Raw genomic sequence first — 57,671 nt, 5'->3', positions numbered from 1 at the left:
GGTGCCTGGATCGGCTGCCGCCGCCACGGCATCCCCCTGCCGGCCTGGGCCGACGCCCTCGCACCCGGTCTCGCCTTCGCCCAGGCCATCGGCCGCTGGGGCAACTGGTTCAACCAGGAGCTGTACGGACGAGAGACCGACGTGCCGTGGGCGCTCAAGATCAGCGAGGGCGCGAACCGCGCGGCGGGCACGTACCACCCGACCTTCCTCTACGAGTCGCTGTGGTGCATCGGCGCCGCACTCCTCGTGATCTGGGCCGACCGCCGCTTCAAGCTCGGCCACGGCCGGGTCTTCGCCCTGTACGTCGCGGTGTACTGCGTGGGCCGCAGCTGGATCGAGTACATGCGTGTCGACGAGGCCCACCATGTGCTGGGGCTGCGCCTCAACGTGTGGACCTCGATCGTGGTGTTCGTGCTCGCGGTGATCTACATCGTCATCTCGGCGAGGTTGCGGCCGGGACGCGAGGAGATCGTCGAGCCCGATCGGTCCGAGCCCGCGAAGTCCGGGTCGGCCAAGGACGGCGACGACAGCGACGACGAGACCGGGCCCGAGCACGACGACGTCGACGCGGATGGCCCCAGGGCCGACGCCGAGGACGAAACCGGTACGGCCAAGAAACTCTGACCGCACGCACCACCCCACACCCTTCCCGGGGCCGCCGGACCGCTCATGGTCCGGCGGCCCCGTCGTATGTCGCCCGGTCGGTACGGGCCGCTCAACCGCAGGTAAGTTCGGCCTTCCTTGCTGGCGGGAGCCCTGATTCGTGCGTACTTTCGAGGAAGTTGAGGAAGCGGGCCCGCAAGAGGGGCCGCTTCCGGTGAGAAGGGGAACCGCACGACATGGCGATCATCGAGACCGGGGCGACGCTGCACGTGGCGCACCGTGACAACCACACCCACCGTGATGTGAACGGCGGTTGGCTGCGCCCCGCCGTCTTCGGCGCGATGGACGGCCTGGTCTCCAACCTGGCTCTGATGACCGGCGTCGCGGGCGGCTCGGTCACCCATCAGACCATCGTCATCACCGGACTCGCGGGCCTCGCCGCCGGCGCCTTCTCCATGGCCGCCGGTGAATACACCTCGGTGGCCTCGCAGCGTGAGCTCGTACAGGCGGAATTGGAGGTGGAGCGCGTCGAGTTGCGCAAGCACCCCGATGACGAGCTGGCGGAGCTGGCCGCGCTCTACGCGTCGCGCGGGGTGGAACCGGAGCTGGCGCGCGCCGTCGCCGAGCAGTTGTCGAGGGACCCGGAGATGGCGCTGGAGATCCACGCCCGCGAGGAGCTGGGCATAGACCCGGGCGATCTGCCTTCGCCGCTCGTCGCCGCGGTGTCGTCGTTCGGCGCGTTCGCGCTGGGTGCGCTGCTGCCCGTGCTGCCCTATCTGCTCGGTGCCTCGTCCATGTGGCCCGCCCTGCTGCTCGCCCTCGTGGGCCTCTTCGCCTGCGGGGCGCTGGTGGCCAAGGTGACCGCACGGTCCTGGTGGTTCAGCGGACTGCGCCAGCTCGCTCTCGGTGGCTCAGCGGCGGGTGTGACGTACGCCCTGGGCGCTCTGTTCGGAACAGCCGTAGGATGAGAAGCTGCGACGCTATGCGGCGCGTCGAATAAGTAGTCGGTTACTCGCTGGTTTCATTCCCTTAACAGGCGGGAATGAGCCGGGAGCGCTGCAGGCAAGGACGCCGGCTCAGCGACGACCGGGCAGACATGATCTGCCCGCCTCTGCACCACTTTCACCGCCATACGCGGTGTCCGCATGCTGGAACGCGTTATCCGCTTCCCGAGAAGCGCCCCATCATGTAACCTGCACGAAATTTCGCGGAGGGCCAACGTCGTCCCTCGGTACTTGCATATGCCACGACGACGACGGGAGAGCCGATGCGTTCCGCGTCCACGCACTCCGCGACCGACAGCACCCTCACCAGTGCCTGGTCGCCCATGGACGGTCGCCCTGCCCAGCAGGGCATGTACGACCCGCGCAACGAGCACGACGCCTGCGGCGTCGGCTTCGTGGCCACCCTCACCGGCGAGGCGAGCCACGCGCTCGTCGAGCAGGCTCTGACCGTACTGCGGAACCTTGAGCACCGCGGTGCTACCGGCTCCGAGCCCGACTCGGGCGACGGTGCGGGAATCCTCCTGCAGGTCCCGCACGCCTTCCTCTCCGAGGTCACCGCCTTCGACCTGCCCGAGGCCGGCGCGTACGCGGTGGGAATCGCCTTCCTGCCCGCGGACGGCTCCACCACCGCCGTCTCGCGCATTGAGACGATCGCCGCCGAAGAGGGCCTCGAAGTCCTCGGCTGGCGCGATGTCCCGGTCACCCCCGACCTGCTCGGCAACGGCGCCCGCGCCACCATGCCGGCCTTCCGCCAGATCTTCGTGGCCGACGGTGCGAGCACGGGCCTGGTCCTGGACCGCAAGGCCTTCGTGCTGCGCAAGCGCGCCGAGCGCGAGGCCGGCGTCTACTTCCCCTCGCTGTCGGCGCGGACCATTGTCTACAAGGGCATGCTCACCACCGGGCAGCTGGAGCCGTTCTTCCCGGACCTGTCCGACCGGCGCTGCGCCACCGCCGTCGCCCTGGTCCACTCGCGCTTCTCCACGAACACCTTCCCGAGCTGGCCGCTGGCCCACCCGTACCGCTTCGTCGCGCACAACGGCGAGATCAACACGGTCAAGGGCAACCGCAACTGGATGAAGGCCCGCGAGTCACAGCTCGCGTCCGACATGTTCGGCTCTGCCGACAATGGGCACAGTGGTGCGGAGAAGCTCGACCGGATCTTCCCCGTCTGCACCCCGGACGCCTCCGACTCGGCCTCCTTCGACGAGGTCCTGGAGCTGCTGCACCTCGGCGGCCGCTCGCTGCCGCACGCCGTGCTGATGATGGTCCCCGAGGCGTGGGAGAACCACGCCTCCATGGACCCGGCCCGCCGCGCCTTCTACCAGTACCACTCCACACTGATGGAGCCCTGGGACGGCCCGGCCTGTGTCACCTTCACCGACGGCACCCAGGTCGGCGCGGTCCTCGACCGCAACGGTCTGCGCCCCGGCCGCTACTGGGTGACCGACGACGGCCTGGTCGTGCTCTCCTCCGAGGTCGGCGTGCTCGACATCGACCCGGCCAAGGTGGTCCGCAAGGGCCGTCTCCAGCCCGGCAAGATGTTCCTCGTCGACACCGCCGAGCACCGCATCGTCGAGGACGACGAGATCAAGGCGACCCTGGCCGCCGAGAAGCCGTACCAGGAGTGGCTGGAAGCCGGCGAGATCGAGCTGGAGGACCTCCCCGAGCGCGAGCACATCGTGCACACGCACGCCTCCGTCACCCGCCGCCAGCAGACCTTCGGCTACACCGAGGAAGAGCTGCGCATCATCCTGGCGCCGATGGCCCGCACCGGTGGCGAGCCGCTGGGCTCCATGGGCACGGACTCGCCGATCGCGGCCCTGTCCGAGCGCCCGCGGCTGCTCTTCGACTACTTCACCCAGCTCTTCGCGCAGGTCACCAACCCGCCGCTGGACGCCATCCGCGAGGAGCTCGTCACCTCGCTGCTCTCCTCGCTCGGCCCGGCGGGCAACCTGCTCGACCCGACCGCCGCGTCCTGTCGTAGCGTCACCCTGCCCTTCCCGGTGATCGACAACGACGAGTTGGCGAAGCTGATACACGTCAACGCCGACGGCGACATGCCCGGCATGACGGCCGCCACCCTCTCCGGTCTCTACCGCGTCGGCGGAGGCGGCGACGCGCTCGCCGCCCGTATCGAGGAGATCTGCGCCGAGGCCGACGCGGCCATCGAGGCCGGCGCCCGCCTCATCGTGCTCTCCGACCGGCACTCCGACGCCGAGCACGCGCCGATCCCCTCGCTGCTGCTCACCTCCGCCGTGCACCACCACCTCATCGGCACCAAGCAACGCACCCAGGTGGGCCTCCTGGTCGAGGCGGGCGACGTGCGCGAGGTGCACCATGTCGCGCTGCTCATCGGTTTCGGCGCGGCCGCGGTCAACCCGTACCTGGCGATGGAATCCGTCGAGGACCTGGTCCGCGCCGGTACGTTCATCGAGGGCGAGGAGCCCGAACAGGCCATCCGCAACCTGATCTACGCCCTCGGCAAGGGCGTCCTGAAGGTCATGTCGAAGATGGGCATCTCGACCGTCGCCTCCTACCGCGGCGCGCAGGTCTTCGAGGCCGTCGGCCTCGACACGGCCTTCGTCGAGAAGTACTTCCACGGCACCGCGACGAAGATCGGCGGCGCCGGTCTGGACGTCGTCGCGAAGGAGGTCGCAGCCCGGCACGCCAAGGCGTACCCGGCCTCCGGCATCTCCGCGTCGCACCGCGCGCTGGACATCGGCGGCGAGTACCAGTGGCGCCGCGAGGGCGAGCCGCACCTGTTCGACCCGGAGACCGTCTTCCGCCTCCAGCACGCCACGCGCTCGCGCAGCTACGACATCTTCAAGCAGTACACGGGCCGGGTGAACGAGCAGTCCGAGCGCCTGATGACGCTCCGCGGGCTCTTCGGCTTCAAGAGCGGCCGGGAGTCGATCCCGATCGACGAGGTCGAGTCGGCGGCCGACATCGTCAAGCGCTTCTCCACCGGCGCCATGTCGTACGGCTCCATCTCGCAGGAGGCGCACGAGACGCTCGCCATCGCCATGAACCAGCTGGGCGGCAAGTCCAACACCGGTGAGGGCGGTGAGGACGCCGACCGGCTCTACGACCCGGCGCGCCGCTCCTCCATCAAGCAGGTCGCCTCCGGCCGCTTCGGTGTGACCAGCGAGTACCTGGTCAACGCGGACGACATCCAGATCAAGATGGCGCAGGGCGCGAAGCCCGGCGAAGGCGGCCAGCTGCCCGGCCACAAGGTCTACCCGTGGGTCGCCAAGACCCGGCACAGCACGCCCGGTGTCGGTCTGATCTCCCCGCCGCCGCACCACGACATCTACTCGATCGAGGACCTGGCCCAGCTGATCCACGACCTCAAGAACGCCAACCCGCAGGCCCGCATCCACGTGAAGCTGGTCTCCGAGGTCGGCGTCGGCACGGTCGCCGCGGGTGTCTCCAAGGCACACGCGGACGTGGTCCTCATCTCCGGCCACGACGGCGGCACGGGCGCCTCCCCGCTCACCTCGCTCAAGCACGCGGGCGGCCCCTGGGAGCTCGGTCTCGCCGAGACCCAGCAGACCCTGCTGCTCAACGGCCTGCGCGACCGCATCGTCGTGCAGACCGACGGCCAGCTCAAGACCGGCCGTGACGTCGTCATCGCCGCGCTCCTCGGCGCCGAGGAGTTCGGTTTCGCGACCGCGCCCCTCGTCGTCTCCGGCTGCGTCATGATGCGCGTCTGCCACCTCGACACCTGCCCCGTCGGCATCGCCACGCAGAACCCGGTGCTGCGCGAGCGCTACGCGGGCAAGGCCGAGCACATCGTCAACTTCTTCCAGTTCATCGCCGAAGAAGTCCGCGAGCTGCTGGCCGAGCTCGGTTTCCGTACCCTCGAAGAGGCCGTCGGCCACGCCGAACTCCTCGACACCGACCGGGCGATGAGCCACTGGAAGGCGCAGGGCCTCGACCTCTCGCCGCTCTTCTACGTCCCCGAGCTGCCGGACGGCGCGGTGCGCCACCAGACCACGATCCAGGATCACGGTCTGACCAAGGCACTCGACAACGAGCTGATCAAGCTCGCCGCCGACGCGCTGTCGGCGGACAGCGCCGAGTCGGCCGGACCGGTCCGCGCGCAGGTCGCGATCCGCAACATCAACCGGACCGTCGGCACCATGCTCGGCCATGAGGTGACCAAGAAGTTCGGTGGTGCGGGCCTGCCCGACGACACCATCGACATCACCTTCACCGGCTCCGCGGGCCAGTCCTTCGGTGCCTTCGTCCCGCGCGGTGTCACCCTGCGTCTCGAAGGCGATGCCAACGACTACGTGGGCAAGGGTCTTTCGGGCGGCCGGGTCATCGTCCGGCCGGACCGCGGCGCCGACCACCTCGCCGAGTACTCGACGATCGCGGGCAACACCATCGGCTACGGCGCCACCGGCGGCGAGCTGTTCTTGCGCGGTCGCACCGGCGAGCGCTTCTGCGTCCGCAACTCCGGTGCGACGGTCGTCTCGGAGGGCGTGGGCGACCACGGCTGCGAGTACATGACCGGCGGCCACGCGGTGGTCCTGGGCGAGACCGGTCGTAACTTCGCCGCCGGCATGTCCGGCGGCATCGCGTACGTCATCGACCTCGACCCGGACAACGTCAACGCCGGCAACGCCGGCGCGGTCGAGGCCCTCGACGACACCGACAAGCAGTGGCTGCACGATGTGGTGCGCCGCCACCAGGAGGAGACCGCTTCGACGGTCGCCGAGAAGCTGCTTGCCGAGTGGGACATCGCGGTGACCCGTTTCAGCAAGATCATCCCGTCCACTTACAAGGCAGTGCTCGCCGCCAAGGACGCCGCTGAGCTCGCCGGTCTCTCCGTGGAGCAGACCACCGAGAAGATGATGGAGGCAGCGACCAATGGCTGACCCCAAGGGCTTCCTGACCACCGGGCGCGAGGTCGCACAGACCCGCCCGCCCGGTGAGCGTGTCAAGGACTGGAACGAGGTCTACGTTCCCGGTTCGTTGCTGCCGATCATCAGCAAGCAGGCCGGGCGCTGCATGGACTGCGGCATCCCGTTCTGCCACAGCGGCTGTCCGCTCGGCAACCTCATCCCCGAGTGGAACGACTACGCCTACCGCGGGGACTGGACGGCCGCCTCCGAGCGGCTGCACGCGACCAACAACTTCCCGGAGTTCACCGGTCGCCTCTGCCCGGCCCCCTGCGAGTCCGCGTGCGTGCTGGGCATCAACCAGCCCGCCGTCACCATCAAGAACGTCGAAGTCACCATCATCGACAAGGCGTGGGACAGCGGCGACGTCACCCCGCAGCCGCCCGAGCGGCTCAGCGGCAAGACCGTCGCGGTCATCGGCTCGGGCCCGGCGGGCCTCGCCGCCGCGCAGCAGCTGACGAGGGCGGGCCACACGGTCGCCGTGTACGAGCGCGCCGACCGCATCGGTGGACTGCTGCGCTACGGCATCCCCGAGTTCAAGATGGAGAAGTCGCACATCAACCGCCGCATCGAGCAGATGCGCGCGGAGGGCACCAAGTTCCGTACGGAGGTGGAGATCGGCCGCGACGTCGACGCCGCGAAGCTGCGCAGGCGTTACGACGCGGTGGTCATCGCCGCCGGTGCGACGGTCTCCCGCGACCTGCCCGTGCCGGGGCGCGAGCTGTCCGGCATCCACTTCGCGATGGAGTACTTGCCGCTTGCCAACAAGGTGAAGGAGGGCGACCTGACGGTCTCCCCGATCACTGCCGAGGGAAAGCACGTCGTGGTCATCGGTGGCGGCGACACCGGCGCGGACTGCGTCGGCACCGCCCACCGCCAGGGCGCGGCGTCCGTCACGCAGCTGGAGATCATGCCCAGGCCGGGCGAGGACAGGGCCCCCAACCAGCCCTGGCCGACCTTCCCGATGCTCTACAAGGTCACCTCCGCGCACGAGGAGGGCGGCGAGCGGGTCTATTCCGTCTCCACCACCCACTTCGAGGGCGACGAGGACGGCAACGTCCAGTCCCTGCACCTCATCGAGGTGGAGTTCAAGGACGGCAAGCTGGAGCAGAAGTCCGGCACCGAGCGTGTCATCCCCGCGCAGCTGGTCACCCTCGCGATGGGCTTCACCGGCACCGACCAGGCGAACGGGCTGGTCCAGCAGTTCGGTCTGGAGCTCGACGCCCGCGGCAACGTCGCACGCGACGACGAGTACGCGACCAACGTCGGCGGCGTCTTCGTCGCCGGTGACGCGGGCCGCGGCCAGTCACTGATCGTCTGGGCGATCGCCGAGGGCCGCTCGGCGGCGCGCGGCGTGGACCGCTTCCTGACGGGGGCGAGCGACCTGCACGCCCCGATCAAGCCGACGGACCGTTCACTGACGGTCTGACCCGGCTCACCACAACGTCCCGTACAACGGCGTACGGAACTAGGGGGGGGGCATCCCCCTCTAGCCGCGGCGCCTGCCATTCCCCGACCGGAATACGGCAGGCGCCGCGGCGCGTTCCGGTGCGGTCGGCGGCGCTCGGTCAGCCCTTGCCCGTAGGGGGCGCGAGCCAGGTGACCACGATCACCGCCGCCACGCACAACATGCCGAGCAGGGCCAGCCATCTCGCCCACTCCACCAGCCGCCATACCCGCCGGGTGCGGTCGGTTTCGTACCGCAGGATCTGTGGTGCCTCCAGGACCAGGGTCTCGCCCGGCCGGCCGTGCACCGCGGAGACGCCGAACCAGGACGCCGCGATGAGCGTGAGAAAACCGGCGGTGAGGAGGGCGACGACGGCCCAGCGTTAGCTGTGCGGCAGCTTGCTCAGATTCTCCTGGCCCTTGAGGACGAAGACGACCGTGAGCAGACCGGTCAGGGACGTAGGGAAGTTCCGGTAACCCTCGGCCTGTTGACGGGCCGTCTGGAGTCGCTGGTGCGGATCGCCCATGTCCTGGGCCCTGCGCAGCGCGCGCCGAAGATGATCCTGGTCGAAGGGGGGCACTGGGGGAGCCCGGTCGGCGGCAGCAGGGCCGGGCCGGCTGCTCCTGGCTACGACAGGCAGCCGGCCCCGGACGCGGTATCAGTCGCAGCCGCGCCGCAGTCGCGAGCAATTGGTCGTCGCTGTGGGTCGGCGTCGGTGGGGTCGTGTCACGTAACCTCGTGACCTCCCGCACACCGCACTCCCACCTACCCGACGGAGTCCCCGTATGGCCATCAGCCTCCAGAAGGTGGAGGAGACGGCGCCCGCGCTCGTCAGCCTCTTCAAGAGCGCGGGCGTTTCGCTCAAGAAGCACGGGCTGAAGGGGCAGCGCGCGGCGGTCTATCTGGTGCTCGACTACTCCGGCTCCATGCGCGAGTACTACAAGGACGGCACGGTCCAGGCCCTCGCCGATCAGGTCCTCGGCCTCTCCGCGCACCTCGACGACGACGGCATCGTGCCTGTCATCTTCTTCTCGACCGAGGTCGACGCCGTGGCCGACATCGCGTTGGAGAACCACCGGGGCCGGGTCGATGCCATCGTGGCCGGGCTCGGGCACATGGGGAAGACCAGTTACCACCTGGCCATGGACGAGGTGATCGACCACTACCTCGACAGCGGGGCGCAGGACCCCGCCCTCGTCATCTTCCAGACCGACGGCGGGCCGATCAACAAGGTCGCCGCGGAACGGTATCTGTGCAAGTCGGCGAAGCTGCCGATCTTCTGGCAGTTCATCGGCTTCGGCAATACCCGCAGTTCGCAGTTCGACTTCCTCCACAAGCTCGACGAGCTCCCCGTCCCGGCGAAGCGGCCGGTCGACAACGCGGGCTTCTTCCACGCGGGGCTCGACCCGCGCAAGGTCCCCAACTCCGTCCTGTACGACCAGTTGGTGCGGGAGTTCCCCGACTGGCTGAAGGCCGCCCGTGCGCTGGGCATCGTCCGATGACGGACCTGCGCGTGCTGAAGGCCGCCGACCGGCCCGCGGTCCCCTGGAAGAATGGCGGCGGCGTCACCCGTGCGATCGCGGCCTGGCCCGAGGGCTCCGGGATCGACGACTTCGCCTGGCGCGTGAGCCTCGCGGACGTCTCCGCCGACGGGCCGTTCTCCGCCTTCCCCGGCGTCGACCGGACCCTCACCGTGGTCGAGGGCGCGGGCATGGACCTCACCGTCGGCGGCCGGCGACACCTCGTCGACGTACGCGACACGCCCCACCGCTTCCCCGGCGACGTACCCACCGACGGCCGCCTCATCGACGGGCCCGTCGTGAACCTGAACGTCATGCACCGCAGAGCCCGAGGGGGCATCGCCGTGCTCGTCTCCGTCGTGCGCGGCGGCTTGCCGCTGCTGGTCCCCGCCGGCAGCACGGTCCTGGTCGTCGCCCTCGACGCTCCGGCGCGCCTGGTGAGCGAGCGGGTCACCCTCGACCGCCACGATGTCGCCGTGGCGACCGGATGGCCCGGCGTCCTGGAGACCGAGGGCCGCGCCGCGGTCATTACGATCCGCTGTCCGTGACGACCGACAACCGCGCCGGAGTCATGACGATCCGCTGTCCGTGACTCCGGCGTCGGTGTGCCGCGGTCCGGTCCACTCGGTGAGCGCGGACCGGATCGCCCCGGGATCCGCCGCGTCCGCCGCCCAGGCGACGTAACCGTCCGGGCGGACGAGGAGCGTGGTGCGCCGGTCGCTCGTCCACCGCGTCACGACGAGCCGGTCCTCCCGGCCGCTTGCCGGCTCGTCCGCCGGCCCTCCCTCACCCCCGGGGGTGATGAGCACGAACTTGCCCGCACGCAGCACCTCGTGGAGCCGGCCGTCCCTGAGCCCGACATCCGGGACGCGCTTGCCGGTGAGCCGGTGGGCGCCGCGCGGAGCGCCGTAGGCATAGCCGATGCCGGTGATCTGTCCGAGAGTCTGACGGCCCACCGGCCGCACCCGCCCGACGAGCAGGCTCAGCGCCGAACGGAGCGCGCGCTGGGCCGGGTTGTGCGCCATCGCCAGCCGTACGATCGCGCCACTGCTGCGCAGCACCGCCTTTCCGACCGGGTGCCGTTCGCTGTGGTAGGTGTCCAACAGCCCCTCCGGAGCCCACCCGTTCACCACGGCGGCCAGCTTCCAGCCGAGGTTGGCGGCGTCCTGAATGCCGGTGTTCATGCCCTGGCCGCCCGCGGGGGAGTGGGTGTGCGCGGCGTCCCCCGCGAGCAGCGCCCGGCCCACCCGATAGCTGGGCACCTGGCGCTCGTCGCTGTGGAAGCGCGACAGCCAACGGGCGTCGTGCATCCCGAAGTCGCTGCCGAAGGCGCGCGCGACGATCGAGCGCAGCTCTTCGAAATCGGTGGGCGCACTGTCGGGCACGTCGCCGGAGGTGCGGTCCCAGCCGCCCACCCGCCAGTAGCCGTCCCCGAACGGGATGACGAAACCGAAGGCGTCGCCCACCCCCCTGACCGCGACGGACCGGCTCGGCTCCTGCTCCAGCAGTACGTCGGCCATGACGATCGACTTGATGACGGAGTGGCCGGGGAACGGCAGGCCCAGCGCCTGCCGCACGGCGCTGCGGACCCCGTCGGCCCCCACCACGTACGCACCGTGCAGCGTGTCGGTCGAGTCGTCCTCGTGCCTGACCGTCACCTCCACACCCGCTTCGTCCTGCGCGACGCCGGTCACCTCGGCCCCGTACAGAAAGGTGACGCCGTTTTTCTCGGCCCGCCGCAACAGCAGCCTCTCGACCTCGTACTGAGGGGTGATCAGCAGGTACGGGTAGCGCGAGGGCAGCTCGGACAGGTCGAGGGAGAGGCGGTTGAAGGGCCGCATTCGCGTGAGGGGCCGACCGGTCTCGATGAGCTCGTCGGCGAGGCCCCGGGCGTCGAGCTGCTCCAGGGTGCGGGCGTGTACGCCGAAGGCGCGGGTCAGATTGCTGATGCCGCAGGGGCGCCGCTCGACCAGGGTGACCGGGACGCCCGCCGCGGCGAGGTCGCCGGCCAGCAGCAGTCCGGTGGGGCCCGCTCCGACGACGATGATGTCGCGGACGGTGCGCCGAGATGTGGTGCCGTTCATGACGACCTCCTGCTGCCAACACGAGCCGGTCAACGCTTGTTGGCCAATGTAGGACCGGCGCCGCGATGAAGTCAACGCGTGTTGGCCTACGCGTGTTGGTGTGCGGGACGAGCTGCGCCTCTCAATCGGCCAGCACCCGCCTCCGGCACTCCGAGGGCGTGCCCCACGCGTCCCTCAGTGGGCGTGCCTTTCGCAGCCACAGGGAGAGGTCCAGCTCCTGGGTGTACCCGATCGCGCCGTGCAGTTGGAGCGCGGCGCGGGCCGTGGCGTACGCCGCCTCACCCGCAGCCACCTTCGCCGCCGCGACATGCGCCCCCGCCCGGGGCGAGCCGGCTCCGAGGGCGAGCGCCGCCCCGTGCAGCAGCGGGCGGGCGAATTCGAGGCCGATCAGTATGTCGGCCAGCCGGTGCTTCACGGCCTGGAAGGAGCCGATCGGTGCGCCGAACTGTGTGCGCTGCTTGACGTACGCCACCGTCCGCGCCAGCAGCGCCTCGCCCACCCCCAGCGACTGGGCCGCCGTCAGGAAAGCGGCCCAGTCGGTGGCGCGCGCCGCCGCCTCGCGCACGGCCGGCCCGCGCGCCAGCAACTCGCCGTCGTTGGGCGGCCGGAACAGGCGCCGCGCTGGATCGGCGGACGCCCGCGGCGGGCCCGGGGCTGCGGCCAGCCGCAGTTCGTCGCCCCGGACGAGGAAGACCGCGTCGGCGGAGTCGGCGTCCAGCGCGTACGCCCCGACGCCCAAGGAGGCGACGCGCCGTCCGGACGCCAGCGAGGACAGCCACTCCTTGGCGGGGGCGAATCCCGCATCGCCCAGCGCGCCAAGAAGCGCCGCCGCCGCGGCCGTCTCGACCACCGGCCCGGGTACCGCGTGGCGCCCCAAAGCGGTGTAGGCAAGGGCCAGTTCGACCGGCAGCGGGCCCACGCCTTCGTACGCGTCAGGCACCGCCAGCGCGAACACCCCCGCGTCGGCCAACCGCGACCAGAGTGCCAGGCCGGGACCGCTGTCCCCGTCCGCCCAGGCCCGCACGGCGGCGGGCGTGTCCGCGGCCGACAGCATCGCCTCCAGCGAGCGCGCGAACTCCCGTTGCTCGTCGGTGAGGAGGAGGCGCATCAGCGGCGGCCCTTCGGGAGGCCAAGCAGGCGCTCGGCGATGATGTCGCGCTGGATCTCGTTCGTACCGGCGTAGATGGGGCCCGCGAGCGAGAAGAGATACCCCTCGGCCCACTCGCCTTCGGCCAACTCCGCGTCGGGGCCCAGCAGATCGAGCGCCGCCTCGTGCAGGGCGATGTCGTAGTCGGACCAGAAGACCTTGTTCAGGCTCGACTCCGCGCCGATGGTGGCGCCCGCGGCGAAGCGCGACGCGTTGGTGTAGGTGAAGAGCTGGTAGGCGCGGGCGCCGATCACCGCGTCCGCGACCCGGTCGCGCAGCGCCGTGTCCGCCGGGTCCCCGTGCGTACGCCACAACGCGGCCAGCCGGTCGGCGGCGGCGAGGAAACGGCCGGGGGAGCGCAGGGTCAGCCCCCGCTCGTTGCCGGCCGTCGACATGGCGACCTTCCAGCCCTGCCCCGGCTCCCCGACGACATCCGCGTCCGGCACGAAGACCCGGTCGAGGAAGAGCTCGGCGAACGCGGGCTTCCCGTCGAGACGCCCGATGGGCCGCACGGTGACGCCCGGCGCCGACAGGTCGAACATCAGGTACGTCAGGCCCTGGTGCGGCTTGGGTGTGCCCTGTTCGGTGCGGAAGATGCCGAAGGCTCGGTCGGCGAAGGCGGCCCGCGACGACCAGGTCTTCTGGCCGGACAGCAGCCAGCCGCCCTCGGTGCGTTCACCGGACGACCGCAGGGACGCGAGGTCCGAGCCCGCCTCCGGCTCCGACCACGCCTGCGCCCAGATGACCTCACCGCTCGCCATCGACGGCAGCACCCGGGCGCGCTGTTCGTCGTTCGCGTGGTCGAAGAGGGTGGGCGCGAGGAGGTTGATGCCGTTCTGGGAGACTCGGCCCGGCGCGCCCGCCGCGAAGTACTCCTCCTCGAAGATCAGCCACTTGAAGATGTCGGCGCCCCGGCCGCCGTACTCCTCGGGCCAGGAGACGACCGACCAGCGGTCTTCGGCCAGTCGTGCCTCCCACGTCCGGTGCGCCGCGAACCCCTCCTCGGTCTCCAGTGACCTCAGTGGCTCGGCGGGCACATGTGCGGTGAGCCAGGCCCGCGCCTCGGCCCGGAAGGCGTCCTCGTCCGGGGTGAAGTCCAGGTCCGTGCGCAGGCCGTCGTCAGACATCCTCATCCTTCCCTAACAAGTGTTTGGTAGGTTAACGTACGGCCATGAGCAGCGTCGAGGAGCCGAGCGCACCCGGATACCTGCCGGACGCACCCCAGTACGTACCGGGGCACGGTCTGCTCCGGGGCCGCAGCGCCGTCATCACGGCGGCGGCCGGGGCCGGGATCGGCGGCGCGACCGCCCGCAGATTCCTGGAGGAGGGCGCGCGGATCGTCATCGGCGACGCGCACGCGCGGCGGCTGAAGGAGAGCGAGGCGGCGCTCGCGGAGGAGTTCGGGCCGGACGCCGTCACCTCGATCCCGTGCGACGTCACGGACGAGGCTCAGGTCCAGGCGCTCTTCGAAGCGGCCGTGGCGCGACACGGCGGGCTCGACATCGTCGTCAACAACGCGGGCCTGGGCGGCACTTGCACCCTGGTCGAGATGACCGACGAGCAGTGGTCGAAGGTCCTCGACGTGACGCTGAACGGGACGTTCCGCTGTACCCGGGCGGCGTTGCGGCTGCTCAGGGACGCGGATCGCGGCGGAGTGATCGTCAACAACGCCTCCGTCGTCGGCTGGCGCGCCCAGGCGGGCCAGGCCCACTACGCCGCAGCGAAGGCCGGCGTGATGGCGCTGACCAGGTGCGCGGCGGTCGAGGGCGCCGAGTACCGCGTCCGGGTGAACGCCGTGGCCCCCAGCCTCGCCATGCATCCCCACCTGGTGAAGGTCACCACCCCCGAACTCCTCGAAGAGCTGACGGCCCGCGAGGCCTTCGGCCGGTACGCCGAGCCCTGGGAGGTCGCCAACGTCATCGTCTTCCTCGCCAGCGGCTACTCCTCCTACATGACGGGCGAAACGGTGTCCGTCAGCAGCCAACGTGCCTAGGACCGGTGCGGCCCCCGGCCTGACAATGGACGGGTGCCTACCAAGAAGAAGCCCCAGGTGACCGCATCGCCCGAGCGGCGCCGCGAACTGCTCGACACCGCCGCCGAGGTGTTCGCCGCCCAGGGCTACAACGCCACCACCGTCCGGAAGATCGCCGACGAGGCGGGCATGCTCGCCGGCAGCCTCTACTACCACTTCGATTCCAAGGAATCGATGCTCGACGAGATCCTGTCGACCTTCCTCACCGAGCTCTGGGACGGGTACGACACCGTGCTCGCCGCCGGCCTCGGCCCCAGGGAGACCATCGAGGCCCTGGTCACCGAGTCCTTCCGCGAGATCGACCGGCACCGCGCCGCGGTCGCCATCTACCAGAAGGAATCCAGGCACCTGGCCTCGCAGCCCCGCTTCCACTACCTCACCGACTCGCAGCAGAAATTCGAGAAGGCGTGGCTCGGAACGCTGGAGCGCGGCGTCGCCGCCCAGGTCTTCCGCGACGACCTCGACGTCCGCCTCACGTACCGCTTCGTGCGCGACACCGTGTGGGTCGCCGCGTCCTGGTACCGCCCCGGTGGACAGCACAGCCCCGAGGAGATCGCCCGCCAGTACCTGTCGATGGTCCTGGACGGAATCGCCCTGCGTACGTAACCCACCCAAGGAGCAGCAGCCATGGCCGAGGCCTACATCGTCGAAGCGGTACGCACCCCGGTCGGCCGGCGCAAGGGCGGCCTGTCGGCCGTCCACCCGGCCGACCTGGGGGCCCACGTCCTCAAGGCCCTGGTGCGGCGCTCCGCCGTCGACCCGGCCGCCGTCGAGGACGTGATCTTCGGCTGCCTGGACACCGTGGGCCCACAGGCGGGCGACATCGCGCGTACGGCGTGGCTGGCGGCCGGGCTGCCCGAGGAGGTGCCCGGCGTGACGATCGACCGGCAGTGCGGCTCCTCGCAGCAGGCCGTGCACTTCGCCGCGCAGGCGGTGCTGTCCGGCACCCAGGACCTGGTCGTCGCGGGCGGCGTACAGAACATGAGCCAGATCCCCATCGCCTTCGCCTCCCGCCTGGCCGCCGAACCACTGGGCCTGACCGAGGGCCCGTACGCCGGCTCCGCGGGCTGGCGGGCACGCTACGGCGACCGGCCCGTCAACCAGTTCCACGGCGCCGAACTCATCGCCCGCAAGTGGGGCATCTCCCGCCTCGACATGGAGGAGTTCGCGCTCCGCTCGCACCAACGGGCGCTGCGCGCGATCGACGAGGGCCGCTTCGAGCGGGAGACCGTCGCGCACGGCGACGTAACGGTGGACGAGGGGCCGCGCCGCGACACCACGCTGGAGAAGATGGCTGGACTGGGGCCCGTCGTGGCGGGCGGCACCATCACCGCGGCCTGCTCCTCGCAGGTCTCCGACGGCGCCGCGGCGATGCTCATCGCGTCCGAGCGGGCCGTCGCCGAACACGGGCTGACGCCGCGCGCCCGCATCCACCACCTGTCGGTGCGCGCCGAGGACCCGATCCGCATGCTGTCCGCGCCCATCCCGGCGACGGCGTACGCCCTGAAGAAGACCGGGATGTCGATCACCGACATCGACCTGGTCGAGATCAACGAGGCGTTCGCGCCGGTGGTTCTCGCCTGGTTGAAGGAGACCGGCGCCGACCCCGAGCGGGTCAACGTCAACGGTGGCGCCATCGCGCTCGGCCACCCGCTCGGCGCGACCGGTGTGAAGCTCATGACGACGCTCCTGCACGAACTGGAGCGCACGGGCGCGCGGTTCGGGCTGCAGACGATGTGCGAGGGCGGCGGACAGGCGAACGTCACGATCATCGAGCGTCTGTAGAGCTGGCGCTCCGGCGTCGTCGTGCTAAGCTGGGCGAGTTGCAGTTTTGGTACCCATAAACATTATGTGCGCCTGACGGGAATGCTTCCATCAGGCGCATTTTGTTTTCCGGTTCTCCGGATGGGGCTAATTGCGGCGACGTGGAATCCGTACAGTGCGGATTTCCGGATCTGCCCCAGTTTTTTATAGGAGAATGACATGGCTACTGGAACCGTGAAGTGGTTCAACTCGGAAAAGGGCTTCGGCTTCATTGAGCAGGACGGCGGCGGCGCCGACGTCTTCGCCCACTACTCGAACATTGCCACCCAGGGCTTCCGTGAGCTCCAGGAGGGCCAGAAGGTCTCCTTCGACGTCACGCAGGGCCAGAAGGGCCCGCAGGCGGAGAACATCGTCCCGGCCTAATCGCCCGGACGCGTTACCTCCTGGCCGGGGCCCGCACCGTGAAGGTGCGGGCCCCGGCTTGTGCTGTCCCCAGGAAGGCAATTCCCGAATGACTCGCTCCGAACGCCCGGCCGCCGCTCGCTCAGCCCGTCCCGCTCGCAATCGTCCCTCGAAGGCCCAGGGCAAGGCCCCCGCGAAGGGTCCCGCCCGTCGGTCCACCCCCCTTCAGGGTGAATTCGCGATGCCGGAGACCATTACCCCGGCGCTGCCGGCCGTCGAGCAGTTCGCAGACCTCGACATGCCCGCAGCCCTGCTCAAGACCCTGGCGGCACTGGGTGTGACCGAGCCCTTCCCCATCCAGGGCGCGACCCTGCCGAACGCGATCGCGGGCCGCGACATCCTCGGCCGCGGGCGCACCGGATCCGGGAAGACCCTTGCCTTCGGCCTCGCGCTGCTGGCCCGCCTCGCGGGACAGCGCGCCGAGCCGCGTACGCCGCTCGCGCTGGTCCTGGTGCCCACCCGGGAGCTGGCGCAGCAGGTCACCGACGCCCTGACGCCGTACGCGACCGCCGTGAACCTGCGAACCGCCACGGTCGTCGGCGGCATGTCGATCACCCGGCAGTCGACCGCGCTGCGCCGCGGCACCGAGGTGCTCGTGGCCACCCCCGGCCGCCTCAAGGACCTCATCGAGCGCGGCGACTGCGACCTGACCCAGGTCTCGATCACCGTCCTCGACGAGGCCGACCAGATGGCCGACATGGGCTTCCTTCCGCAGGTCACAGGACTGCTCAAGCAGGTTCGGCCGGACGGGCAGCGGATGCTGTTCTCGGCGACCCTGGACCGGAACGTCGACCGGCTCGTGAAGATGTTCCTGAGCGATCCGGTGGTGCACTCCGTCGACCCGTCCGCGGGCGCGGTGACCACGATGGAGCACCACGTGCTGTACGTCGCGGACGAGACCGACAAGAAGGCCGTGGCCACCCGCATCGCGGCCCGCGAGGGCCGGGTGATCCTCTTCGTGGACACCAAGCGCGCGGCGGATCGTTTCGCCAAGCGCCTGCTGGCCAGTGGTGTACCGGCGGCGGCGCTGCACGGCGGCCGTTCGCAGCCGCAGCGCAACCGGACCCTCGACCAGTTCAAGACCGGCCAGGTCACCGCGCTGGTCGCGACCAATGTGGCGGCCCGCGGCATCCACATCGACGACCTCGACCTGGTCGTCAACGTGGACCCGCCCACCGACCACAAGGACTACCTGCACCGCGGCGGCCGTACCGCCCGCGCCGGTGAGTCCGGCAGCGTGGTCACGCTGGTGCTGCCCGACGAGAAGCGGGAGATGACCAAGCTGATGTCCGACGCCGGCATCAGCCCGCAGACCGCCAGGGTCAAGTCCAGCGACGAGGAGCTGGCCCGCATCACCGGTGCGCGCGAGCCCTCCGGCGTGGCCATCATCGTCGAGGTCCCGCAGCAGCAGCAGGCGCAGCCCAAGCGCAAGCCGCAGGGCGGCGGCCGTGCGAGCGGCGGCAACCGTACGGCAGGCGGCCGTGGCGGTCAGGCCGGCGGCGGTCGTGGTCAGGGCGAGCGCGCCCCGGCCGGCGGCCGTGGTGGGCAGACCGCGGGCCGTGGCGGCCAGGGTGAGCAGGGCGGCGGCGGACGGGCGCCCCAGGGCGAGCGTGCCCCGGGCAGCCGGAGTCGTGGCCGTCGTGGCCGCCCGGGGACGGGCGCGCAGGGGGGCAGCCGCGCCGCGGCGTAGTGCTTCAGCCGTAGCTCTTCTCAGCGCAGCAGCCGGGCCTGGAGTTTCGCGATCGTGCGGAAGTCCAGGCCCAGGCCTTTGCCCAGGTACTGGTGCAGGCCGCCGTAGTCCGCGGCGACCCGGTCGAGAGCGCTGCGCAGGTAGTCCGTGCGTACCTCCTGGAGCGGAATCAGCAGATCCGGGTTCTGCATCAGCCCGGACTGCTTGAGGCCGTCGCGGAGCTTCGCGTCGTACGCCGCGCGGTAGGTGTTGGACGCGAGGTAGTCCTGCTCGGCCGTCAGGGACGGGACGCCGAGCGCGAGCAGCAGCAGGTAACTCGTCCAGCCCGTGCGGTCCTTGCCCGCCGTGCAGTGGTACAGCAGCGGGGCGCCCCGGCTGCCCTCGGCGATGTCGCGCAGGGTCGCCCCGAACCGGGCCCGGTTCTCCGGGCTCGTGACGAACGTCCGGTAGACCTCCCGCATGAACGCCGCGGCCCGGCCGCCGCCGAGCATCTCCTCCTGCTTGACCGGGTCCTTGGAGCCGATGACGGTCAGCAGCTGGGTGAACAGCCCGTTGTCCGTGACCGGGCGCGACACGGGGACGAGACCGGCCGGGAGCCGGTCCGCGCCGTCGAACTGCACCTCGACCGGGACCCGGTAGTCGACGACCTTCTTCAGGCCGAGCCGGGAGAGCGTGACGACGTCCGCGCGGTAGACCTGCCCGTGACGGACCGTGTCCCCGCCGTACGTGCGATAGCCGCCCACGTCACGGACGTTGACCGCGCCCTCCAGGGGGACCCGGCGGATCTCGTCGCCGCGGAGGCTCTGCTGGGCGGCGGGGGCCGGTCCTGCGGTCGGCGTCCCGGCGAGCGCCGGGGCGGGCAGCGTCCCGAGGGCGAGAGCGGCCAGGGCCGCTCCGGTCGCCAGGCTCATTCGGGCACGGCTCATCTGGACCACTCCTGTGAGGGAGAAGGAATCACCCTGCTGTCGGCAGGGTGCGGAGCGCCTGGAATCGTTCGAGCGTTTCGTTCGCTTCCGCCATGACACGTGCCACCAGCTCGGCGCAGGACGGCAGATCGTCGATCACTCCCGCGACCTGGCCGGACGCCATCACACCGAGATCGGTGCGGCCGTCGACCATGGACGCCTTGAGCAGCATCGGAGTGTTGGCGGCCAGCAGGACCTGACTCCAGTTGAGGTCCCTGCCGTGCTTCATGGCCAGGCCGTCCCGGACCATCGCGGTCCAGCTCAGCCCGGAGATCCTCTTGAAACCGGCGGCGCGGCGCACGGCCTGGGCCAACGCCCGGGTGCGGCCCGCCCGTTCCAGCGAGTCGATGAGATCGGTGCGGAGCATGCGGTGCGGGAGGCCGTCGACGGCCGTGGTGACCGTGACCTCCTTGACGCCCGCCGCGAGGTACTTGGCCTTCACGGCGTCGGGGACCGTGGATTCCGAGGTGAGCAGGAAGCGGGTGCCCATGCCGATGCCCGCGGCGCCGTACGCGAGTGCGGCGACCAGGCCGCGGCCGTCGCAGAAGCCGCCCGCGGCGATCACCGGGATGTCGACCGCGTCGACAACCTGCGGGAGCAGCACGGTCGTTGCCACCTCGCCGGTGTGTCCGCCGCCCTCCCCGCCCTGGACCATCACGGCGTCCGCCCCCCAGGCCGCGACCTTCTCGGCATGCCGGCGCGCGCCGATGGACGGGATGACGACGACCCCCGCGTCCTTGAGCTCCGCGATCAGGTCCCTGGACGGCGCGAGTGCGAAGGAGGCCACCTTCACGCCCTCGTCGATGACGATGCGTACCCGCTCACGCGCGTCGCCCGCGTCGGCGCGCAGATTGACGCCGAAGGGCGCGTTCGTACGGGACTTGACCTCACGCACCGCGTGCAGGAGCCGGTCGGTGGTCATGGTCGCGGAGGCGAGGATGCCCAGCGCCCCCGCGTCGGCGGCGGCCGACACCAGGCGCGGGCCCGCGACCCAGCCCATGCCGGTCTGGACGATGGGGTACCTGACGCCGGTGAGCCGGGTGAGCGCGGTCTCCATCAGGCCCTGACCTCCCGGTCGCGCAGGCCCTCGGGGTCGATGACCTCGCGGATCAGCCGCAGTTCGGCGGGGGTGGGTTCGCGCGTGAAGGGCGCGTCGTCGGGGACGTCGAGGTCGAAACCGGTCGCCTCGCGGACCTGTCCGGCGGTGACCCCCGGATGCAGCGACGCGAGGCGCATCGAGTGGTCGGGGGTTTCGAAGTCGAAGACGCCCAGGTCGCTGACGACGCGGGGGATGCGGTGATAGCGGGTGGCACTCGGCCCCGCGGCGGCGGCGTTGTCGTAGCCGACGCCGCACACCATGTCGACCTGCGCGACGAACACCCGGGGGGAGTGCCTGGGCACCCAGTAACTCGTCGGATTGTTCAGGGTGTTGACGGGCGCGCCGCGCACGCCGAGGAGCTGTCGGGCCGGCCGGGCCCAGTCGCCGATGCAGGAGATGTTCTGGTTGCCGAAGCGGTCGACCTGGCCGGCGCCCATCATGACGTGGCGCCGGCCGCCGGTGACCATGGCGAGATGCAGGCGGTACGGGAGCCAGCCCTCCGGTGCCCCGTCCAGGTCGACGAGCAGAGCTTCGCCGTCGGTGAGCAGGAGGTCGGGGGAGAAGGTGCGCTTGGCGAGCCGCGCTCCGATGCCGGGGACGGTGCCCATGGGGCTCGCCAGTACCTCGCCGTTGTCGCGCCAGGCCTCCGCGCAGGCGATCACGCAGTACTCGGCGCGGGAGACCGTGGCCGTGCCGGTATCCCTGCCCGAGGTGGTCGGTGCTGTACTCACTGCTGCTCCTCGTGCCAGGCCTGCACGGCCGACTGGTAGGCCTTCTCGTCGCCGGACAGGAAGCGTGCGGCGAACTCGGGCCAGGGGGTGCTCGCGTACAGCTTCTGGAAGGCCTCGTCGCGGCCGTAGTCGGGGGCGCACGAAGTGAAGTGCGCGCCGTTCGGTGTCTCGCATACGCCGGTGACCGCGTGCCGCTTGAGGAGGAGGGTCTGCGGGGCCGCGTCCTTGGTGAGCTCGGCGGTGTCGACCAGTTGCTCGCAGGAGACGTACGCCGTGTCGGCCGCCTCGCAGAAGAGGTCGTCGAAGTACGGGTCGGGGCCCAGGTACTGGCCGTTGCCGAACCGGTCGGCGCGGTTCATGTGGACCAGGGCGGCGTCCATCCGCAGGGCGGGTGCGGCGACGAACTCCTCGCCGTCCTCGTAGGGCGAAGTGACCTTACGGAGCTGGGGGTTGACCCGCATCACGTCGGAGCCGAGTGCGGCGCGGACCGGCAGGAACGGCAGCCGGTTCGCGGCGGCGTGCAGCCCCCACATGAACATCGCCTCGTCGATCTCGGTGAGTTCGAAGGCGGCGTTCTGACGGGCGGCGCGGTAGTGCGGTTCGAGGGTGATCGAGTCGAGGGTGACGAACGCGGTGACCAGCCTGCGGATCCTTCCGGCGGCGGCCAGCAGGCCGACGTCGGGGCCGCCGTACGAGATCACCGTGAGATCGGTGATCTCGGACCGGAGCAGTGCCCGGACCAGGGCCATCGGCTTGCGGCGCGAGCCCCAGCCGCCGATGCCGATGGTCATGCCGCTGCGGAGGCGGGACGCGACCTCATCGGCGGGAAGCGTCTTGTCGGTCTGGCCGCTCATGCCGGGTTCTCCTTGTCGTGCCTGCGGACGGTGTCGTCGGCGTCGCCGTCCTTGCCGAAGGTGTCGCGGACGCGGTCGGCGAGGCCGCTGAGGTTGGCCTCGAAGGTGAAGCCCTGTTCGAAGCGGTAGCTGCGGCGTACGTCCACCGGGTCGATGCCGTTGATGGCGGCCTTGGCCAGCCGGATGAGCGAGCCGTCCTTCCGCGCGATCTCGCGCGCCAGGTCCAGGGCCGCTTCGCGCAGTTGGGCGCGCGGTACGACCTGCCAGACCGAGCCGTGCCGGTGCAGTTCCTGCGCGCTCACGGTGCGCGAGGTGTAGTACAGGGTGCGCATCAGATGCTGGGGGACGAGGCGGGCGAGGTGGGTGGCGGCCCCGAGCGCGCCCCGGTCCAGCTCGGGCAGTCCGAACGTGGCGTCGTCGGAGGCGACGATCGCGTCCGCGTTGCCGACCAGCCCGATGCCGCCGCCCAGGCAGAAGCCGTTGACGGCCGCGACGACGGGCACCTCGCACTCGTAGACGGCGGCGAAGGCCTCGGCGCAGCCGTGATTGGCGCCGATGAGGGCACTGCGGCCGGGGTCGCGCCGCATCTCCTTGATGTCGACGCCCGCGTTGAAGCCCCGGCCGTCGGCGGCGAGTACGACGCAGCGGATCTCCGGGTCGCGGCCCGCCGTGCGGACCGCGTCGGCGAGGTCGTACCAGCCCTGTACGGGCAGCGCGTTGACGGGCGGGAAGTCGGCGGTGACGACGCGGATGCCCTTGTCGGGGCTTGAGGTGGAGACACCCATGAGTGGATCAGCTACCTTTCCACCAAACATTTGTTAGGTACGGAAGGTAGCAGCGAATGGAACTGGACGGGAGGGTCGCCGTCGTCACCGGCGGCACGCGGGGCGTCGGCGCGGGAATCGCGCGGGCGTTCCTGGCGGCGGGCGCGAAGGTGGTGGTGTGCGCCCGCAGACCGCCGGACCGGCCGGTGGAGGCGGCGGGCGCCGCGGCCGTGTTCAGGCCCGTGGATCTGCGCGACCAGGCCGCCGTCCACGACTTCTTCGCCGATGTCGCGGCGACGTACGGGCAGCTCGACGTGCTGGTCAACAACGCGGGCGGAACGCCGTACCGGCTCCTCGGCGAGGGCGAGGCGGAGCGGCACGCGCGCGTGGTCGCACTCAATCTGACGGCGCCGATGCATGCCTCCCTCGCGGCGTACGAGTATCTGCGTGCGTCCCGGGGGTCGGTGGTGATGATCGGCAGCGTCAGCGGGAGCCGGCCGTCGCCCGGAACCGCCGCCTACGGCGCGGCCAAGGCCGGGCTGCAGAACCTGGCCGGGTCGATGGCCGTGGAGTGGGCGCCCGAGGTACGGGTGAACACGCTCGTCCTCGGGATGGTCCGTACGGAACTCTCACATCTGCACTACGGGGACGAGGCGGGCATCGCCGCCGTCGGGCGGACCGTGCCCGCGAGGCGGCTCGCCGAGCCCTCGGAGATCGGCGACGCGGCGGTCTTCCTCGCGTCGGAGCGTGCCGCGTATGTGAGCGGCGCCTCGCTGCTCATCCACGGGGGCGGGGAGCGGCCGGCGTTCCTCGACGCCGCGACAGCCAATAAGGAGAACTGACATGGCCGGTATCGGTGACGCAAACGACGAGGGCCGCCGCGAAGGGCTCTGTGGCGGACGGGTGGTGATCGTGACGGGCGCGGGGCGTGGTCTCGGGCGTGCGCACGCTCTCGCCTTCGCGGCCGAGGGCGCGAAGGTCGTCGTCAACGACCTGGGTGTCGGGCTCGACGGGGCGGGAGTCTCGGTGAGCCCCGCGCAGCGGGTCGTCGACGAGATCGTGGCGGCGGGCGGCGACGCTGTGGCGCACGGCGGGGACATCGCCACACCCGAGGGCGCGGCGTCCCTCGTCGCGGCGGCGGTGGAGACCTTCGGCCGCCTCGACACCCTGGTCAACAACGCGGGCTTCCTGCGCGACCGGATGCTCGTCAACCTGGACGAGGGCGACTGGGACGCGGTGGTGCGGGTGCACCTGAAAGGCCACTTCCTGATGCTGAAACACGCGGCGGCGTACTGGCGTGCGGAGGCGAAGGCGGGCCGGGAGGTCACGGCGCGGGTGATCAACACCAGCTCGGGAGCAGGCCTGTTGGGCAGCGTGGGGCAGGGCAACTACGCGGCGGCCAAGGCCGGCATCCTCGGCCTGACGCTGGTGGCGGCGGCAGAGATGGAGCGGTACGGCGTCCAGGTGAACGCGATCGCACCGGCGGCCCGCACCCGGATGACCGAGCAGACCTTCGCCGGAGCCATGGCCGCGCCGGGCGGCGGCGAGTTCGACGCGATGGCCCCGGACAACGTCTCACCGCTGGTGGTGTGGCTCGGCTCGGCGGCGAGCGCGGGGGTCACCGGGCGGGTCTTCGAGACGGAGGCGGGCCGGATCACGGTGATGGAGGGCTGGCGCACCGGGCCGACGGCGGACAAGGGGGCGCGGTGGGCGCCCGCGGAGGCGGGGGAGGCGGTGCGCAAGCTGCTGGCGGACGCGGAGGCACCCCTGCCGGTTTACGGGGCGCGCTGATCGGGCTGGGCCGGTACCGCCAGGGGTGCCGGTCCGCCTTTCAACAACCGTGCGGGTAGCGGTGGTTCCGGTCGCGGTCGTTCCGTTCCTGGCCCGGCGCGGCGGCCAATTCGCCGCGTCCGTGAGCTAGGCGCACGCCCCGTTCCCTGCCACAGTCATGCACGGAAATACCCAGTCGGAAGTGCACGAACTCTCGCGGCCTCGACCGAACTCGCACCCCCGATCGGCTTGTTGTGTTCACCGACATTCCGCGCGGCGCGGAATTCCTTGATTCGACGACAAGAAAGGGATCCGGCGGCGCGGAGGCGCGGCGTGAAGATTCCATCCCTGGGGCGGGGAGAGGCGCTCGCCGAGCCGGCGGAAGTGCTGCGGGAGGCGCGCCCGGGGCAACCGCGGATCGTGCTGCTCGAAGGGCCCGCCGGGGTCGGCGAGACCGCTCTCTGGGGCGCTTCGTCCCGTCCCTGACCAGCCGTTGGGCGGGCAAGCAGGACAGCCCCGAGCGGACCGTGACCTACTCCGGATAAGGAGGCAGGTGCCAGGTGGTCTACGACTGGCGGATGGTCGCCTGAACGAGTCCGGTCGGCGCGACGGTCCGGGGCCTGAACCGGCCCGGTGGGCAAAACGACCGGGTCAATGCCGGTGGTGCGAGTCTGCCCCAGCCTGTCCACGGGGGTGACGGGCGGCTCCACTCCCTCGTCCCCCATGGCGAGGGCCGGTGACCAGAGCCGGCCCGGCCTTGCCGTGAAGGGCCCTCTTCTCCCGTGCCGACGCCGAAGCAACGGCGTCATCGGCCAGGCCGCGTACACCCGGCCCCACGCCACCGGCCCGGTCACCGGTCGCGCGGCGGTGTCCGTTCCAGGCGGCGCCGCACTGTCTCGTCCTCGACGCACTCCAGCGTCTCCAACGCCGCGGCATACGCGTACCCCCGCGGATCCTCGTGGCCGAGTATCCGCGCCAGCGCGTCGATCGCCCGAGGGTCCTGCCGCACCGCCAGCCCCCGCGCCGCCTCCGCCGCCGTGTCCGGGTCCCGGTCGTCCAGGCGGGCCGCGAGGGCCTCCCGGATGTCCGGGGTGTCGGCCTCGATTCCGGCGAGCGCCAGCGTCGCCCAGTCCCGTACGTCGTCGTCGGCATCGCCGCTGAGAGCGATCAGTGCCGCGGCGCCCGCCGCGTCGTCACCGGGGACCAGACCGACCAGGGACAACGCCACCCGGTGGCGCACCTCGGCGTCGGGATGCGCCGCGTGGCGCAGGATCTCCGGAAGGGCCGCCGGGTCGCCCTGCTGCCCGAGCCCCAGCACGGCCGCCCTGACCAGCTCGGCGTCCTCGGCCTCCCGCGCCAGCTCCCGCAACAGCGGCAGCGCGCGCGACGCGAACGGCCTGCTGTCGGCATCGAAGCCGAGCTGCGCCAGCACATCCGCGGCGAACGCCCGCCGCAGCGGATCACCGCTCGCGCACCACGCGGTCGCGGCCTGGAAAGTCTCCTCGTCGCCGCGCCGCCACAGCGCGGCCACGGCCTCCACCCACTCGTCCCGGTCCGGGTCCGCGCCGCGCAACGCCCGCTCGGCCAGCTCCGCGAAGGGTGTCCGTACGCCCAGTTTCTCCTCCAGCACGGTGGCTATGGCGGCGTGTCCGGTCTGCTGCTCCTTGCCCGCCACGAGATTGCCGTCCCGCACCAGCTCGACCACGACGGTCACCGCGCCGTCCTCGCCGACCCGGCGTATCACCGTCTCGGCGTGCGTCGCCCCGTAGGTGTCGCGCAGCCACTGGCGCAACTCGTGCTCCACATCGGTTTCCAGCCAGTGCCGGGCCTCCGCCAGCGCCTCCCGCCGCGCGGACGCGCCGTGCCGCAGGAGGGTCCGTACCGTCTCGGCCGAACCGCGCCGCGCCGCCAGCACCAGCGGCGGCTCCCCGCCCGGACCCGGCAGGTCCGGGTCGGCCCCGTGCTCAAGGAGCGCCTCCACGGTGCCCGCGTGCCCCTGTCCGACCGCCCAGGCCATCGCCGTGAACCCGAACCGCTCCCGCAGGTCGGGCCGGGCGCCCGCCGCCAGCAGCGCCTCCACGACCTCGGTGTGACCGCCGACCGCGGCCCCGCACAGCGGGAGATCGCCGGCCTCCGGTCCGCTCGCCCGGTCCGGGTCGGCGCCCGCGGCGAGCAGCAGCCGGACCATGCCGGGCCGGTCGTTCACGGCCGACAGGTACAGCGCGGTCTCGCCCTCGTCGTTGGCCGTCTCCGCGGGAATGCCCGACCGCAGCAGGCGCACCACGGCGTTGTCCTCGCCGCCGTACACCTCGGCGAACAGATCCTGCGGTGTCGCTGTCGCCTCGGCCGTCATGATTCGACCCTACGTGGGCGGGTTCAGGTGTCGCATTCGAGAATCGTGCGGCACAGCGCGCAGCGGGCCCGCACCCGGCCGCGCACCGGCACACGGATGCGCTGGTGACAGGTGGGGCAGTCGAAGGACACCCGCAACTGCCCGGCGCCGCCGCTCCCCTCGAAGGCGTACGTCGAGGCGCTCTCGTGGCGTCCGCCGTTCTCCCGCGCGTACCGCCGCTCCTTGGCGTACCGACGGCGGCCCGCCCAGCCCGCGGCCACCAGCGGCGGCTGCTGCTCGTCGCGCCGGGCCAGCGCCAGGCCCTTGGTGTACGCCGTGTACGCCTGCGCGCTGGTGAACCAGGGGGCCGGGTCCTCGCCGAACGCGATCGCCCGCTTCGCCAGCACGTAGCCGAACTCCTCCGGTGTGAGGTAGCCGAGCTTCTGGCTGGACGCCCCGTCCTCGCGGAACGCGTCGAGCAGCAGCCAGCCCGCGCCGAGGTACGTCGTCACGGTGTCGGTGAGGATCTCGTTGTCCCTGGTGCCCGCGAAGGCCAGGCCCAGGCGGTGCAGCAGGACATGGGTGATCTCGTGGGCGAGAGCCGCCCCGATGTCGTTGCGGTGGGTCCGGAAGCGGGCGTTGAGCTCGATGAAGTACTCGGGACCCGCGGCCAGCTCGACGCTCGCCGCGTGCTCCATCTCCCGGAAGCTCACGATCATGCGGGCGTCCGGCAGCCGCAGGTGCTGGACGAGGGCGCGGGCCACCCGCTGGGTGCCCAGGTGCAGATCGTCCTGGTCGCTGAAGGCGACATCGACGGGGAAGACGCTCGGGGCGTACGAGCGCACACCGTCGTGACCGATCCGTTTGTGGAGCGCGGTGAGGGCGGACCGCACGGTGGTGAGATGCGGATACCCGTGTACGACCGCACTGCCGCTCGTCACGACCGCACCCCCTATCCCCCCACAGGACGTGAACAGGTCTCCACTGTAAGCCGATTTCGACGCCCTTGGGGGCTCGCGAGAGGTGGCCGGAAACCATCCCTTGTCGGGCGGGGGACCAACTCCACATAATCCAGCAACGCCTTGACGGGCCCATGCCAGCTTTGGGTTGGTGCGGAGTCCGTCGTGCGAAGAGTGACCCCCCACGATCACCCCCACGAAAGGCACTCCGTTGAAGAACGTTCTGCGTGCTTTCAAGAGATGCGCCGCAGTCGGCGCCGTGGTTCTCGCCGCCGTCAGCATCCAGCCCGCCGGTGCCAGCGCGGCCCCGCCGCCCGCCCCGCCCGTCGTCGGCGGAACCCCCGCCGCACAGGGCGAATTCCCCTTCATGGTCCGGCTCTCCATGGGCTGCGGCGGTGCGCTGTACGCCAAGGACATCGTGCTCACCGCGGCGCACTGCGTGAGCCGCTCGGGCAGCAACACCAGCATCACGGCCACCGCCGGTGTCGTCGACCTCCAGTCGTCGCGCGCCGTCAAGGTCAAGTCCACCAAGGTCCTGCAGGCGCCCGGCTACAACGGCAAGGGCAAGGACTGGGCGCTGATCAAGCTCGCCAAGCCCATCGAACTGCCCACCCTGAAGATCGCCACGACCACCGCGTTCAACCAGGGCGACTTCACCATCGCGGGCTGGGGCGCGGCCACCGAGGGCGGCGGCCAGCAGCGCTACCTCCTCAAGGCGAAGGTCCCCTTCGTCAGCGACGCAGACTGCGCGAAGGCGTACGGCAACCAGCTCACCCCGGGCGAGGAGCTGTGCGCCGGCTTCGTCGGCACGGGCGGCACCGACACCTGCCAGGGCGACTCGGGCGGCCCGATGTTCCGCAAGGACGAGGCCAACGCCTGGATACAGGTCGGCATAGTCAGCTGGGGAGAGGGCTGCGCACGACCGGACTACCCGGGCGTGTACACCGAGGTCTCCACGTTCGCGGCGGCCATCAAGAGCGCCGCTGCCGGTCTCTGACCGCGCGGCGCCGAGGAGCTGAAGTGCCTGGGGAGCTGAGGCACTGAGGCCCCCGGGGCGGGGGAGGGGCAGGCCGACGGGCGCATTAGTCCAAGACCTGTTCCTCCTTTGTCCATAGGCCCTCTCCTCCCACGCGGCGCATCGTGACGGGCACGGTCAACCGTCACGAGAAGGAGCCAGCGTGGATTCGTATATTCAGGGCCGGGGACCGAGCCGCAGGACCGTGGCGGGCGCGGCCGCACTCGCCGGCATCGGCGCAGTCGTCGGCGCCCCGGGCCTCGCCACCGCCGCCCCGGCCGCCGGCCACGAGAACCGGCTGCGCTCCCGCGAGCTCGATGTACGCGTCGACTCCGGTTTCCCGCGCATCGTGTCCTACACCGACCGCGGCACGGGCGCGAAGCTGCACGCCCAGGAGGACCCGGTCACCTCGGTCCTGATCGACGGAACCGCCCGTACCCCCAAGGTCACCACCAGGGTCCAGCACGACCGGGCCGATTACACCCTCGCCTTCGACGGCGGCACCGAGATCGGCGTCGAGATCCGCGTCGAAGGCCGGCAAATCCACTGGCGGGTCACCCGCATCGCCGACACCCCCGCGCTGCGCGTCGGCACCCTGCAGATCCCCGGCCTGGCCTTCCTGTCCGTACGCAGCGACCAGCCCGGCGCGACCCTGCTCGCCGCGCGCGTCGAGATCGACAAGGCGAAGAGCGGCGACACCCTGGTCGAGGTCGCCCCGGACACGACGCCCGACGCCGCGCCCAAGGGCTGCGCGTACGCCGTCGTCGCCCACGACCGGCTCGGCGGCGCCGTCGAGACCAACACCACGTACGACAAGCCGACCAGCGCCGACGGCACCACCTGGGAGAACGGGCGGCTGTGGCGGCAGACCGTGCGGCGGGACGGTTACGTCAAGGCGCAGGTGACCTGCGGACAGTGGACCCACCGCGCCGCGACCGCGCCCACCGGCGCCACCGAGCCCCTCCCGTACGCCACCGTCGTCGTCACCCGCGACCGCGACGACGACTCCGTCGTCACCTGGCAGGACGCGGCCATCGCCTTCCGCGACATCATGGTCGACCCGCTGGGCGCCGACGAGCAGCACCTGCGGGTCGTCCCGCACATCCCCTTCAACTTCGCCAGCCAGGCCACCAACCCGTTCCTGCAGACCCTCGACAACGTCAAGCGGATCTCCCTCGCGACGGACGGGCTGCGCCAGTACACGCTGCTCAAGGGCTATCAATCGGAGGGCCACGACTCGGCGCACCCCGACTACGCGGGCAACCCCAACAAGCGCGCGGGCGGCCTCGACGACCTCAACACCCTGGTCAAGGAGGGGCGTAAGTGGGGCAGCGACTTCGGTGTCCATGTGAACGCCACCGAGTCCTACCCCGTCGCGAACGCCTTCTCCGAGACCCTCGTCGACGAGGCGAACGAACAGTGGGACTGGCTCGACCAGAGCTACCGCATCGACCAGCGGCGCGACCTCGTCTCCGGCGACATCATCAAGCGCTTCAAGGACCTGCGCCAGGAGACCGATCCCGCGCTCAACATGCTCTACATCGACGTCTTCCGGGAGTCGGGCTGGACCTCGGACCGGCTCCAGCGGGCGCTGCGCGAGCAGGGCTGGCACGTCACCACCGAATGGGGACACGGCCTTGAGCGCTCGTCCCTGTGGTCGCACTGGGCCACCGAGGTCGACTACGGCGGCGACACCTCGCGGGGCATCAACTCCCAGCTGATCCGCTTCATCCGCAACCACCAGAAGGACGTCTTCGCCGATAAGTGGCCCACCCTGCTCGGCATCCCGCGCACCGGAAATTTCGAGGGCTGGGTCAACAAGACCGACTGGAACGTCTTCTACCGGCTCATCTGGACCGACAGCCTGCCCGCCAAGTACCTCCAGGCGTACCCGGTCAAGACCTGGGCGGAGCACCGGATCACCTTCTTCGGCCCGACGAGGACCACCGTCGACGACGAGGAAGGCACCCGGCGCATCACCACCGACGGGCGCGTCGTGTACGACGACGGGACCTATCTGCTGCCGTGGGAGCCGCGCAGGGCAATCGATCCGGACAAGCTCTACCACTACAACCCGGCGGGTGGCAGCAGTAGTTGGCAGCTGCCACGCGGCTGGGCAGGCAGGTCGAAGGTCGCGCTCCACCGGCTCACCGACCAGGGCCGGGTGCACGTCCGTGACATCCCGGTCCGCTCCGGCAGGATCACCATCGACGCCGATGCGCAGCAGCCGTACGTCCTGCACCGCGACCGGGCACGGCAGGCGGGTGACCCGCACTGGGGGCAGGCCACCCCCGTGCACGACCCCGGCTTCCACTCGGGAACGCTGGACGGCTGGACGGCCGGTGGACCCGCGTCGGTGGAGCTCAGCGCACTGGGGGACTACGAGCTGGTGATCGGCGCGGGCGGCGCCGCGGCCGTCGGGCAGCGCCTCGCACGCCTGGCGCCCGGCACATACGCCGCGTCCGTACAGGTCGAGGTGGGCGCGAAGGCGGGGGAGCGGCGCCGGGCCGCCCTCACCGTGCGGACCGCGGACGGCGCCACCGCCGAGAACTGGACCGACTCGTCCACGGCCGTCAATCTCGTCGCGGCCGACCGCAAGCACGACACCCGCTTCCAACGGATGTTCACGTACTTCACCGTCCCGGAGGGCGGCGGCCGGGTCGACCTCACGCTGCGGGCCGCGGCGGGTGAAGCGCGCGTGCGCTTCGACAACGTACGGGTCGTCCCCGCCACCCGCCCCGCGAAGGAGGGAACGGTGGCCTTCGAGGACTTCCAGCAGGTGCCGCAGGGCTGGGGCCCGTTCGTGAAGGGCGACGCGGGCGGTTCCACCGACCCGCGCACCCACATCGCGCAACGGCACGCCCCGTTCACCCAGCGGGCCTGGCACGGCAAGGCGATCGACGACGTCATCGACGGCTCGGAATCCCTCAAGTCGCGCGGCGAGAACGACGGCCTGGTCTACCGGACCGTGCAGCACACCGTCCGCTTCGAGGCGGGCAGGCGCTACCGGGTGTCCTTCCGTTACGAGAACGAGAAGGCCGGCCAGTACGCGTGGATCACCGGCGTGGACGAGCCGGCGCCCCGGGAACTGACGCGGGCCCCGCTGCCCGTGGCGACCGTCCCCACGGCCTTGACCTACGAGTTCACGGCGCCGGCCGAGGGTGAGCCGTGGGTGGGCCTGCGGAAGGTCGGGGACGACGGTAAGGCGGAGTTCGTCCTGGACACCTTCGAGGTGAGCGAGGTGTAGGCGGCAGATCGCGGTGCGACGGACGGGTCGGGCTCCCGCGGGAGCCCGACCCGCCCGTCGCGGAGCGGCTATGCGGCGCGGCGCTCCCCGGTACGGCCGGCTCCCGGGCGCAGCGCGAGGGCGCACCAGACTGCCGTCGCCGTCAGCGCGACCGCGGCCAGCGCACCCAGCGCCGGTGCCTCCGGCCGCCAGCCCAGGGAGATCCGGGTGCCCAGGAGGGTGAGCACCACCGCGATCTGCCCCGGGGCGTAGAGCGGCACCCGCAGGGCGGTGGCCCGTATCGCGCCCGCCGCCACCAGCCCGGTCGCGGTCCAGGCGGCCACATACGGCCACACCGACCCCGGAGCGGCGGGCGGCAGCCCGTACTCCTCGGGGCCGATACGGAACAACGCGCCGACCCAGCCCAGGCCCACCCCGAGGGCGGCGATGCCCGCCATCCACACGGCGTGGCGCCACAGCGGACCCGGCCGCACGCGCTCCTCGTCGTCTTCAGGGGGAGTGATGTCGTCGGGGCCGCAGAGGTCGTGGGATTGGATCATGTCCGGTAGGACGCGGTTCGGCGGCCGGGAGTTGCGGGGGCGAAGGCGAATCGTGCCGGCGGTGTTGCCCGGCGGGTCCCCGCGGTGCCCCCGCCGGGCGAGCTCAGCGGACCCGAACCGTCAACTCACCCGCGTCCGCACCCTCCACCTCCAGGACCCACACCTCGTTGGCCCCCTCCCGCAGCACCGGCCCCGGAACGTACAGCGACCGCTGCGGCCCCACACCCCAGTAGCGCCCCAGGCAGAACCCGTTCACCCAGACGAAGCCCCGGGTCCACCCCCGCAGCTCCAGCCCCGCGTCCCCCGCGCCCCGCACCTCGAACGCGCCCCGGTACAGCCCCGCCGCACCCGAGGCCTCACCCGTCTCACGGAACGGCACCCGGCCGACCGACTCCGCGTCGTCGAACGCGTCCAGCCGCAACCCCCGGGCCCGCACCCCGTGCACGTACTGCCGCTCGTGCAGCACCCCACCCGTGATGCCCTTCGGCTCGGCGAGACGCGGCCCGTAGTTGACCCGGCCCAGCGACTCCACCCACAGCTCGACCTCCGCGGGGCCCTCCACCGGCTCCGCCAGAGCCGTGTACGCGTCGGCCCCGCCCGCCGCGCCGTTCAGCACACCCGTCCGCACCCCGTCGACGTACACCACGGCCAGATCCCGCAGTCCCGTCACGCCCAGCGGATACGCCCGGCGCGGACCGGGCAGCCGCACCCGGTAGCGGACCAGCCCACGGTCCACCCCCAACTCCTCGAACGTCGGCGGCATCGCCGTCTCCGTCTCCGCGCCCCCGAGCACCTCCAGTACGTCGCCCAACGGCGCCCACTGCGAGAGCCGCGCGTCGGCGGGCCCGGCCGCCTGGGCGGGCGCGGCAGGCACATCGGGGATCGGGGCGTCGTCGTTCCGGTGGAGCGCGAGGATGTCGCGGAACAGCCAGAACTTCTCCGTGGGCCGCCCGTACTCGTCGATGGGCGCGTCGTAGTCGTACGACGTGACGGTCGGCTGGAGGGCGCCGTCGTGCAGCCCGCCGGAGCGGTTCGCCCCCGCCCAGCCGGCGAAGTTCGTACCGCCGTGCGCCATGTAGAGATTGACGGAGGCCCCGCAGTCGAGGATCTCGCGCAGCGCGTCCGCCGTGTCCGCCGCATCCCGCAGGACGGGCTCCGCGTCCCAGTGGCCGAACCAGCCGCACCAGAATTCCATGCACATCAGCGGGCCGGTCGGCTGATGACGCCGCAGCACCTCGAACCCCGCACGCGCGCCGGACCCGAAGTTGGCCGTCGCGAGCACCCCGGGCACCGAACCGCCGGTCAGCATGTGGTCCTCGGGGCCGTCCGAGGTGAACAGCGGTACTGTGACGCCGAGTTCGCGCAGCAGGCCCGTCAGGTGCCGCAGATAGACCTGGTCCGAGCCGTAACTCCCGTACTCGTTCTCGACCTGCACCATGATCACCGGTCCGCCCCGGCCCAACTGCCGCTGCACCACCTGCGGCAGCAGTCGCCCGAACCACCGTTCCACGTGCTTCAGGTACTCGGCGTCGCGCGTGCGCACGCGAGTGCCCAGTGCCCCGGTCAGCCAGTGCGGCAGCCCACCGTTCTCCCACTCGGCGCAGATGTACGGGCCGGGGCGCACGATCGCCCACAGGCCCGCCTCGTGCGCCGCGTCCAGGAACCGGCCGAGGGCATGCACATCATGGAACCCGCCGGGCCGCGGCTCGTGCAGATTCCACGGAACGTAGGTCTCCACACAGGCGAGCCCCATGGCCCGCAGCATCGCCAGGCGATGCCCCCACTGCGCCTCGTGCACCCGGAAGTAGTGCAACGCGCCCGACAGCAGCCGCACCGGCCGCCCGTCGACCTGAAAGTCCCGCTCACCCACCGTGAAGTCCACCACGGTCCCCGCCCGTCTCTCGCTCATTTGTGGCATCTGCGGGGCCTCACCCACAGCGCTTCACCTTCACCCCTTGGCGGCGGACCGGTCCATGGACAAAGATCAGCGCTGTTTGGACACAAGGAAACACAACGGCACACAAGGACACCGCCTGAGCCCCGGGGGAGGAAGAAAACGGGATGTACCACACCTGGATGCGCTACTTCACCCCCAGTCCCACCCATCACCGGCTCGGTCTGGTCTGCCTCGGAGTCGGCATGCAGCACGGCACGCTGCCCACCGTCGGCCCGCGCACCCTCGACCACCACGTCGCCATCGTCATCGGCGCCGGCGCCGGCTGGTTCCGCGGCACGGACGGCCGACGTGTCGGCGTCACCGCGCCCGCACTGATCTGGGTCACCCCCGGTATCCCGCACCACTACGGGCCCGACCCGGTCACCGGCTGGGACGAGAGCTTCGTCGACTTCACCGGCCCCGCCACCGCGACCTACACGGAGCTCGGCTACATCGAACCGGACCGTCCCGTCGTCCCGCTCTCCGACACGGTGGGAGCCCGCGCCGCCGTGAGCCGCATCGCCCGCGCCGCACGCCGCGGCAACCCGCTGCTCGAAGTCGAGACGGGCGCCGCCGTCCATGAGCTCCTCGTCGCGCTGCGCCGGGCCCGCGCGGACGTCGGCGCCGACGGCGACCCCGTCCTGCAGTCCCTCGCCCGCGACGCCTTCCAGCCCCTGTCGGTCGCCGAGCACGCCTCGCGCCACGGCATGACCCCCGCCGAACTGCGGACCGCTGTACGCCGCAGCGCCGGGTGCAGCCCCAAGGACTACCTTCTCGGCATCCGCCTCGGCCGCGCCAAGGAACTCCTCGCCGCCACCGAACTGCCCGTCGCGGCCGTCGCCCGCCGGGTCGGTTACGACGACCCCGCGTACTTCTCGCGCCTGTTCACCCGGCGTGTGGGGACGGCCCCCGTCCGCTTCCGCGAGCAGCAGGGCCGCGCGGTCCACGGCGGCTGGAGCACCCAGATACCGGACCCGCGACACCCGCCGACGATCGACACGTAAGCTCGATGACCATGACTTCCAGCGAAATCGACGAGTCCGTGATCGCCGAGCTGAACCGCCTGCGCGACAGCATCGACAACATCGACGCGGCCGTAGTCCACATGCTCGCCGAGCGCTTCAAATGCACTCAGCAGGTCGGCCACCTCAAGGCGGCACACCAGCTCCCGCCCGCCGACCCGGACCGCGAGGCCCGCCAGATCATCCGGCTCCGCGAACTCGCGGAGAGCGCGAAACTGGACCCGGCCTTCGCGGAAAAGCTGCTGAACTTCGTAGTCGCGGAGGTCATCCGCCACCACGAGACAATCGCCCGCACGTAGACCCGGCCCCGGCCCGCCCTGCCCGGCGCCGGAGGCCCCGGCCGCGCGAGGGTGGGGCGGGGGGAGCCGTCGCCCGGCGACTTGCCCCCACCTGGCGCCCCCACTCGGCGCCCCGGGTCGTGCGGATCACGGGTCCCACCGGCCCAGGGGACCCACCGGCGGGTCTCACGAACCACGGCGCCCCGCGGACCAAGGTGCCCGCGGACCCCGGGTCTCACGGACCACGGCGCCCCGCCGACCACGGCGCGCGGACCCCGGGTCGCGCGGATCACCGGTCCTACCGGCCACGGGGCCTGCGGACCACGGGTCTCACGGCCGGTTCCCACGGACCCCGGGTCGCGCGGACCACGGCGCCCCACCGACCACGGCCCGCGGACCCCGGGTCCCACCGATCACTGGTCCCACGGACCACAGGTCCCACCGACCACGGCGCCCCACAGACCGCCCCACCCCACTCCACCGCACCACACGCCCCCCACCGCACCACACGCCCCCAGGGCACATCGCCCCCACGGGATCGCACCCCGCAACCCAGTGCGCCCCGCGCCCGCCATCAGGCAGCATGTCCCCATGCCCGTACTGACGCGCGACGAAGCGCAGACCCGTGCCCAGCTCCTCGACGTCCACCGGTACCGCATTGCCCTGGACTTGACCCGTGGCGAGGAAACCTTCGACTCCCGCACCGTCGTCCACTTCACCGCGCGCACCGCCGGGGACACCTTCGTCGAGCTCAAGCCCGCCACCCTGCGCACCGTCACCCTCGACGGGCAGCCGCTGGACCCCGACGCACTCGTCGAGAACCGCCTCGAACTGACCGGCCTCACCGCCGGTGAGCACGAGCTGCGCATCGACGCGGACATGCGCTACTCCCGTACCGGCGAGGGCATGCACCGCTTCACGGACCCCAGCGACGGCGAGACGTACCTCTACACCCAGCTCTTCATGGAAGACGTACAGCGCGTCTTCGCCGCGTTCGACCAGCCCGACCTCAAGGCCGTCTTCGAGCTGACGGTCACGGCTCCCGAAGAGTGGACCGTCCTCGGCAACGGCATCGCCGAGCACCACGGTGAAGGCCGCTGGAAGATCGCGCCCACGCCCCTCATCTCCACCTACCTCGTCGCCGTCGCGGCGGGCCCCTGGCACTCCGTACGCACCGAGCACGCGGGCCTGCCCTTCGGCATCCACTGCCGCCGCTCCCTCGCGCCGTACCTGGACGCCGACGCGGACGAGATCCTCGACATCACGCGCGCGTGCTACGACCGTTACCACGAGAAGTTCGAGGAGCCCTACCCCTTCGACTCCTACGACCAGGCCTTCGTCCCGGAGTTCAACGCGGGCGCCATGGAGAACCCCGGCCTCGTCACCTTCCGCGACGAGTTCATCTACCGTTCCGCCGTTACCGACACCGAACGCCAGACCCGGGCCATGGTCATCTCGCACGAGATGGCCCACATGTGGTTCGGCGACCTCGTGACCCTCCAGTGGTGGGACGACATCTGGCTCAACGAGTCCTTCGCCGAATACATGGGCTACCAGACGCTCACCGAAGCCACCCGCTTCACCGACACCTGGACCGACTTCGCGGTCGCACGCAAGGGCTGGGGGTACGACGCCGATCAGCGCCCCTCCACCCACCCCGTCGCCCCGGACCCCGACGCCGTCCCCGACACCGCGTCCGCCATGCTCAACTTCGACGGGATCTCCTACGCGAAGGGTGCCTCGGCCCTGCGCCAGCTCGTCGCCTGGCTCGGCGAGAAGGACTTCCTGGCGGGTATCAACACCCACATCGCCCGCCACAAATTCGGCAACGCCACCCTCGCCGACTTCATCGAATCCCTCGCCCACACCACGGATCGCGACGTCCACGCCTGGGCCCAGCGGTGGCTCCGCACCACCGGCGTCGACACCCTCACCCCCGACCCCACCGAAGCCGACGGGTCCTGGTCCCTGAACATCACCCACGACGGCAGCCGACCGCACCGCGTCACCGTCGGCACCTACGACCACACCCTCGGCGAACCGACTGTCCCCGAACGGCTCGTCCTGCGCGACCGCTTCGAGATCGACATCCCGCAGAGCGACTCCCGCAGGACGTTCCCGGGCCGCCGTCCGGCCCTCGTCCTCCTCAACGACGGCGACCTCACCTACGCCAAGGTCCGCCTGGACGCCACCTCCTGGGACACCGCTGTACGGTCCCTCTCCGGCCTCCCCGACCCGCTGACCCGCGCCGTCGTGTGGAACGCCGCCCGGGACATGGTCCGCGACGGCGAACTGTCCCCGGGCGCCTACCTGGACGCCGCCCGCGCCCATCTCCCGTACGAGACGGACCTGGCCATCGTCCAGGGCGTCCTCGTTTTCGCGGCCACGCAGATCGCCGACCGCTATCTCGGCGCCACCGAGCGTCCCGCGGCCCTGGCGACCCTTTCCACGATCTGCCGCGACCTGATCCGCCGCACCGAGGACGGCAACGCACCCGGCCTGCGCCTCATCGCCGTACGTCACTTCATCGACGCGGCCACTCAACCCGACACCATCCAGGACTGGTTCGGCTCGGGCAGCGTGTCGGGCGGCCCCGAACTCGACCCCGAACTGCGCTGGCGCATTCTCCGCCGCCTCGCGGTGCTCGGCGCCACCGACGAAGCGGCCATCGCCGCGGAGCTCGCCCGCGACCCCAGCGCCACGGGCGAGGAAGGCGCCGCCCGCTGCCGTGCCGCGCTGCCCACGGCCCAGGCCAAAGCCGCCGCGTGGTCGAGGATGTTCGAGGAGGACACCCTCTCCAACTACCTCTTCACGGCGGCCGCCCAAGGCTTCTGGCAGCCCGAACAGGCTGACCTCGTCAGGGAGTACGCAACCCGCTACTACCGCGACGCGGCGGCCCTGGCCGACCGCCGCGGCCCCGCCATCGCCGAAGCCGCGGGCCGCTACGCCTTCCCGCTCTTCGAGGCGGACGCGGACGCGCTGCGCCTGGGCGAGGAATTCCTCCGGGACAACGACATGATCCCGGCGCTGCGCCGCAAACTGGTCGACCAACTGGACGACCTGCGCCGGGCACTGGCAGTCCAGAAGAACTGAGGCACGCGAGAACCGCCGGGCGGGCTCGTGGAACACCCCGAGCCCGCCCAGTCACCAAACGCTCCGCGCGAAATCCACCCCTCCTTCCACACACGGCAGTACCACTTTCGGGTCCGGATCGTTGAGCACTCCGGACGCCCCGGCTCTGGCCCATGCACGTCGGCGCGCCGGCCCCGCACCCGAAGGACCCCGCATGAGTACGCCGCCGCCCCCCGGTACCGCTATCCCGCCCCTCGCCGGCGGCGTGGACGGGAGCGCCGCCCTGCGGCCGCTGCTCGCCACCGTCCTCGACGCGCTCCACGAAGGAGCGGTCGCCCGCGGCGGACCACTGCCCGCGGGCGGCCCCGACGCCGTCGCGAAACGGCTGCGCGACGCCGTCGGGCCTGCCATCCCCGCCCACGGCACCGGCGCGCAAGAGGCCCTGTACACCCTCGTCCGCGCCCTCGCGGAAGGCGCCGCGGACCCGGCCGAGCCCCGGTGCGCAGCCCACCTGCACTGCCCGCCGCTCGCCGTCGCCACGGCCGCCGACCTCGCCGCGTCCGCGCTCAACCAGTCGATGGACTCCTGGGACCAGGCTCCCGCCGCCTCCGCGCTGGAGACCGCCGTCACCGAGGCCATCGCCGCCGAGGTCTACCCGGGGACAGCAGCCACAACAGGCACCGCACCACGCACCCCACCAATCAGCGCCCCCACAGCGGACTTGCACACCAGCCCCACCACCCGCACCGCACGCCCCACCCCCGACGCCCTCGTCACCACCGGCGGTACCGAGTCCAACCAACTCGCCCTCCTCCTCGCCAGAGAGCGCCACGGCGCCGTACAGCTCATCTGCGGCGCCAACGCCCACCACTCCCTGCACCGCGCCGCCTGGCTCCTTGGCCTCCCCGAACCCGTCACCGTCCCCGCCCCCTCCGGTGTCATCGACCTCGCCGCCCTCGATGAAGCCCTCACCGATCTGCACCACCCCCTGCTCGTGGCGGCCACCGCCGGCACCACCGACACCGGGCGCATCGACCCGCTTCCCGAGATCGCCGATCTCTGCGCACGCCACAACGCCGAGCTGCACGTCGACGCCGCGTACGGCGGCCCCCTGCTCTTCAGCGACACGCACCGCGACGCCCTCGAAGGCCTGGACCGCGCCCAGTCGGTCACCCTGGACCTGCACAAACTCGGCTGGCAGCCAGTCGCCGCCGGGCTCCTCGTCGTACCGGACAGGCGCCTCCTCGACGTACTGCGACACCAGGCGGACTACCTCAACGCCGAGGACGACACCGAAGCGGGCCTGCCCGACCTCCTCGGCCGGTCGCTGCGCACGACCCGCCGTCCCGACATCCTCAAAGTCGCCGCGACCCTCAGGGCGGTGGGCCGCAGCGGTCTCGGCGACCTGATCGACCGCACTCTCGCCGCCGCCCGGCGACTCGCCGACCTCGTCGAGGCGAGCCCGCACCTGGAGCTCTACGAACGCCCCACGCTCTCCACGGTCCTCTTCCGCCCGGCCCCCGACGCAGCCACCGCGTCCCACACCGCCACCACCGTCGCAGCCACCTCGGACGAAACCGTGGCCGACATCCGCCGGACCCTCCTCACCGAAGGGCGGGCCGTCCTCGGCCGGGCCCGCATCGACGGCCGCCTCTGGCTGAAGGCCACCCTGCTCAACCCCCACACCACGACCAGCGACCTCGAAGCACTCCTGAACCTCCTGGAAGGCCGTACTCACCGATGACCGTCCCCCAGCCCCCGGAGCCCGAACACCCCCACGACCTGGTGGGCATCGGCATCGGCCCGTTCAACCTCTCCCTGGCCGCCCTCGCGGACGGCATCCACGGCGGTATCACCTCCGCCTTCTACGAGCAGCGCCCCGCCTTCCACTGGCACCCCGGCCTGCTCATCGAAGGCGCCACCCTCCAAGTCCCTTTCCTGGCCGACCTGGTGACGCTCGCCGACCCCGCGAGCCCCTGGTCGTTCCTCAACTATCTGCGCACCCGTGAGCGGCTCTTCCCCTTCTACTTCGCCGAGCGCTTCCACATCCAGCGCGCCGAATACGACGCGTACTGCCGCTGGGTCAGCGCCAACCTGCCCGGACTGCACTTCGGCCATCAGGTCGACGCGGTCCGCTGGAACCCCGAACGCGCCGCCTTCGAGGTCGACTTCACCCAACTCGACGCCGAAGGCGAGGCCGAAGCCCTCGGCCGCGCGTACGCCCGCAACATCGCCGTCGGCGTCGGCACCGAGCCGTACATCCCCGAACCCCTCAGACCCCTCGCCGAGGCCCCGACCGTCCCGGTCGTCCACGCCGGCGAGTACCTGGACCACCGCGAACGCTTCCTGGGCGCCGAGCACATCACCGTCGTCGGCTCCGGCCAGTCCGGTGCGGAGGTCTTCCTCGACCTGCTGCGCGCCCGCCCCGCGGGCCGGGAGAAGATCACCTGGCTCGCCCGCAGCGAGGCCTTCGCCCCCATGGAGTACTCGAAGCTCGGCCTGGAACACTTCACGCCCGACTACGGCCGCTACTTCCACGCACTGCCCGAGCCCGTACGCGACGAGCTTGTGCCCCGTCAGTGGCAGCTGCACAAGGGCATCGACGCCGACACCATCACCGCCATCCATGACGAGCTCTACCGGCGCACGATCCACGGCGGCTGGCCCGACGTCGTCATGACCCCGGGAGTCTCCGTCCGTACGGCGGGCCGCGTCGCCACCACCAAGGTCGAACTCCACCTGGAGCACATCCAGCAGGGCACCCGCTCCCGGCTCACCACCGACGCGGTCGTTCTCGCCACCGGCTATCGCGAGCGCCCCCTCGGGCAACTCCTCGCGGGCCTCGACCCGTACATCCGGCGCGACGCCCGGGAGCGCCCTCGCGTCGACGAACGATTCCGGCTGCTGTTCGACGCCTCCGTCACCGGATCGGTGTACGTGCAGAACGCCGAGCAGCACACCCACGGTGTCGGCGCCCCCGACCTGGGGCTGGCCGCCTGGCGCAGCGCGACCATCCTCAACTCGCTCACCGGCACGGAGGCGTACCCCATGCCACGCCGCACGGCGTTCACCAGCTTCGGCCTGGAATCCCGGGAGGCGCCCAGAGTCCCGTCCCAGCAGCCGGAGCTGACACCCCTGGCGCAGGGGAACTGAACGGGGGCGCGGGTGCGGCGCGTGGAGTTGCCGCCCGTCCAGTCACCCCGCCCACGTCAGCCGTCCGGCGCTCGATGACCGGGGTCCGGGGCGGGGCCCCGGCTTCGGGAAGGGGAAGGGGCGGGGGACAAGCCCCCGCACAGCGCCCAACCACACCCGCATCCCACCCCGCTAGAACACCGGCGCGCCCTCCCGCGTCAAACGCCAGCCCACCACGGCGAACTCCGCCGGATCAACCGTCCCCTTGGCCGTCACCCAGGAAATGATCGTGTTCCGGATCTCCTCCGAATTCGCCCACACCTGCTTCGCCCCCGCGATATGCGGAAACGCCCCGCCACCACTCGCCCGATAGTTGTTGACCGCCATCACGAACCGCGCCGCCGGATCAATGGGCTGCCCGTCGAAGGACAGTTTCACGATCCGCGCGCCCACCGCCTTCGCGATATCGATCTCGTACGTCAGACCCGACACCGCGTCGTAGTTGTAATCCGGAATGCCGCCCGAATTCGTCAACTTGGCGGTGTCCACCGGCGCGCCCGCCGCCGTCTGCACGTAGTACCGCGCGGAGTACTCCAGGTACTCCTTGATCTGCGCCCCGGTCAGCACCCGCGCCTCAAGTGTGTTCTCGAACGGGTACAGACCGGCCGCGTCCTTGATGGTGACCTGCCCGGCCGGCACCGCCGCCGTGCGCGAGAAGCACGACGCCTGCGAAACGATCGGCAGCGCCGCGTACTCGCCGCCCGCCAGGGCCGCCCGCACCGTCTCGACCTGGACATGGTTGATCAGGTCGATGAGCGGCTCGTCCTTCCACGGCGCGTCGGCCGTGGCCATCGCGGACACCGACGTACCGATGACCTGGTTGACATACGCCACGACCTTCTTGTGCTCGTCACTGAGCAGCCGCGTGATCCGGCGGTCCTCCACGGCCGTATTGGAGTTGAGGACCTTCGAGCCGGCCTTCTCCACGGTCCAGCCGCCCTTCGCCCACACCAGGTCGAAGTCGAACAGCGTCAGCCGCTGCCCCCACTTGAGCGGCTCGGACAGCAGGACCTTCTTCCCGGTCTTCTTGTTCTCCACGAAGTACTCGGCGATCTCGGTGTGCGCGTGCCCGACGAGAATCGCGTCGATGCCGGGCACCTGCTCCGCCACCAGCCCCGCCGCGTTCTCGACGTACGGAAGCTGGTCACCGTACGACGAGGTACCGCTGGAACCCGAGTGCGCCGAGACGATGACGACGTCCGCGCCCATCGACCGCAGCTTCGGCACCCACTTCGCGGCCTGCTCCTCAAGCCCCGGGAAGGTCATCTTCCCCTGCACGTTGGCCTTGTCCCAGATGGCGATACCCGGGTTGGTGAGCCCCAGGATCGCCACCCGGACATCACGGCCGTGCGGGGTCCGCAGCCGCTTGATGACGTACGGCGCGAACGCGGGCCGGAGCGTCTTCGCGTCCAGCGCGTTGGCGCCGAGCAGCGGGAAGTCGCACTGCTCCTCGAACTTCCGCAGCACCGGTATGCCGTAGTTGAACTCGTGGTTGCCGAGAGCCGCCGCGTCGTAACCGATCGCGTTCATGGACTGCGCCATCGGGTGCACCGGACCGTGCTTCGCGGTGATCGGGTCGACCTTGGCGTAGTAGTACGACAGCTGGGTGCCCTGGATGGTGTCGCCCGCGTCGATCAGCAGGGTGTTGCGCCGGCCCTTGTCCTTGCGGACCTGCTCGACGAGGGTGGAGATCTTCGCCAGGCCCACATCGTTGTGGTCCTTGTCGTCGAACTCCTTGTCCGTGAAGTAGTCCCAGTTGAAGACATTGCCGTGCAGGTCGGTGGTACCCATGACGGTGAAGGAGTACCGCTTCGGGGGACGCCCGTGTCCGTGTCCGTGACCATGGCCGTGGGCCTCGGCGGGGGCGACGGCGCTTCCCGCGACGGCCGCACCGGCCCCGGCGGCGGCCGAGCGGCCCAGGAACGTCCTACGGTTCAGCGGCATGCTGAGGTCTCCTTGGTTCACTGTGAGACGCCGTGTCCGACGTCGTTGTGCAACGCGCGTAGATTCTGACCCAGAAGCCACACCCCACAACACCCCCTGCGGGTTTCGATCTGATGACTGCCACTTGTCCGACCCGGGTGCGACAGTGGCTGAGTGACCGACGAACCGAAAACCGCAGCCCCTTACGGCACGCCCGACGCGCCCCGCCTCGCGGTGCAGGGCGAGGCGCGCCTCGAATTCGACCCGGAAATCGCCGGCATCGGCATCACCGTCAGCGCCCGCGGCACCGACCGGCGCACCGCGCTCGAAGACCTCACCCGGCGCAATGCCCTGGTGCTCGACCTCATCAAGGGCTATGGCGACGCCGTCGAAAAGCTGGAGACCGGGTCCCTGTCCATCAGCCCCGAGCTGACCAAGCACGGCCGCGGCGAGCGCGTCCGTGCCTACCACGGCCATGTCTACGTCACCGCGGTCCTCAGCGACTTCACCGCGCTCGGCGAGCTCACCACCCGCCTCGCCGACCTCGATCTCACGCGGATCGACGGGCCCTGGTGGAGCCTGCGCCCCGAATCGCCCGCCTACGGCGAAGTCCGCCGCCAAGCAGTGAAGCAAGCCGTCAAACGGGCTCGCGAATACGCCCACGCCCTCGATACCGAACTTGCCGCCCTGGTCGAACTGGCGGACCCCGGAGCGGACGAAGCCCACCCCGTCCACGCCGACTTCAAGATGGGCTTCGCCGGCCGTGCGCGCTCCGCGGCCGGCCCGGAAATGGCGGAGGACGCCCCGGCGCTCGACCTCGAACCCCAACGTCAGGCCGTGCACGCCCTGGTGAACGCGCGATTCATCATGAACCGGCCCCAGCTCTGACCCGGCGCCCTGCCGCTCCGAGAGGCGAACTCACGCGACGGCGCTCTGAATTGCTCATCAGAGCGCCCCCGCGCACAATTCAACACTTGTCAATAACCTTTCACTCAAAGGTTGTTGAGTAGTCATGCTCGGCCAATTCTCTACTCGTGGGTAAGGTTTAGGCTCGACTCATGCGCCGAGCAAAGATTGTCTGTACCCTTGGGCCCGCCACCGACACATACGACCAGATCAAGGCACTGGTCGAAGCCGGAATGGACGTCGCCCGGTTCAACCTCAGTCACGGCACCTATGCCGAGCACGAGGAGCGCTACCAGCGCGTACGGAAGGCTTCCGAGGAGACCGGCCGCAGCGTCGGCGTCCTCGCCGACCTTCAAGGTCCGAAGATTCGCCTCGGACGCTTCCGTGAAGGCCCCGTACTGCTTGAACGGGGCGACGAGTTCACGATCACCGTCGAACCGATGGAAGGCGACCGCCACACCTGCGGCACGACCTACGAGGGCCTGGCCGACGACGTCACCACCGGTGAGCGCATCCTCATCGACGACGGCAAGGTCGCCCTCGAAGTCACCGCCGTGGAAGGCCCCCGCGTCCGGACCACCGTCGTCGAAGGCGGCATGGTCTCCGACCACAAGGGGCTCAACCTCCCCGGCGTCGCCGTCTCCGTCCCCGCCCTCTCCGAGAAGGACATCGAGGACCTCCGCTGGGCCCTGCGGATCGGCGCCGACGTGATCGCTCTCTCCTTCGTGCGCAGTGGACGCGACATCGAGGACGTCCACCGCGTCATGAAGGAGGAGGGCCGCCGCCTCCCCGTCATCGCGAAGATCGAAAAGCCGCAGGCCGTAGAGAACATCGACGACATCGTCGCCGCGTTCGACGGCATCATGGTCGCCCGCGGCGACCTCGGCGTGGAAATGCCGCTGGAGCAGGTCCCGATCGTGCAGAAGCGCGCCATCAAGCTCGCCAAGCGCAACGCCAAGCCGGTCATCGTCGCCACCCAGATGCTGGACTCGATGATCGAGAACTCCCGCCCCACCCGCGCCGAGGCCTCCGACGTTGCCAACGCCGTCATCGACGGCACCGACGCGGTGATGCTCTCCGGCGAGACCAGCGTGGGCAAGTACCCTGTGGAAACGGTCAGGACGATGGGCCGCATCGTCGAGGCGGCCGAGGAGGACATCCTCGACAAGGGCCTCCCGCCCCTCACCGAGCGCAGCAAGCCCCGCACCCAGGGCGGAGCCGTGGCGCGCGCGGCGGCGGAGATGGGCGACTTCCTGGGGGCGAAGTTCCTCGTCGCCTTCACCCAGTCCGGCGACACGGTCAAGCGCCTCTCCCGCTACCGCTCCCCCATCCCGCTGCTCGCCTTCACGCCCGACCCGGCGACCCGCTCGCAGCTCAACCTCACCTGGGGCGTCGAGACCTTCCTCGGCCCGCACGTCGACTCCACCGACGCGATGGTCGCGCAGGTCGACGAGCTGCTCCTGAAGATCGGCCGCTGCCAGCAGGGCGATGTCGTGGTCATCACCGCCGGCTCCCCGCCCGGCGTGGCCGGCTCCACCAATCTCGTCCGCATCCACCACATCGGCGAGGACGACGCCCCGAAGTAGTGCGTGACGCGCGCCCGCGGGTGGCGACGTACAGAAGAGGCCCCTTCCTGGTGGAAGGGGCCCTGAGGGGCGAAGATCAGAAAACCATGATCTACCTTGGAATTGAAGGAGAAGTGCCCCGAGTCGGACTCGAACCGACACTGGATGGGTTTTGAATCCATTGTCTCTGACCAATTGGACTACCGGGGCTCAGGGAATCGAAGGTTGCACTCGACCCGCTGCGCGTCCACCATACCCCAGCTAGGTAGGCTCATGGGGAGCTGTATCTGCCGTGGAACGAGGAGCCCCGTGACCACCCCCGAGTCGCCCCAGCCCGTCGCCGACGACGACAAGTCGCACGTCCCGCCGCTGACGACCCGCGTCGTCATCGCCGAGGACGAGGCCCTCATCCGCCTCGACCTCAAAGAGATGCTGGAGGAGGAGGGCTACTCGGTCGTCGGCGAGGCCGGAGACGGACAGCGGGCCGTCGAGCTCGCTCGTGAGCACCGGCCCGACCTGGTCATCCTCGACGTGAAGATGCCCGTTCTGGACGGCATCTCCGCCGCCGAGCAGATCACCGCGGAGTCCATCGCCCCGGTCCTGATGCTGACCGCGTTCTCCCAGCGCGATCTTGTCGAGCGGGCCCGCGACGCGGGCGCGATGGCGTACCTGGTGAAGCCGTTCAGCAAGAGTGACGTCGTACCGGCCATTGAGATGGCGGTCTCGCGGTTCACGGAGCTGAAGGCGCTGGAGACCGAGGTCGCCGACCTGACGCAACGGCTGGAGACACGCAAGCTGGTGGACCGGGCGAAGTCGGTGCTGCAGACGCAGTACGGGCTGACCGAGCCGGCCGCGTTCCGGTGGATCCAGAAGACGTCGATGGACCGCAGGCTGTCGATGCAGCAGGTCGCGGAGGCGGTCATCGAGGACGCCGAGGAGAAGAAGGCCGCGAAGGACCAGTAGCCCCAACCGGTACGCCAGTACATACGAAGAGGCCCGCCCCCCGGACTGCTGGGGGGCGGGCCCCTTCGTACGCGTACAGCTGGTGTGTACACAAGGGGTGTACGGGAGGGTCAGTCCTCGCCGAGGTACGCCTTGCGGACGGACTCGTCGTGCAGCAGGTGCTGGCCCGTGCCGGAGAGCACGATCTTGCCGATCTCCATGACGTGGCCCACATCGGCGAGCGACAGCGCGGCCTGGGCGTTCTGCTCGACGAGAAGGATCGTCGTGCCTTCGGCCTTGAGGCTGACGATGGTCTCCATGATCTTCTGCATCATGATCGGGGAGAGGCCCATGGAGGGCTCGTCGAGCATCAGGAGCTTGGGCCGGGACATCAGGGCGCGGCCCATGGCGAGCATTTGCTGTTCGCCGCCGGAGAGGGTGCCCGAAGCCTGCTTACGGCGCTCTCCCAGGATCGGGAAGAGGTCGTAGGCGCGCTGGATGTCCTTCTCGATGCCCGCCTTGTCGGTGCGGAGGAACGCGCCGAGCTGGAGGTTCTCCGCGATGGTGAGGCGGGGGAAGATGTGCCGTCCCTCGGGGGAGTGTGCGAGCCCGAGTGCCACGATCTTGTGGGCCGGCACGCCGTTGAGGGGCTTGCCCTCGAAGGTGATTCTCCCGCTGAGCGGCTTGAGCAGCCCCGAGAGGGTGCGCAGGGTGGTGGTCTTGCCGGCGCCGTTGGTGCCGATGAGTGTGACGACCTGGCCGGCTTCGACGCTGAAGGAGATTCCCTTGACGGCTTCGATCTTGCCGTAGGCGACCTTGAGGTCTTCGACCTCGAGAAGTGCGGTCACTTGGTCTCGTCTCCTTCCGTGCTGGTGGGGCTGGTAGTGCCGGTGGCGCTGTGCGCCTCGGCCGCTTCGACCTCGGCGACCTCATCCGCACCGGGGGCCCCTTCGAAGGGGGTGCCGAGGTAGGCGGCGATGACGCGCTCGTCACCCTGCACGACTTCGGCGGTGCCTTCGACGAGCTTCTCGCCCTGCACGAGACAGGCGACGCGGTCGGACAGGTTGAAGATGAAGCGCATGTCGTGCTCGATGACGAGTACGGCGATGCCCTGGTCCCGGATGGCGAAGACGAGCTCTTCGGTGGCGCGGGTTTCCTGGGGGTTCATGCCGGCCGTGGGCTCGTCGAGGAGCAGCAGGCCGGGCTCGCTGGCGAGTGCGCGGGCGATTTCCAGCTTGCGCTGGTCACCGTAGGGCAGGTTGCGGGCGAGGTGGTCGGCCTTGTCCTGGAGGCCGATGAACTCCAGGAGTTCCATGGCGCGGGCATGTGACGTGGCTTCGGCCTTCTTGAAGCCGGGACCACGCAGGAGGGCCGACCAGAGGCCTTCCTTGGTCCTGGTGTGGCGTCCCACGAGGACGTTCTCCAGGACGGTCATGTTGGAGAAGAGCCGGATGTTCTGGAAGGTCCTGGCGATGCCTGCCTGGGTGACGAGGTGGGGCTTGGGCGGCAGGACGGTGCCCTTATAGGTGACCTTGCCCTCGGTGGGCACGTAGAGCCCGGTGAGGCAGTTGAAGAACGTGGTCTTACCGGCGCCGTTGGGCCCGATGAGGCCGACGATCTCGCCCGCGTTGACGGTCAGGTTGACGTTGCGTACGGCGGTGAGGCCGCCGAAGCGCATGGTCACGCCGCTGGCGTCGAGGACCGTGGTGGTCTCGGTGGTGGTCGTCATGTCGTTCACGCCCCCGCCTTCGTGACGCCGACGCCGGAGCCGGTCAATCCCTTGTCCGGTACGTCGAGTTGGTCGGTCTCGTGGTACTCGAGCTGGGCGCGCCGGTTGGCGATGAGGCCTTCCGGGCGGAAGCGCATGAGCAGGATGAGCGCGAGGCCGAAGCCCAGCAGCTGGTAGTCCTGAAGGAACTGCAGCTTGGCGGGGATCATGTAGAGGAGCGTCGCGCCGATGAGGGGTCCGCTGATGGTTCCCATGCCGCCGAGGATGACGGCGGCGAGGAGGAAGGCGGAGTTGGGCGGTACGGGGCCCGCGAAGACGTACATCTCGGGGACCACGGTGCTCTGGACGTGTGCCTGGACCGTGCCGGCCAGACCTGCCAGGGTCGCACCGAGGGCGAAGGCGATGAGTTTGACGCGGAAGCCGTTGATGCCCATGGCGGTGGCTGCGGTCTCGTCCTCGCGGATGGCGACCCAGGCGCGCCCGATGCGGGAGCTGCCCGCGCGGCTGAAGACGAGGATCACGAGGATCATCGCGAGCAGCATGAGCATGTAGTAGTTGGCGTACGCGCCGAGTTCGAAGCCGGCGATGGTGTGGGCCTCGCCGAAGTCGTATCCGAAGAAGACGAGGTCGGGGATGTTCGGCACGCCGTTGGGGCCGTTGGTGATCTGCGGGCCGGATACGCCGTCGAGGTTGCCGACGGTGATGCGGAAGATCTCACCGAAGCCGAGGGTGACGATGGCGAGATAGTCACCGCGGAGCCGCAGGGTCGGGGCTCCGATGACGACGCCGAAGATCAGCGAGACGAGGCCGCCGGTGAGGACGGATGCCCAGAACGGGAACTGGACGTCGAAGGCGGATGCGGTGGTGCCCGAGACGAGGGCGGCCGTGTAGGCGCCGACGCCGAGGAAGGCGACGTATCCGAGGTCGAGGAGTCCGGCGAGGCCGACGACGATGTTCAGTCCGAGCGCGACGGTCGCGAAGATGAGGATGTTGACCGCGATGAGCGTGAACTGGTCGGTGTTCTGGGTGAACGGGAATGCCGCTGCGGCGACGAAGGCGGCCGTTACCGCGATGGGGCGGTACTTGGTGGTGAGCCCTGAGAGCCGTGCCATGAGGCCGGCCTTGAACAGGGCCGCGACGGCGAAGCCCGCGGTGATCATGTAGCCGGTGAAGAGCTCGGCGTACTCGGTGTCGATGCCGTACGTGACGACGAACAGACCGATGCCGAAGGCGACGACGATGATCAGGATCTCGGCCCAGGAGGGGAGTGCCTTGGGGCGCCGGGCCTTGCGTGTGTCGTCGGGGAGCTGGAATGCCGCGACGAGTGGGATGACGGAGGCCACCGCTGCGACGAAGCCGCCCGGTTCGAGGTGTACCACGCCGCCGAGTTCGACGGTGATGGCGACGATCGTGAACCAGGTGGTGCCGAAGGCGCCGAGGGCGAGCAGCCGGAGGGCCTTGGTGGTGCCGGTGGGAGCCAGCCAGCGCAGCCCCTTGATGTCCAGCGACGCCAGGGCGAACAGGGTGGTGAGGAGGCCCGCGACCAGGGTGAGGACCTGGAGGCCACCGGGGTACCCGTAGACGGTGAGGTCACCGGGGAACTCGTCGGTGTAGGTCCAGGACAGGAAGGTGCTGGCGATCGTGGCGAGCCCACCGACGGCGGTGAGCCGACGGAGGAGCACCGTGCGGGCGTTGCGGTCGGCCGGTGCGGTCTCGGCCGTCTGCGTGGTTTCGGTTGTCATGGCTCTCACGCCCGATCCGCGACGCGCTCACCGAGCAGGCCTTGTGGCCTGACCAGGAGCACGACGATGAGAAGTACGAATGCCCAGACGTTGGCCCAGGCGCCGCCGCCGAGCTGCTGCATCCCGGGGATCTCTTCGATGTAGGCGATCGACAGGGATTCCGCGAGGCCCAGGACGACTCCGCCGACCATGGCTCCGTAGATGTTGCCGATGCCACCGAGGACGGCGGCGGTGAAGGCCTTGAGTCCGAGGATGAAGCCCATCTCGAAGTTGATCTGGCCCTTGTCGAGGCCGTACGCGACGGCTGCGACGGCGGCGAACGCGGCACCGATGGCGAACGCCATCACGATGATGCGGTCCGTGTTGATGCCCATCAGCTTCGCGGTGTCGCGGTCCTGCGCGGTGGCCTGCATGGCGCGTCCGCTGCGGCTCTTGGCCACGAAGAGGCCCAGGGCGAGCATGCACAGGGGGGCGAGGACGAGGACGAAGGCGTCGGCGCGCTGGAGGTACAGGTTGTCGAACAGCTTGAAGGACTCGCCCTGGAACTCGGGGAAACTACGCGGCTTCTTGGCGTCCGGGTAGAAGCCCCAGACAAGCTGCTGGAGAACGATCGAGAGGCCGATCGCGGTGATGAGCGGTGCCAGCCTCGGGGCGCCGCGCAGCGGGCGGTACGCGAAGCGTTCCGCCGCGGTGGCGACGGCGACGGAGGCGATGGCGCCGCCAACGATCATCAGTGGAATGGCCACGAGAAGTGACGTGCCACTGGGGAGCGCTATGTAGGCGGTGAGGGCGCCGAAGCCCCCGATCATGAAGATCTCGCCATGGGCGAAGTTGATGAGCTGGACGATGCCGTACACCATGGTGTACCCGATGGCTATGAGGCCATAAAGGGCGCCGAGTGCAAGGCCGTTGGCCAGCTGTTGCGGCAGTTCGTGCACCGCAGGGCCTCCGATGAGCTTGTCGGATATGACTCCGCGCGAGGGCGCTGTTGCGCCCTCGCGCGGTGGGGATCAGGTCGTGATGTGGAGCGGGGTGGTGCGGTGGATCAGTCCTTGAAGGTGGCGGACTTGACGTCCTTCCAGACCTTGCCCTCGACCTTGTAGACGGTGAGCTGCTTGTTCGTGGTGTCGCCGTACTCGTCGAAGGCGACCTTGCCGGTCACACCGTCGAAGGAGACCTTGGCCATGGCCTCGACGACCTTGGCGCGGGCGTCGTCGGGGAGCTTGCCGTCGTTGGCGGCGACCACGCTCTTGACGGCCTGGACGATGGCCCAGCCGGCGTCGTACGAGTAACCGCCGTACGCGGCGTACGGGTCCTTGTAGCCGGCCGCCGAGTAGTCGGCTATGAACTTCTTGGCCGTCGGGAGCTTCTCGACCGGGTAGCCGATCGAGGTGGCGAAGTCACCGTCGTTGGCAACGCCGGAGGCGCTGATGAAGGCCGGGTCGTAGATGCCGTCTCCACCCATGGTGGGGATCTTGGCGCCGGTCTTCTTGATCTGGTCGGAGAGCAGGCCGCCCTCGGGGTACTGACCACCGAAGTAGACGGAGTCGGCGCCGGAGGACTTGACCTTGTCGGCGGTGCTGGAGAAGTCCGTCTCCTTCACCGTGACGTGGTCGGTGCCGGCGATGCTGCCGCCGAGGCGCTTGAATTCGGCGGAGAAGATGGCGGCGAGGCCGGCGCCGTAGGTCTGCTTGTCGTCGACGACGTAGACCTTCTTCTTCTTCGCGTCGTTGTACAGGTACTGCGCGGCGAACTTGCCCTGGACGACGTCCGTGGCGGCGGTCCTGAAGTACGTCTTGAACGGGCGGTCCAGCTTGCCCTTGCCCCAGTCGTCGCCCTGGCTCAGCGCCGGGTTGGTGTTGGCGGGGGAGACCTGGACGACGCCGGCCCTGTCGAAGTCACCCTGCATGGACTGGGCGACGCCGGAGTTCAGGGGGCCGACGGCTCCGATGACGTCCTTGTTGCCGACGAGCTTGGCGGCGTTGGCCTTGCCGGAGGCGGGCACGGCCTGGTCGTCGAGGGCTTCGATCTTGAACTCGACGCCGGGGACCTCGTTGTTCTTGTTCGCGGTCTTGGCCGCGAGGTCGACGGAGTTCTTGATGCCCTGGCCGAGTGCGGACAGCGAACCGGTCAACGGTGCGTCGACGCCGATGACGACGGTGGTCTTCTTGCTGCTGTCGCTCTTTTTGTCGCCGTCGTCGCGCGACCCGCAGGCGGTGAGCGTGAGCGCTCCCGTGGTGACCACTGCGGTGAGAATGAACAAGGAACGGTGTCGCACGGTAAGTCCTTTCCCTGGCGCGGCCTCCTCTGCTGAGGTGCCGTTTCGTTCGCCGGGCCGTACTGGGGCGGAAGGGGCGGGCTGCAGACGCGCCCGGCGGCGCGGTGACTGGCCGTGACTCTAGGCGCAGGTGATGGGGTGGGGGAGCGGGCAGCTCAGGATGTGACTCTCTTGTTATGCCGAGGCCAACACTCAGGGTGACCTATGCGGCTAAAAGGGACTTATGGTCGCGTTGGTGAACTGCTCACATGCTGAGAAAGCCCAGTTCCGCTAAGGGGCTTGAGGCGATCTTGGTGCTGACCGCGTAGAGAGTGTGCGAAGTGTGGAGGCGGCGTCGGCGGTGTGACGGCCGTCAGGAGCGAAGCCTGGATCCCTCCGGGCGTTTCTGTTACGGAGCGTTACGTCGAGAAGGGCCGGCCGGGCTCGACGCGCGGTGGCGGTTGTCGATGGTCACGCTGGGCCGCTGCCGAAAAGGCGCCCGCCGGGGGTCGGGGGCGCGGACGCGTGCGGCTGTTTGGCCGACTCGGCTGCGGCCGGTGTCCCTGGTGGCGGGGGGCGGCGATCGGGAAGGCGGAGCCGTGGGGCGGCTGTTGGGCGGCCCGTGGGCCGACGGTGGGAAATGCGGGTGACCAGGCCGCCAGCGGGGTCGGCGGTCGGGCCGGCGCGGGTTTCGGGGGCGCTGCGATGGCGGAGGACGTGAAAGCGGTGGCTGTCGCGATCGTCGCCGGAAGTCAACAGGGCTTTCGTGCGGGCCGGTTGGAGTGGGGGGGCCTGCTCGGTTCGGTGGCCGGCTGCGGTCCTGGCCGGGCCGGTGCGTCGCTCAGGGGCGGGTCAACTCGGCGGTCGCCAGTTTTCCGAGCTGCCGGTGGCGCCCTTCGCGGCCTCGCAACGCGCCCGGCTCTCACGGCTGATCAGTGCCTCGCCGGCAGCGGCGCCGCGTTCGCGCTGCTCAGCGCGTGCTGCGGCCAGGATTTGCTCGTGGAGTTCGTACTGCTCGTTGGAAAGGCCTTTCTGCTCCCAGTCGATGCCGGCCCATTTCCCACCCCTGAGCGCCTCCTTGGCCCAGTACGAGACGAGCGAGGTGCACACGTCGGCCGGGGTAGTGCGGTGGGGCGCGGGGCTGTCACTCGGGGTGATCTCGGAGGAGCCGGTTCCGCCGCAGCCGGTCATGGCGGCGAGCAGCGCGAGCGTGCACCCGATGCCCGCTCGGCGCGCCGATATTCCGACTGAACCCACCTTCGCAGGTTAGGGGTTGGCGATTCATTTGTCTTCGGCTTGTGGTGTGCTCGCTAGACGGTCCGGGTCGCGGACACCGCATGGCAGGCCGTCGTCTGCTGCCCCACCCGGCCGGGACGCTGTTGGGCGTCGGGCCGGGGGAGCGGCGCGTCCCGGACTCAGCCCGCGGCGGGCGGGGCCGCGGAACTGTCGGCATCGCGCAGCAGGCAGGTGAGGCGGGCCGTGCAGACCCGCTTGTCCTGGTCGTCGGTGATCACGATCTCGTAGGTGGTCGTGGAGCGCCCGCGGTGCACGGGGGTGGCGACGCCGGTGACCAGGCCGCTGCGGGCCCCCCGGTGGTGGGTGCAGTTGAGGTCGACACCCACGGCGATCTTGGAGATGCCGCCGTGCAACATGGCCCCGATGGAGCCGAGGGTCTCCGCGAGCACCGCCGAGGCGCCGCCGTGCAGCAGCCCGTACGGCTGGGTGTTGCCCTCCACCGGCATGGTCGCGACGACGCGCTCCGCGGAGGCCTCGACGATCTGCACGCCCATGCGGGTGCCGAGGTGGCCCGCGGAGAAGAGTGCGGGCAGGTCCACGCCCAGGGCGGCGTACTCGTCGATGACCTCTTGCGGGAACTTCACAGCTGTCTGCTCGCCCATGGGGCCAGGCTCCGATCCTTGTGCGGCTCGTCGTGCGGCGTCCTGCCGCCCACCTGCTTAAGCGAACGCTTAGGCGGGTGGTGATTGTTCCAGACGGACAATCACGGACTTGCTCGCGGGTGTGTTGCTGGTGTCGGCGGTCGAATCGAGGGGGACCAGCACATTGGTCTCCGGGTAGTACGCGGCGGCGCAGCCCCGCGCGGTGGGGTAGTGCACCACCCGGAAGCCCGGTGCGCGCCGCTCCACCCCGTCCTTCCATTCGCTGACCAGGTCGGCGTACGAGCCGTCGGCCAGGCCCAGGTCACGGGCGTCGTCGGGGTTGACGAGAACCACGCGACGGCCGCCCTTGATGCCGCGGTAGCGGTCGTCCAGGCCGTAGATCGTGGTGTTGTACTGGTCGTGCGAGCGCAGGGTCTGCAGCAGCAGTCGGCCTTCGGGCAGCGCCGGGTACTCGACGGGCGCCGCGGTGAAATTGGCCTTGCCGGTGGCGGTGGGGAAGCGCCGCTCGTCGCGCGGGGCGTGCGGGAGGCTGAAGCCGCCGGGGTGGGCCACGCGCGCGTTGAAGTCCTCGAAGCCGGGGACGACGCGGGAGATCCGGTCGCGGATCGTCCCGTAGTCCTTCTCGAAGTCCTCCCAGGGTGTGGTGGACGCGGGGCCGAGGGCGGCGCGGGCGAGGCGGGCGACGATGGCCGGCTCGGACAGCAGGTGCGGTCCGGCGGGGGTGAGGTTGCCGCGGGAGGCGTGCACCATGCCCATGGAGTCCTCGACGGTCACGAACTGCTTGCCCGCCGCCTGTACGTCCTTGTCGGTGCGGCCGAGGGTGGGCAGGATCAGGGCGCGGGTCCCGGTCACGACGTGCGAGCGGTTGAGCTTGGTCGAGACGTGGACGGTGAGATCGGCGCGGCGCATCGCGGCTTCGGTGACGTCGGTGTCGGGGGAGGCGGCGACGAAGTTGCCGCCCATCGCGAAGAAGACTTTCGCCCGGCCGTCGCGCAGCGCCTGGATGGCCCGCACGACGTCGAAGCCGTGCCGGCGCGGCGAGGTGATCCCGAATTCCTTGTCGAGGGCGTCCAGGAAGGCGGGGGCGGGGCGCTCGAAGATGCCCATCGTGCGGTCGCCCTGCACATTGGAGTGCCCGCGCACCGGGCACACACCGGCGCCGGGGCGGCCGATGTTGCCGCGCAGCAGCAGGAAGTTGACGACTTCACGGATCGTCGGCACCGCGTGCTTGTGCTGGGTGAGGCCCATCGCCCAGCACACGATGGTGCGCTTCGACGCGAGGACCATGCGCAGGGCCTCCTCGATCTTCGCGCGGTCCAGGCCGGTCGCGACGAGGGTCTCGTCCCAGTCGGCCTCGGCGGCCGTGGCCACGAACTCGTCGTACCCATGGGTGTGTTCGCGCACGAATGTCTCGTCGACCGCGCCGTCGGTCTGCACGATCAGCTTGTTCAGGAGGCGGAAGAGGGCCTGGTCGCCGCCGAGGCGGATCTGCAGGAACAGGTCGGTGAGCGCGGCGCCCTTGATCATGCCCTGCGGCGTCTGCGGGTTCTTGAAGCGCTCCAGGCCCGCCTCGGGCAGCGGATTGACCGAGATGATCTTCGCCCCGGCGTCCTTGGCCTTCTCCAGCGCGGTGAGCATCCGCGGGTGGTTGGTGCCCGGGTTCTGCCCGGCGACGATGATCAGGTCGGCCTGGTGCAGGTCCTCCAGGGAGACGCTGCCCTTGCCGATGCCGATGGTCTCGTTCAGCGCCGAGCCGGACGACTCGTGGCACATGTTGGAACAGTCGGGCAGGTTGTTCGTGCCGAGCTCGCGGGCGAAGAGCTGGAACAGGAAAGCCGCTTCGTTGCTGGTGCGGCCCGAGGTGTAGAAGACGGCCTCGTCGGGGGAGGCCAGCGCCTTGAGCTCGGACCCGATGAGCTCGAACGCCCGCTCCCAGCTCACCGCCTCGTACCGCTCGGCACCCTTCTCCAGGAGCATCGGCTGCGTGATGCGGCCCTGCTGGCCCAGCCAGTACCCGCTGCGGCCCGACAGGTCCGCGACCGGGTGCGCGGCGAAGAAGTCGGGGGTGACGCGGCGCAGGGTCGCCTCCTCGGCGACGGCCTTCGCGCCGTTCTCGCAGAACTCCGCGGTGTGGCGCTTGTCCTCCTCGGGCCAGGCGCAGCCGGGGCAGTCGAAGCCGTCCTTCTGGTTGACCTTCAGGAGGGTCTGCGCGGTGCGGCGCATCCCCATCTGCTGCTGCGCGATCCGCAGGGTGTGACCGATGGCGGGCATCCC

The 57,671-nt window shown here is 70.5% G+C and carries 47 protein-coding genes and 1 tRNA gene (2 of these 48 only partly in view); 24 read left to right on the top strand and 24 right to left on the bottom strand.

Going from position 1 to position 57,671, the window contains the following annotated elements:
* From lgt to ACLLJJ_RS07875, 4 genes are all read left to right on the top strand, one after another.
* On the top strand, positions 1-624 hold the 3' portion of the coding sequence (lgt, locus tag ACLLJJ_RS07890) for a prolipoprotein diacylglyceryl transferase (RefSeq protein ID WP_434588557.1). The gene continues 327 nt to the left of window position 1, outside the view; 624 of the gene's 951 nt are visible here — the last part of the coding sequence; the start codon falls outside the window, past its left edge; the stop codon is at positions 622-624.
* A gap of 215 nt (positions 625-839) precedes the next feature.
* Entirely contained in the window at positions 840-1,571 is a 732-nt protein-coding gene (locus ACLLJJ_RS07885) for a VIT1/CCC1 transporter family protein (protein WP_434588556.1), read from the top strand.
* Positions 1,572-1,870: 299 nt separating this feature from the next.
* Positions 1,871-6,490, top strand: a complete 4,620-nt coding sequence (gene gltB, locus ACLLJJ_RS07880; RefSeq protein ID WP_434588555.1) for a glutamate synthase large subunit — start codon at positions 1,871-1,873, stop codon at positions 6,488-6,490.
* On the top strand, positions 6,483-7,943 hold the full coding sequence (locus ACLLJJ_RS07875) for a glutamate synthase subunit beta (protein ID WP_434588554.1): 1,461 nt from the start codon (positions 6,483-6,485) through the stop codon (positions 7,941-7,943). Before gltB ends, ACLLJJ_RS07875 begins: the two co-directional genes overlap by 8 nt.
* Before the next feature lie 139 nt (positions 7,944-8,082).
* Here ACLLJJ_RS07875 and ACLLJJ_RS07870 read toward each other — a convergent pair whose 3' ends face one another.
* Together ACLLJJ_RS07870 and ACLLJJ_RS07865 are read right to left on the bottom strand one after the other, a co-directional pair.
* Positions 8,083-8,268, bottom strand: a complete 186-nt coding sequence (locus tag ACLLJJ_RS07870; protein WP_434588553.1) for a hypothetical protein — start codon at positions 8,266-8,268, stop codon at positions 8,083-8,085.
* A gap of 75 nt (positions 8,269-8,343) precedes the next feature.
* Complete coding sequence (locus ACLLJJ_RS07865; protein WP_434588552.1) at positions 8,344-8,541, bottom strand: hypothetical protein; 198 nt, start codon at positions 8,539-8,541, stop codon at positions 8,344-8,346.
* 205 nt (positions 8,542-8,746) lie between these two features.
* Here ACLLJJ_RS07865 and ACLLJJ_RS07860 point away from each other — a divergent pair, with 205 nt between their 5' ends.
* A complete protein-coding gene (locus ACLLJJ_RS07860; protein WP_434588551.1) occupies positions 8,747-9,463 on the top strand; it encodes a VWA domain-containing protein in 717 nt (238 codons plus the stop codon).
* Complete coding sequence (locus ACLLJJ_RS07855; protein ID WP_434588550.1) at positions 9,460-10,029, top strand: HutD/Ves family protein; 570 nt, start codon at positions 9,460-9,462, stop codon at positions 10,027-10,029. Before ACLLJJ_RS07860 ends, ACLLJJ_RS07855 begins: the two co-directional genes overlap by 4 nt.
* Before the next feature lie 21 nt (positions 10,030-10,050).
* Here ACLLJJ_RS07855 and ACLLJJ_RS07850 read toward each other — a convergent pair whose 3' ends face one another.
* The 3 genes from ACLLJJ_RS07850 to ACLLJJ_RS07840 form a co-directional block, all read right to left on the bottom strand.
* Complete coding sequence (locus ACLLJJ_RS07850; protein ID WP_434588549.1) at positions 10,051-11,565, bottom strand: FAD-dependent oxidoreductase; 1,515 nt, start codon at positions 11,563-11,565, stop codon at positions 10,051-10,053.
* Between the two features lie 121 nt (positions 11,566-11,686).
* Positions 11,687-12,673: an acyl-CoA dehydrogenase family protein gene (locus ACLLJJ_RS07845; protein WP_434588548.1), complete on the bottom strand. Its 987-nt coding sequence runs from the start codon at positions 12,671-12,673 to the stop codon at positions 11,687-11,689.
* Positions 12,673-13,839, bottom strand: a complete 1,167-nt coding sequence (locus ACLLJJ_RS07840; protein ID WP_434588547.1) for an acyl-CoA dehydrogenase family protein — start codon at positions 13,837-13,839, stop codon at positions 12,673-12,675. Before ACLLJJ_RS07840 ends, ACLLJJ_RS07845 begins: the two co-directional genes overlap by 1 nt.
* 44 nt (positions 13,840-13,883) lie before the next feature.
* Between ACLLJJ_RS07840 and ACLLJJ_RS07835 the strand changes: the two genes are divergently transcribed.
* The 5 genes from ACLLJJ_RS07835 (at position 13,884) to ACLLJJ_RS07815 (ending at position 18,660) form a co-directional block, all read left to right on the top strand.
* The gene (locus ACLLJJ_RS07835) at positions 13,884-14,705 is read left to right on the top strand and encodes an SDR family oxidoreductase (RefSeq protein WP_434588546.1); all 822 of its coding nucleotides are present in this window, start codon (positions 13,884-13,886) and stop codon (positions 14,703-14,705) included.
* A gap of 33 nt (positions 14,706-14,738) precedes the next feature.
* The gene (locus ACLLJJ_RS07830; protein ID WP_434588545.1) at positions 14,739-15,350 is read left to right on the top strand and encodes a TetR/AcrR family transcriptional regulator; all 612 of its coding nucleotides are present in this window, start codon (positions 14,739-14,741) and stop codon (positions 15,348-15,350) included.
* Positions 15,351-15,371: 21 nt separating this feature from the next.
* Entirely contained in the window at positions 15,372-16,529 is a 1,158-nt protein-coding gene (locus tag ACLLJJ_RS07825) for an acetyl-CoA C-acetyltransferase (RefSeq protein ID WP_434588544.1), read from the top strand.
* Positions 16,530-16,727: 198 nt separating this feature from the next.
* Entirely contained in the window at positions 16,728-16,931 is a 204-nt protein-coding gene (locus tag ACLLJJ_RS07820) for a cold-shock protein (protein ID WP_015607926.1), read from the top strand.
* Between the two features lie 88 nt (positions 16,932-17,019).
* Positions 17,020-18,660 carry a DEAD/DEAH box helicase gene (locus ACLLJJ_RS07815; protein WP_434588543.1) on the top strand — a complete coding sequence of 547 codons (1,641 nt, stop codon included), beginning with the start codon at positions 17,020-17,022 and terminating at the stop codon, positions 18,658-18,660.
* A gap of 20 nt (positions 18,661-18,680) precedes the next feature.
* On the opposite strand, the gene ACLLJJ_RS07810 is transcribed toward ACLLJJ_RS07815, so the two are convergent.
* Genes ACLLJJ_RS07810 through ACLLJJ_RS07790 form a run of 5 tightly spaced genes read right to left on the bottom strand, consistent with a single transcriptional unit; the run spans position 18,681 to position 23,094 of the window.
* Complete coding sequence (locus ACLLJJ_RS07810; RefSeq protein WP_434588542.1) at positions 18,681-19,586, bottom strand: tyrosine-protein phosphatase; 906 nt, start codon at positions 19,584-19,586, stop codon at positions 18,681-18,683.
* Positions 19,587-19,614: 28 nt separating this feature from the next.
* Positions 19,615-20,682 (bottom strand): NAD(P)H-dependent flavin oxidoreductase, encoded by a 1,068-nt coding sequence (locus ACLLJJ_RS07805; protein ID WP_434588541.1) that lies wholly within the window; start codon positions 20,680-20,682, stop codon positions 19,615-19,617.
* On the bottom strand, positions 20,682-21,455 hold the full coding sequence (locus tag ACLLJJ_RS07800) for a CoA-transferase subunit beta (protein WP_434588540.1): 774 nt from the start codon (positions 21,453-21,455) through the stop codon (positions 20,682-20,684). The genes ACLLJJ_RS07805 and ACLLJJ_RS07800 overlap by 1 nt, the downstream gene beginning before the upstream one ends.
* Positions 21,452-22,309, bottom strand: a complete 858-nt coding sequence (locus ACLLJJ_RS07795; RefSeq protein ID WP_434588539.1) for a CoA transferase subunit A — start codon at positions 22,307-22,309, stop codon at positions 21,452-21,454. The genes ACLLJJ_RS07800 and ACLLJJ_RS07795 overlap by 4 nt, the downstream gene beginning before the upstream one ends.
* On the bottom strand, positions 22,306-23,094 hold the full coding sequence (locus ACLLJJ_RS07790; RefSeq protein ID WP_434588538.1) for an enoyl-CoA hydratase family protein: 789 nt from the start codon (positions 23,092-23,094) through the stop codon (positions 22,306-22,308). The genes ACLLJJ_RS07795 and ACLLJJ_RS07790 overlap by 4 nt, the downstream gene beginning before the upstream one ends.
* Positions 23,095-23,150: 56 nt before the next feature.
* On the opposite strand from ACLLJJ_RS07790, the gene ACLLJJ_RS07785 reads away from it, so the two are divergent.
* The 3 genes from ACLLJJ_RS07785 to ACLLJJ_RS07775 all read left to right on the top strand — a co-directional run bounded on the left by ACLLJJ_RS07785 (position 23,151) and on the right by ACLLJJ_RS07775 (position 25,329).
* The gene (locus ACLLJJ_RS07785; RefSeq protein ID WP_434588537.1) at positions 23,151-23,915 is read left to right on the top strand and encodes an SDR family oxidoreductase; all 765 of its coding nucleotides are present in this window, start codon (positions 23,151-23,153) and stop codon (positions 23,913-23,915) included.
* Position 23,916: 1 nt separating this feature from the next.
* Positions 23,917-24,864, top strand: a complete 948-nt coding sequence (locus tag ACLLJJ_RS07780; protein WP_434588536.1) for an SDR family oxidoreductase — start codon at positions 23,917-23,919, stop codon at positions 24,862-24,864.
* A 312-nt stretch (positions 24,865-25,176) separates the two neighbouring features.
* Complete coding sequence (locus ACLLJJ_RS07775; protein WP_434588535.1) at positions 25,177-25,329, top strand: hypothetical protein; 153 nt, start codon at positions 25,177-25,179, stop codon at positions 25,327-25,329.
* Positions 25,330-25,693: 364 nt separating this feature from the next.
* On the opposite strand, the gene ACLLJJ_RS07770 is transcribed toward ACLLJJ_RS07775, so the two are convergent.
* Both ACLLJJ_RS07770 and ACLLJJ_RS07765 read right to left on the bottom strand, forming a co-directional pair.
* Positions 25,694-27,196 (bottom strand): ankyrin repeat domain-containing protein, encoded by a 1,503-nt coding sequence (locus ACLLJJ_RS07770; protein ID WP_434588534.1) that lies wholly within the window; start codon positions 27,194-27,196, stop codon positions 25,694-25,696.
* A gap of 23 nt (positions 27,197-27,219) precedes the next feature.
* The gene (locus ACLLJJ_RS07765; protein ID WP_434588533.1) at positions 27,220-28,116 is read right to left on the bottom strand and encodes a hypothetical protein; all 897 of its coding nucleotides are present in this window, start codon (positions 28,114-28,116) and stop codon (positions 27,220-27,222) included.
* 229 nt (positions 28,117-28,345) lie between these two features.
* Between ACLLJJ_RS07765 and ACLLJJ_RS07760 the strand changes: the two genes are divergently transcribed.
* Positions 28,346-29,131: a S1 family peptidase gene (locus tag ACLLJJ_RS07760; protein ID WP_434588532.1), complete on the top strand. Its 786-nt coding sequence runs from the start codon at positions 28,346-28,348 to the stop codon at positions 29,129-29,131.
* A 181-nt stretch (positions 29,132-29,312) separates the two neighbouring features.
* On the top strand, positions 29,313-32,396 hold the full coding sequence (locus ACLLJJ_RS07755) for an endo-alpha-N-acetylgalactosaminidase family protein (protein WP_434588531.1): 3,084 nt from the start codon (positions 29,313-29,315) through the stop codon (positions 32,394-32,396).
* A 68-nt stretch (positions 32,397-32,464) separates the two neighbouring features.
* Here ACLLJJ_RS07755 and ACLLJJ_RS07750 read toward each other — a convergent pair whose 3' ends face one another.
* Both ACLLJJ_RS07750 and ACLLJJ_RS07745 read right to left on the bottom strand, forming a co-directional pair.
* Complete coding sequence (locus ACLLJJ_RS07750; RefSeq protein ID WP_434588530.1) at positions 32,465-32,935, bottom strand: hypothetical protein; 471 nt, start codon at positions 32,933-32,935, stop codon at positions 32,465-32,467.
* Between the two features lie 103 nt (positions 32,936-33,038).
* The gene (locus tag ACLLJJ_RS07745) at positions 33,039-34,820 is read right to left on the bottom strand and encodes a glycoside hydrolase family 35 protein (protein ID WP_434600335.1); all 1,782 of its coding nucleotides are present in this window, start codon (positions 34,818-34,820) and stop codon (positions 33,039-33,041) included.
* A 176-nt stretch (positions 34,821-34,996) separates the two neighbouring features.
* On the opposite strand from ACLLJJ_RS07745, the gene ACLLJJ_RS07740 reads away from it, so the two are divergent.
* The 5 genes from ACLLJJ_RS07740 to ACLLJJ_RS07720 all read left to right on the top strand — a co-directional run bounded on the left by ACLLJJ_RS07740 (position 34,997) and on the right by ACLLJJ_RS07720 (position 42,396).
* Entirely contained in the window at positions 34,997-35,875 is an 879-nt protein-coding gene (locus tag ACLLJJ_RS07740; protein WP_434588528.1) for a helix-turn-helix domain-containing protein, read from the top strand.
* A gap of 11 nt (positions 35,876-35,886) precedes the next feature.
* On the top strand, positions 35,887-36,192 hold the full coding sequence (locus tag ACLLJJ_RS07735) for a chorismate mutase (protein ID WP_434588527.1): 306 nt from the start codon (positions 35,887-35,889) through the stop codon (positions 36,190-36,192).
* Between the two features lie 570 nt (positions 36,193-36,762).
* Positions 36,763-39,264, top strand: coding sequence for an aminopeptidase N (pepN, locus tag ACLLJJ_RS07730; protein ID WP_434588526.1), 2,502 nt, complete (start codon positions 36,763-36,765; stop codon positions 39,262-39,264).
* A 193-nt stretch (positions 39,265-39,457) separates the two neighbouring features.
* Entirely contained in the window at positions 39,458-40,987 is a 1,530-nt protein-coding gene (locus tag ACLLJJ_RS07725) for a pyridoxal phosphate-dependent decarboxylase family protein (protein WP_434588525.1), read from the top strand.
* Entirely contained in the window at positions 40,984-42,396 is a 1,413-nt protein-coding gene (locus ACLLJJ_RS07720; RefSeq protein ID WP_434588524.1) for a lysine N(6)-hydroxylase/L-ornithine N(5)-oxygenase family protein, read from the top strand. The genes ACLLJJ_RS07725 and ACLLJJ_RS07720 overlap by 4 nt, the downstream gene beginning before the upstream one ends.
* A 171-nt stretch (positions 42,397-42,567) precedes the next feature.
* On the opposite strand, the gene ACLLJJ_RS07715 is transcribed toward ACLLJJ_RS07720, so the two are convergent.
* A complete protein-coding gene (locus tag ACLLJJ_RS07715) occupies positions 42,568-44,379 on the bottom strand; it encodes a bifunctional metallophosphatase/5'-nucleotidase (RefSeq protein WP_434588523.1) in 1,812 nt (603 codons plus the stop codon).
* Positions 44,380-44,532: 153 nt separating this feature from the next.
* On the opposite strand from ACLLJJ_RS07715, the gene ACLLJJ_RS07710 reads away from it, so the two are divergent.
* Together ACLLJJ_RS07710 and pyk are read left to right on the top strand one after the other, a co-directional pair.
* A complete protein-coding gene (locus ACLLJJ_RS07710; RefSeq protein WP_434588522.1) occupies positions 44,533-45,246 on the top strand; it encodes an SIMPL domain-containing protein in 714 nt (237 codons plus the stop codon).
* A gap of 170 nt (positions 45,247-45,416) precedes the next feature.
* Positions 45,417-46,850, top strand: a complete 1,434-nt coding sequence (gene pyk, locus ACLLJJ_RS07705) for a pyruvate kinase (RefSeq protein WP_434588521.1) — start codon at positions 45,417-45,419, stop codon at positions 46,848-46,850.
* 114 nt (positions 46,851-46,964) lie between these two features.
* On the opposite strand, the gene ACLLJJ_RS07700 is transcribed toward pyk, so the two are convergent.
* Positions 46,965-47,039 (bottom strand) — tRNA-Leu (locus ACLLJJ_RS07700).
* Between the two features lie 99 nt (positions 47,040-47,138).
* Here ACLLJJ_RS07700 and ACLLJJ_RS07695 point away from each other — a divergent pair.
* On the top strand, positions 47,139-47,792 hold the full coding sequence (locus tag ACLLJJ_RS07695) for an ANTAR domain-containing response regulator (RefSeq protein WP_434588520.1): 654 nt from the start codon (positions 47,139-47,141) through the stop codon (positions 47,790-47,792).
* Positions 47,793-47,902: 110 nt separating this feature from the next.
* On the opposite strand, the gene ACLLJJ_RS07690 is transcribed toward ACLLJJ_RS07695, so the two are convergent.
* The 8 genes from ACLLJJ_RS07690 to ACLLJJ_RS07655 all read right to left on the bottom strand — a co-directional run.
* Positions 47,903-48,619: an ABC transporter ATP-binding protein gene (locus ACLLJJ_RS07690; RefSeq protein ID WP_434588519.1), complete on the bottom strand. Its 717-nt coding sequence runs from the start codon at positions 48,617-48,619 to the stop codon at positions 47,903-47,905.
* The gene (locus tag ACLLJJ_RS07685) at positions 48,616-49,500 is read right to left on the bottom strand and encodes an ABC transporter ATP-binding protein (RefSeq protein WP_434600334.1); all 885 of its coding nucleotides are present in this window, start codon (positions 49,498-49,500) and stop codon (positions 48,616-48,618) included. The genes ACLLJJ_RS07690 and ACLLJJ_RS07685 overlap by 4 nt, the downstream gene beginning before the upstream one ends.
* Positions 49,501-49,505: 5 nt before the next feature.
* Positions 49,506-51,242, bottom strand: coding sequence for a branched-chain amino acid ABC transporter permease (locus ACLLJJ_RS07680; protein WP_434588518.1), 1,737 nt, complete (start codon positions 51,240-51,242; stop codon positions 49,506-49,508).
* A 5-nt stretch (positions 51,243-51,247) separates the two neighbouring features.
* Positions 51,248-52,180 carry a branched-chain amino acid ABC transporter permease gene (locus tag ACLLJJ_RS07675; RefSeq protein ID WP_434588517.1) on the bottom strand — a complete coding sequence of 311 codons (933 nt, stop codon included), beginning with the start codon at positions 52,178-52,180 and terminating at the stop codon, positions 51,248-51,250.
* Positions 52,181-52,287: 107 nt separating this feature from the next.
* Entirely contained in the window at positions 52,288-53,520 is a 1,233-nt protein-coding gene (locus ACLLJJ_RS07670; RefSeq protein WP_434588516.1) for a branched-chain amino acid ABC transporter substrate-binding protein, read from the bottom strand.
* Positions 53,521-54,351: 831 nt separating this feature from the next.
* Complete coding sequence (locus ACLLJJ_RS07665; RefSeq protein WP_434588515.1) at positions 54,352-54,756, bottom strand: hypothetical protein; 405 nt, start codon at positions 54,754-54,756, stop codon at positions 54,352-54,354.
* Between the two features lie 158 nt (positions 54,757-54,914).
* Positions 54,915-55,397, bottom strand: coding sequence for a PaaI family thioesterase (locus tag ACLLJJ_RS07660; protein WP_434588514.1), 483 nt, complete (start codon positions 55,395-55,397; stop codon positions 54,915-54,917).
* 69 nt (positions 55,398-55,466) lie between these two features.
* On the bottom strand, positions 55,467-57,671 hold the 3' portion of the coding sequence (locus ACLLJJ_RS07655) for an FdhF/YdeP family oxidoreductase (RefSeq protein WP_434588513.1). 75 nt of this gene lie beyond the right edge of the window; the window shows 2,205 of its 2,280 coding nt (coding positions 76-2,280); its start codon lies off the right edge, out of view; the stop codon is at positions 55,467-55,469.

Origin of the sequence: Streptomyces sp. A5-4 (assembly GCF_051131715.1) — a bacterium.
In the GTDB taxonomy this organism is placed as follows: Bacteria; Actinomycetota; Actinomycetes; order Streptomycetales; family Streptomycetaceae; genus Streptomyces.
This window is presented reverse-complemented; position numbering and strand designations above follow the sequence as displayed.

What these genes read in the sequence shown, in the direction of transcription:
- ACLLJJ_RS07885 (WP_434588556.1), top strand. Translation starts at nt 840, where the DNA reads ATGGCGATCATCGAGACCGGGGCGACGCTGCACGTGGCGCACCGTGAC.
- gltB (WP_434588555.1), top strand. Translation starts at nt 1,871, where the DNA reads ATGCGTTCCGCGTCCACGCACTCCGCGACCGACAGCACCCTCACCAGT.
- ACLLJJ_RS07875 (WP_434588554.1), top strand. Translation starts at nt 6,483, where the DNA reads ATGGCTGACCCCAAGGGCTTCCTGACCACCGGGCGCGAGGTCGCACAG.
- ACLLJJ_RS07860 (WP_434588551.1), top strand. Translation starts at nt 8,747, where the DNA reads ATGGCCATCAGCCTCCAGAAGGTGGAGGAGACGGCGCCCGCGCTCGTC.
- ACLLJJ_RS07855 (WP_434588550.1), top strand. Translation starts at nt 9,460, where the DNA reads ATGACGGACCTGCGCGTGCTGAAGGCCGCCGACCGGCCCGCGGTCCCC.
- ACLLJJ_RS07850 (WP_434588549.1), bottom strand. Translation starts at nt 11,565, where the DNA reads ATGAACGGCACCACATCTCGGCGCACCGTCCGCGACATCATCGTCGTC.
- ACLLJJ_RS07845 (WP_434588548.1), bottom strand. Translation starts at nt 12,673, where the DNA reads ATGCGCCTCCTCCTCACCGACGAGCAACGGGAGTTCGCGCGCTCGCTG.
- ACLLJJ_RS07840 (WP_434588547.1), bottom strand. Translation starts at nt 13,839, where the DNA reads ATGTCTGACGACGGCCTGCGCACGGACCTGGACTTCACCCCGGACGAG.
- ACLLJJ_RS07835 (WP_434588546.1), top strand. Translation starts at nt 13,884, where the DNA reads ATGAGCAGCGTCGAGGAGCCGAGCGCACCCGGATACCTGCCGGACGCA.
- ACLLJJ_RS07825 (WP_434588544.1), top strand. Translation starts at nt 15,372, where the DNA reads ATGGCCGAGGCCTACATCGTCGAAGCGGTACGCACCCCGGTCGGCCGG.
- ACLLJJ_RS07820 (WP_015607926.1), top strand. Translation starts at nt 16,728, where the DNA reads ATGGCTACTGGAACCGTGAAGTGGTTCAACTCGGAAAAGGGCTTCGGC.
- ACLLJJ_RS07815 (WP_434588543.1), top strand. Translation starts at nt 17,020, where the DNA reads ATGACTCGCTCCGAACGCCCGGCCGCCGCTCGCTCAGCCCGTCCCGCT.
- ACLLJJ_RS07810 (WP_434588542.1), bottom strand. Translation starts at nt 19,586, where the DNA reads ATGAGCCGTGCCCGAATGAGCCTGGCGACCGGAGCGGCCCTGGCCGCT.
- ACLLJJ_RS07805 (WP_434588541.1), bottom strand. Translation starts at nt 20,682, where the DNA reads ATGGAGACCGCGCTCACCCGGCTCACCGGCGTCAGGTACCCCATCGTC.
- ACLLJJ_RS07795 (WP_434588539.1), bottom strand. Translation starts at nt 22,309, where the DNA reads ATGAGCGGCCAGACCGACAAGACGCTTCCCGCCGATGAGGTCGCGTCC.
- ACLLJJ_RS07790 (WP_434588538.1), bottom strand. Translation starts at nt 23,094, where the DNA reads ATGGGTGTCTCCACCTCAAGCCCCGACAAGGGCATCCGCGTCGTCACC.
- ACLLJJ_RS07785 (WP_434588537.1), top strand. Translation starts at nt 23,151, where the DNA reads ATGGAACTGGACGGGAGGGTCGCCGTCGTCACCGGCGGCACGCGGGGC.
- ACLLJJ_RS07780 (WP_434588536.1), top strand. Translation starts at nt 23,917, where the DNA reads ATGGCCGGTATCGGTGACGCAAACGACGAGGGCCGCCGCGAAGGGCTC.
- ACLLJJ_RS07770 (WP_434588534.1), bottom strand. Translation starts at nt 27,196, where the DNA reads ATGACGGCCGAGGCGACAGCGACACCGCAGGATCTGTTCGCCGAGGTG.
- ACLLJJ_RS07750 (WP_434588530.1), bottom strand. Translation starts at nt 32,935, where the DNA reads ATGATCCAATCCCACGACCTCTGCGGCCCCGACGACATCACTCCCCCT.
- ACLLJJ_RS07740 (WP_434588528.1), top strand. Translation starts at nt 34,997, where the DNA reads ATGTACCACACCTGGATGCGCTACTTCACCCCCAGTCCCACCCATCAC.
- ACLLJJ_RS07735 (WP_434588527.1), top strand. Translation starts at nt 35,887, where the DNA reads ATGACTTCCAGCGAAATCGACGAGTCCGTGATCGCCGAGCTGAACCGC.
- pepN (WP_434588526.1), top strand. Translation starts at nt 36,763, where the DNA reads ATGCCCGTACTGACGCGCGACGAAGCGCAGACCCGTGCCCAGCTCCTC.
- ACLLJJ_RS07725 (WP_434588525.1), top strand. Translation starts at nt 39,458, where the DNA reads ATGAGTACGCCGCCGCCCCCCGGTACCGCTATCCCGCCCCTCGCCGGC.
- ACLLJJ_RS07720 (WP_434588524.1), top strand. Translation starts at nt 40,984, where the DNA reads ATGACCGTCCCCCAGCCCCCGGAGCCCGAACACCCCCACGACCTGGTG.
- ACLLJJ_RS07715 (WP_434588523.1), bottom strand. Translation starts at nt 44,379, where the DNA reads ATGCCGCTGAACCGTAGGACGTTCCTGGGCCGCTCGGCCGCCGCCGGG.
- pyk (WP_434588521.1), top strand. Translation starts at nt 45,417, where the DNA reads ATGCGCCGAGCAAAGATTGTCTGTACCCTTGGGCCCGCCACCGACACA.
- ACLLJJ_RS07685 (WP_434600334.1), bottom strand. Translation starts at nt 49,500, where the DNA reads ATGACGACCACCACCGAGACCACCACGGTCCTCGACGCCAGCGGCGTG.
- ACLLJJ_RS07680 (WP_434588518.1), bottom strand. Translation starts at nt 51,242, where the DNA reads ATGACAACCGAAACCACGCAGACGGCCGAGACCGCACCGGCCGACCGC.
- ACLLJJ_RS07660 (WP_434588514.1), bottom strand. Translation starts at nt 55,397, where the DNA reads ATGGGCGAGCAGACAGCTGTGAAGTTCCCGCAAGAGGTCATCGACGAG.